53 protein-coding genes, 2 tRNA genes, 1 rRNA gene and 2 riboswitches are annotated in these 57,671 nt (G+C 41.0%); of the genes, 10 read left to right on the top strand and 46 right to left on the bottom strand.

Features of this window, described 5'->3' with window-relative positions; all coding sequences use genetic code 11:
- Window positions 1-166: 166 nt before the first annotated feature.
- From IEW76_RS16600 to rlmD, 4 genes are all read right to left on the bottom strand, one after another.
- Window positions 167-991 (bottom strand): MetQ/NlpA family ABC transporter substrate-binding protein, encoded by an 825-nt coding sequence (locus tag IEW76_RS16600; protein WP_188655547.1) that lies wholly within the window; start codon window positions 989-991, stop codon window positions 167-169.
- 17 nt (window positions 992-1,008) lie between these two features.
- Window positions 1,009-1,671, bottom strand: a complete 663-nt coding sequence (locus IEW76_RS16595) for a methionine ABC transporter permease (RefSeq protein WP_188655546.1) — start codon at window positions 1,669-1,671, stop codon at window positions 1,009-1,011.
- Window positions 1,631-2,674, bottom strand: coding sequence for a methionine ABC transporter ATP-binding protein (locus IEW76_RS16590; RefSeq protein ID WP_188655545.1), 1,044 nt, complete (start codon window positions 2,672-2,674; stop codon window positions 1,631-1,633). The genes IEW76_RS16595 and IEW76_RS16590 overlap by 41 nt, the downstream gene beginning before the upstream one ends.
- A gap of 117 nt (window positions 2,675-2,791) precedes the next feature.
- Window positions 2,792-2,897: riboswitch (SAM riboswitch) on the bottom strand.
- A 115-nt stretch (window positions 2,898-3,012) separates the two neighbouring features.
- The gene (rlmD, locus tag IEW76_RS16585) at window positions 3,013-4,518 is read right to left on the bottom strand and encodes a 23S rRNA (uracil(1939)-C(5))-methyltransferase RlmD (protein WP_188655544.1); all 1,506 of its coding nucleotides are present in this window, start codon (window positions 4,516-4,518) and stop codon (window positions 3,013-3,015) included.
- Window positions 4,519-4,768: 250 nt separating this feature from the next.
- Between rlmD and IEW76_RS16580 the strand changes: the two genes are divergently transcribed.
- Genes IEW76_RS16580 through IEW76_RS16570 form a run of 3 tightly spaced genes read left to right on the top strand, consistent with a single transcriptional unit; the run spans window position 4,769 to window position 6,630 of the window.
- The gene (locus IEW76_RS16580) at window positions 4,769-5,686 is read left to right on the top strand and encodes an ABC transporter ATP-binding protein (protein ID WP_188655543.1); all 918 of its coding nucleotides are present in this window, start codon (window positions 4,769-4,771) and stop codon (window positions 5,684-5,686) included.
- A complete protein-coding gene (locus tag IEW76_RS16575; RefSeq protein ID WP_188655542.1) occupies window positions 5,683-6,456 on the top strand; it encodes an ABC transporter permease in 774 nt (257 codons plus the stop codon). The genes IEW76_RS16580 and IEW76_RS16575 overlap by 4 nt, the downstream gene beginning before the upstream one ends.
- A 21-nt stretch (window positions 6,457-6,477) precedes the next feature.
- The gene (locus IEW76_RS16570; protein ID WP_188655541.1) at window positions 6,478-6,630 is read left to right on the top strand and encodes a hypothetical protein; all 153 of its coding nucleotides are present in this window, start codon (window positions 6,478-6,480) and stop codon (window positions 6,628-6,630) included.
- 93 nt (window positions 6,631-6,723) lie between these two features.
- Here the strand turns inward: IEW76_RS16570 and adhE are convergent, their stop codons facing one another.
- The 4 genes from adhE to IEW76_RS16550 form a co-directional block, all read right to left on the bottom strand.
- A complete protein-coding gene (adhE, locus tag IEW76_RS16565) occupies window positions 6,724-9,327 on the bottom strand; it encodes a bifunctional acetaldehyde-CoA/alcohol dehydrogenase (protein ID WP_188655540.1) in 2,604 nt (867 codons plus the stop codon).
- Between the two features lie 65 nt (window positions 9,328-9,392).
- Window positions 9,393-9,620, bottom strand: a complete 228-nt coding sequence (locus IEW76_RS16560; RefSeq protein WP_188655539.1) for a hypothetical protein — start codon at window positions 9,618-9,620, stop codon at window positions 9,393-9,395.
- Between the two features lie 203 nt (window positions 9,621-9,823).
- A complete protein-coding gene (gene srtD / locus IEW76_RS16555) occupies window positions 9,824-10,453 on the bottom strand; it encodes a class D sortase, LPxTATN-specific (protein ID WP_188655538.1) in 630 nt (209 codons plus the stop codon).
- Entirely contained in the window at window positions 10,440-11,648 is a 1,209-nt protein-coding gene (locus IEW76_RS16550) for a processed acidic surface protein (protein WP_188655537.1), read from the bottom strand. Before IEW76_RS16550 ends, srtD begins: the two co-directional genes overlap by 14 nt.
- Before the next feature lie 460 nt (window positions 11,649-12,108).
- Here IEW76_RS16550 and aceB point away from each other — a divergent pair, with 460 nt between their 5' ends.
- The 3 genes from aceB to IEW76_RS16535 all read left to right on the top strand — a co-directional run bounded on the left by aceB (window position 12,109) and on the right by IEW76_RS16535 (window position 15,283).
- Window positions 12,109-13,701, top strand: a complete 1,593-nt coding sequence (aceB, locus tag IEW76_RS16545) for a malate synthase A (RefSeq protein WP_373286012.1) — start codon at window positions 12,109-12,111, stop codon at window positions 13,699-13,701.
- Window positions 13,702-13,715: 14 nt separating this feature from the next.
- Window positions 13,716-14,993, top strand: coding sequence for an isocitrate lyase (gene aceA / locus IEW76_RS16540; protein WP_188655536.1), 1,278 nt, complete (start codon window positions 13,716-13,718; stop codon window positions 14,991-14,993).
- A gap of 131 nt (window positions 14,994-15,124) precedes the next feature.
- Window positions 15,125-15,283, top strand: a complete 159-nt coding sequence (locus IEW76_RS16535; RefSeq protein WP_084599722.1) for a DUF1540 domain-containing protein — start codon at window positions 15,125-15,127, stop codon at window positions 15,281-15,283.
- A 137-nt stretch (window positions 15,284-15,420) separates the two neighbouring features.
- On the opposite strand, the gene IEW76_RS16530 is transcribed toward IEW76_RS16535, so the two are convergent.
- The 8 genes from IEW76_RS16530 to IEW76_RS16495 form a co-directional block, all read right to left on the bottom strand.
- Window positions 15,421-16,719, bottom strand: a complete 1,299-nt coding sequence (locus IEW76_RS16530) for a (Fe-S)-binding protein (protein ID WP_188655535.1) — start codon at window positions 16,717-16,719, stop codon at window positions 15,421-15,423.
- Entirely contained in the window at window positions 16,712-18,103 is a 1,392-nt protein-coding gene (locus tag IEW76_RS16525; RefSeq protein ID WP_188655573.1) for an FAD-binding oxidoreductase, read from the bottom strand. The genes IEW76_RS16530 and IEW76_RS16525 overlap by 8 nt, the downstream gene beginning before the upstream one ends.
- A 39-nt stretch (window positions 18,104-18,142) precedes the next feature.
- Entirely contained in the window at window positions 18,143-19,045 is a 903-nt protein-coding gene (locus IEW76_RS16520) for a DUF6282 family protein (RefSeq protein WP_188655534.1), read from the bottom strand.
- Window positions 19,029-19,928 (bottom strand): alpha/beta hydrolase, encoded by a 900-nt coding sequence (locus IEW76_RS16515; protein WP_188655533.1) that lies wholly within the window; start codon window positions 19,926-19,928, stop codon window positions 19,029-19,031. The genes IEW76_RS16520 and IEW76_RS16515 overlap by 17 nt, the downstream gene beginning before the upstream one ends.
- 20 nt (window positions 19,929-19,948) lie before the next feature.
- Window positions 19,949-20,659 carry a FadR/GntR family transcriptional regulator gene (locus tag IEW76_RS16510; protein WP_188655532.1) on the bottom strand — a complete coding sequence of 237 codons (711 nt, stop codon included), beginning with the start codon at window positions 20,657-20,659 and terminating at the stop codon, window positions 19,949-19,951.
- Window positions 20,660-20,679: 20 nt separating this feature from the next.
- Window positions 20,680-22,041, bottom strand: coding sequence for a sodium/glutamate symporter (locus IEW76_RS16505; RefSeq protein ID WP_188655531.1), 1,362 nt, complete (start codon window positions 22,039-22,041; stop codon window positions 20,680-20,682).
- 325 nt (window positions 22,042-22,366) lie between these two features.
- The gene (locus IEW76_RS16500) at window positions 22,367-22,735 is read right to left on the bottom strand and encodes a hypothetical protein (RefSeq protein ID WP_188655530.1); all 369 of its coding nucleotides are present in this window, start codon (window positions 22,733-22,735) and stop codon (window positions 22,367-22,369) included.
- An 80-nt stretch (window positions 22,736-22,815) separates the two neighbouring features.
- Window positions 22,816-23,667: a DegV family protein gene (locus IEW76_RS16495; protein ID WP_188655529.1), complete on the bottom strand. Its 852-nt coding sequence runs from the start codon at window positions 23,665-23,667 to the stop codon at window positions 22,816-22,818.
- Between the two features lie 501 nt (window positions 23,668-24,168).
- Between IEW76_RS16495 and IEW76_RS16490 the strand changes: the two genes are divergently transcribed.
- Window positions 24,169-25,719, top strand: coding sequence for a multicopper oxidase family protein (locus tag IEW76_RS16490; protein WP_188655572.1), 1,551 nt, complete (start codon window positions 24,169-24,171; stop codon window positions 25,717-25,719).
- Window positions 25,720-26,021: 302 nt separating this feature from the next.
- On the opposite strand, the gene IEW76_RS16485 is transcribed toward IEW76_RS16490, so the two are convergent.
- The 21 genes from IEW76_RS16485 to groES all read right to left on the bottom strand — a co-directional run bounded on the left by IEW76_RS16485 (window position 26,022) and on the right by groES (window position 48,203).
- Window positions 26,022-26,375, bottom strand: coding sequence for a hypothetical protein (locus IEW76_RS16485; RefSeq protein WP_188655528.1), 354 nt, complete (start codon window positions 26,373-26,375; stop codon window positions 26,022-26,024).
- 160 nt (window positions 26,376-26,535) lie between these two features.
- A complete protein-coding gene (locus tag IEW76_RS16480; protein WP_188655527.1) occupies window positions 26,536-27,711 on the bottom strand; it encodes a GTP-binding protein in 1,176 nt (391 codons plus the stop codon).
- Window positions 27,708-28,892, bottom strand: coding sequence for an FAD-dependent oxidoreductase (locus tag IEW76_RS16475; protein WP_188655526.1), 1,185 nt, complete (start codon window positions 28,890-28,892; stop codon window positions 27,708-27,710). Before IEW76_RS16475 ends, IEW76_RS16480 begins: the two co-directional genes overlap by 4 nt.
- A 28-nt stretch (window positions 28,893-28,920) precedes the next feature.
- Window positions 28,921-29,190, bottom strand: a complete 270-nt coding sequence (gene rpsN / locus IEW76_RS16470; RefSeq protein WP_188655525.1) for a 30S ribosomal protein S14 — start codon at window positions 29,188-29,190, stop codon at window positions 28,921-28,923.
- Window positions 29,191-30,042: 852 nt separating this feature from the next.
- Window positions 30,043-30,981 carry a nucleoside hydrolase gene (locus tag IEW76_RS16465; RefSeq protein WP_188655524.1) on the bottom strand — a complete coding sequence of 313 codons (939 nt, stop codon included), beginning with the start codon at window positions 30,979-30,981 and terminating at the stop codon, window positions 30,043-30,045.
- A 75-nt stretch (window positions 30,982-31,056) separates the two neighbouring features.
- Window positions 31,057-31,157: riboswitch (purine riboswitch) on the bottom strand.
- Between the two features lie 155 nt (window positions 31,158-31,312).
- Window positions 31,313-31,714 (bottom strand): NUDIX hydrolase, encoded by a 402-nt coding sequence (locus IEW76_RS16460; RefSeq protein ID WP_229721276.1) that lies wholly within the window; start codon window positions 31,712-31,714, stop codon window positions 31,313-31,315.
- 213 nt (window positions 31,715-31,927) lie between these two features.
- Window positions 31,928-33,352 carry a PTS transporter subunit EIIC gene (locus tag IEW76_RS16455; RefSeq protein WP_188655522.1) on the bottom strand — a complete coding sequence of 475 codons (1,425 nt, stop codon included), beginning with the start codon at window positions 33,350-33,352 and terminating at the stop codon, window positions 31,928-31,930.
- Window positions 33,353-33,372: 20 nt separating this feature from the next.
- A complete protein-coding gene (murQ, locus tag IEW76_RS16450; protein ID WP_188655521.1) occupies window positions 33,373-34,260 on the bottom strand; it encodes an N-acetylmuramic acid 6-phosphate etherase in 888 nt (295 codons plus the stop codon).
- Entirely contained in the window at window positions 34,257-35,123 is an 867-nt protein-coding gene (locus IEW76_RS16445; protein ID WP_188655520.1) for a MurR/RpiR family transcriptional regulator, read from the bottom strand. The genes murQ and IEW76_RS16445 overlap by 4 nt, the downstream gene beginning before the upstream one ends.
- Window positions 35,124-35,446: 323 nt before the next feature.
- Window positions 35,447-35,800 carry a DUF488 domain-containing protein gene (locus IEW76_RS16440; protein ID WP_188655519.1) on the bottom strand — a complete coding sequence of 118 codons (354 nt, stop codon included), beginning with the start codon at window positions 35,798-35,800 and terminating at the stop codon, window positions 35,447-35,449.
- Window positions 35,801-35,912: 112 nt separating this feature from the next.
- Window positions 35,913-36,128, bottom strand: coding sequence for a hypothetical protein (locus IEW76_RS16435; protein WP_188655518.1), 216 nt, complete (start codon window positions 36,126-36,128; stop codon window positions 35,913-35,915).
- A gap of 80 nt (window positions 36,129-36,208) precedes the next feature.
- Window positions 36,209-38,140: a fructose-1,6-bisphosphatase gene (locus IEW76_RS16430; RefSeq protein ID WP_188655517.1), complete on the bottom strand. Its 1,932-nt coding sequence runs from the start codon at window positions 38,138-38,140 to the stop codon at window positions 36,209-36,211.
- 232 nt (window positions 38,141-38,372) lie between these two features.
- Window positions 38,373-39,587, bottom strand: coding sequence for a Bcr/CflA family efflux MFS transporter (locus IEW76_RS16425; RefSeq protein WP_188655571.1), 1,215 nt, complete (start codon window positions 39,585-39,587; stop codon window positions 38,373-38,375).
- A gap of 1,120 nt (window positions 39,588-40,707) precedes the next feature.
- The gene (locus tag IEW76_RS16420) at window positions 40,708-41,121 is read right to left on the bottom strand and encodes a protein-export chaperone SecB (RefSeq protein ID WP_188655516.1); all 414 of its coding nucleotides are present in this window, start codon (window positions 41,119-41,121) and stop codon (window positions 40,708-40,710) included.
- A 32-nt stretch (window positions 41,122-41,153) separates the two neighbouring features.
- Window positions 41,154-41,435 carry a hypothetical protein gene (locus IEW76_RS16415; protein ID WP_188655515.1) on the bottom strand — a complete coding sequence of 94 codons (282 nt, stop codon included), beginning with the start codon at window positions 41,433-41,435 and terminating at the stop codon, window positions 41,154-41,156.
- Between the two features lie 34 nt (window positions 41,436-41,469).
- Entirely contained in the window at window positions 41,470-41,991 is a 522-nt protein-coding gene (locus IEW76_RS16410; protein ID WP_188655514.1) for a hypothetical protein, read from the bottom strand.
- Between the two features lie 924 nt (window positions 41,992-42,915).
- On the bottom strand, window positions 42,916-43,488 hold the full coding sequence (locus IEW76_RS16405) for a hypothetical protein (protein WP_188655513.1): 573 nt from the start codon (window positions 43,486-43,488) through the stop codon (window positions 42,916-42,918).
- A 77-nt stretch (window positions 43,489-43,565) separates the two neighbouring features.
- Entirely contained in the window at window positions 43,566-44,354 is a 789-nt protein-coding gene (locus tag IEW76_RS16400; protein WP_188655512.1) for a restriction endonuclease, read from the bottom strand.
- 261 nt (window positions 44,355-44,615) lie between these two features.
- Window positions 44,616-45,884 carry a hypothetical protein gene (locus IEW76_RS16395; RefSeq protein ID WP_188655511.1) on the bottom strand — a complete coding sequence of 423 codons (1,269 nt, stop codon included), beginning with the start codon at window positions 45,882-45,884 and terminating at the stop codon, window positions 44,616-44,618.
- Window positions 45,885-46,223: 339 nt separating this feature from the next.
- A complete protein-coding gene (gene groL / locus IEW76_RS16390) occupies window positions 46,224-47,858 on the bottom strand; it encodes a chaperonin GroEL (RefSeq protein WP_036786987.1) in 1,635 nt (544 codons plus the stop codon).
- A 60-nt stretch (window positions 47,859-47,918) separates the two neighbouring features.
- A complete protein-coding gene (gene groES, locus IEW76_RS16385) occupies window positions 47,919-48,203 on the bottom strand; it encodes a co-chaperone GroES (protein ID WP_188655510.1) in 285 nt (94 codons plus the stop codon).
- Between the two features lie 280 nt (window positions 48,204-48,483).
- Here groES and IEW76_RS16380 point away from each other — a divergent pair, with 280 nt between their 5' ends.
- Complete coding sequence (locus IEW76_RS16380) at window positions 48,484-49,182, top strand: CPBP family intramembrane glutamic endopeptidase (RefSeq protein ID WP_036786982.1); 699 nt, start codon at window positions 48,484-48,486, stop codon at window positions 49,180-49,182.
- 7 nt (window positions 49,183-49,189) lie between these two features.
- A complete protein-coding gene (locus IEW76_RS16375) occupies window positions 49,190-49,390 on the top strand; it encodes a YdiK family protein (RefSeq protein ID WP_188655509.1) in 201 nt (66 codons plus the stop codon).
- Window positions 49,391-49,440: 50 nt separating this feature from the next.
- On the opposite strand, the gene IEW76_RS16370 is transcribed toward IEW76_RS16375, so the two are convergent.
- Window positions 49,441-50,853: an MDR family MFS transporter gene (locus tag IEW76_RS16370; protein ID WP_188655508.1), complete on the bottom strand. Its 1,413-nt coding sequence runs from the start codon at window positions 50,851-50,853 to the stop codon at window positions 49,441-49,443.
- 105 nt (window positions 50,854-50,958) lie between these two features.
- Window positions 50,959-51,636, bottom strand: coding sequence for a redox-sensing transcriptional repressor Rex (locus IEW76_RS16365; RefSeq protein WP_188655507.1), 678 nt, complete (start codon window positions 51,634-51,636; stop codon window positions 50,959-50,961).
- A 324-nt stretch (window positions 51,637-51,960) separates the two neighbouring features.
- Here IEW76_RS16365 and IEW76_RS16360 point away from each other — a divergent pair, with 324 nt between their 5' ends.
- Window positions 51,961-53,895 (top strand): ABC transporter ATP-binding protein, encoded by a 1,935-nt coding sequence (locus IEW76_RS16360; RefSeq protein WP_188655506.1) that lies wholly within the window; start codon window positions 51,961-51,963, stop codon window positions 53,893-53,895.
- A gap of 334 nt (window positions 53,896-54,229) precedes the next feature.
- On the opposite strand, the gene tsaD is transcribed toward IEW76_RS16360, so the two are convergent.
- The 7 genes from tsaD to rrf form a co-directional block, all read right to left on the bottom strand.
- Entirely contained in the window at window positions 54,230-55,264 is a 1,035-nt protein-coding gene (tsaD, locus tag IEW76_RS16355; RefSeq protein WP_188655505.1) for a tRNA (adenosine(37)-N6)-threonylcarbamoyltransferase complex transferase subunit TsaD, read from the bottom strand.
- Window positions 55,264-55,686, bottom strand: coding sequence for a ribosomal protein S18-alanine N-acetyltransferase (gene rimI, locus IEW76_RS16350; RefSeq protein ID WP_188655570.1), 423 nt, complete (start codon window positions 55,684-55,686; stop codon window positions 55,264-55,266). The genes tsaD and rimI overlap by 1 nt, the downstream gene beginning before the upstream one ends.
- Before the next feature lie 16 nt (window positions 55,687-55,702).
- On the bottom strand, window positions 55,703-56,413 hold the full coding sequence (tsaB, locus tag IEW76_RS16345) for a tRNA (adenosine(37)-N6)-threonylcarbamoyltransferase complex dimerization subunit type 1 TsaB (RefSeq protein ID WP_188655504.1): 711 nt from the start codon (window positions 56,411-56,413) through the stop codon (window positions 55,703-55,705).
- Complete coding sequence (gene tsaE, locus IEW76_RS16340; protein ID WP_188655503.1) at window positions 56,410-56,868, bottom strand: tRNA (adenosine(37)-N6)-threonylcarbamoyltransferase complex ATPase subunit type 1 TsaE; 459 nt, start codon at window positions 56,866-56,868, stop codon at window positions 56,410-56,412. Before tsaE ends, tsaB begins: the two co-directional genes overlap by 4 nt.
- A 222-nt stretch (window positions 56,869-57,090) precedes the next feature.
- Window positions 57,091-57,167, bottom strand: a tRNA-Asp gene (locus IEW76_RS16335).
- A gap of 146 nt (window positions 57,168-57,313) precedes the next feature.
- Window positions 57,314-57,390: transfer RNA gene (locus IEW76_RS16330), tRNA-Met, on the bottom strand.
- Window positions 57,391-57,410: 20 nt separating this feature from the next.
- A 5S ribosomal RNA gene (gene rrf, locus IEW76_RS16325) occupies window positions 57,411-57,526 on the bottom strand.
- Window positions 57,527-57,671: the final 145 nt, after the last annotated feature.

Raw genomic sequence — 57,671 nt, 5'->3', positions numbered from 1 at the left:
AGACCCCACAGAGAGCGTAGCGAACGAGGAGACTTCCCAGCTCCCCGCAGGAAAGCGAGCTGCCCCACAGCAAGGCCAAGCACCCATCAACCGTAACGAACCCAACACTTTAACAAAGTCCATAAAAAAGACTACTCTCCATCTGGAAAGTAGTCTTCTAAAGTCTTTACTCTTCTTTCATCCACGCTGGCTTACCAAACCCTTGAAACTCTTCATCAATAATCTTCTCGAACTCATCAGATTCAATGACTTCTTTAATATCCTTCACAAATTGAGAATCTAGATCTTCCGTTTTAACCGCTACCCGGTTACGATACTGATCAGGCATGTCTTCAAGAGCGAGTGCGTTTAATAAATCCATCTCCGCTGCAAGGGCATAGTTACCAGGGACAAGTGATAAGTCTTCACTATCGACGAGGCGTGGTAGCTGAGCCGCTTCTACTTCTACAAATTCAAGTTCTTTAGGATTTTCTTTAATATCTCTTAAAGAAGCACGAAGAGGATCAACATCTTCTTTAATCTTCACTAATCCCTCATCCTCTAAGATAATTAAGGCACGGGCTAAATTCGTCGGATCATTCGGTAGCGCCATCGAACTTCCCTTTTTAATGCTTTCAATATCATCAAACTGATTCGAATAGATTCCCATTGGAGCTGTAGGAACAATAATCACTTCAGATAAATCCAAATCATGCTCTTTTGCAAAAGATTCTAAGTAAATACCGTGCTGAAACAAGTTCGCGTCGAGGTCTCCACTGGCCAACGCTTTGTTTGGTTGTACATAATCTGTGAATTCTTTATTCTTCACTTCATACCCTTTCTCTTCAAGAAGTGGCGCGATCGCTTTAGTAACCATATCGCTGTATGGACCAGAAGTTGCCCCGAATTGAATCGTCTCTTTTCCAGAGGCGTCTGCATTTTCATCTCCACCACAAGCCGCTAAAACGGTAAGCGTTAGTAGCGCAATACCTAGTGTAAATAATTTCTTCATTGTAATTGTCTCCTTTATTAGCTCTTTTTCACTGACTTTGCTGTAAAATCTCCAACGTACTGAATAACCTGGACCATAACAATTAAGAGAATAACCGTTGTAAACATGACAAAGTTGTCATAACGGTAGTATCCATATCGGATCGCTAAATCACCAATACCACCGCCTCCGATCGTTCCAGCCATGGCTGAATAGCCTACAAGACTAATAGCAGTAATTGTCAAACCACTGATCAGACCTGACTTAATCTCAGGAAAAATAATATCCTTAATAATGAGCCATGGTGATGCCCCGCAAGAGATAGCAGCTTCAATTACACCTCGATCAATATCTCTAGCTGATGACTCTACTATACGTGCATAAAAGGGAATGGCGGCTACAGATAACGAAACAGATGCTGCCACTGGTCCTGTTGTTGTTCCTAATAATAGATCGGTAAACGGAAACAAAAAGACTAATAAAATGATAAACGGAACAGAACGGACAAGGTTTACAATGACACCAGTTATACTCTTCACCCATTTATTCTCAAGGAACAAATCGCGATCCGTGACGAACAAAAGCAACCCAAGCGGTAATCCAACTACAAATGAAACCACTAACCCGATTCCTACCATAATTAACGTATCGATAAAGGACTTACTCAGCTCTGGCCATAGTGTAATCAGTTGATCGATCATTCTCTATCACCTCCACTTCTCCTAGTGTTGCTCCGAGACTTGCTAGCGCCCGGTTAACTTCTTGTTCGTCCCCTTTCAATTCCATGACAAAGGTTCCAAGTGGTTTCTCCTGAATATAATCGATCTTTCCGTGAAGAATATTGCCTCGTATCCTGTGCTCTTGAAGCAAGTCAGACACAATCGCTTCCCCTGCTAATTCTCCAGTGAATTTCAAAAGGACGATTGTTCCCTGGGTCTTCTTAAGGAGTGCCTCAGGAATCGTAAAATCGATCACCGTTTTAATGAATCGTTCCGTTAACTCATTCTGTGGATTCGCAAAGATATCGTATGTATCTCCTTCCTCGACCACCCTGCCTTGTTCCATAACCGCGCAACGATCACAGATTTCTTTAACAACTTCCATCTCATGTGTAATCAACACAATCGTCAAACCTAGTTCCTTATTAATCTTCTTCAGCAAATGAAGAATGGACTGGGTTGTATTTGGATCAAGAGCAGAAGTGGCTTCATCACACAGTAGCACTTTCGGGTTATTGGCAAGAGCTCTTGCAATACTTACGCGCTGTTTTTGCCCTCCACTTAGTTGAGCGGGGTACTGGTTCGCTTTATCCGATAAACCAACAAGTTCAAGCAATTCTTCTGCTCGTTGTTTACGCTCTACACGTCCAACCCCTGCAGCTTTTAAGGCAAACCCTACATTTTCTACTACGGTTTTAGCCATTGTGAGGTGGAACCCTTGAAAGATCATCCCGATGGATTGGCGTGCTTTTCTTAGTTCTTTTGATGACAGAGACATGAGATCGATTCCATCTATCGTCACCTTTCCATTCGTTGGACGCTCAAGGATATTCAGGCAACGTAAGAGTGTACTCTTCCCTGCCCCGCTATACCCCACGATTCCGAAGACTTCCCCTTGATTGATACTCAAGGATACATCGTCTACACCGACTACTGTTCCTTCTTTCGATGTGTATGTCTTACTCAACTGTTGTATTGAAATCATCGATCTCCCCCCATTTCTAAACTGTCGATTGTTCCGTATCGTGCCAAAAACCCTTGTAAAAATAAAAAAACTCTTTTCCATTTGGAAGAGAGTTTCGCTAATTAAAGACCTGCAAAACCCTTATCTCCCAGAATGTGTTTCATTCTGACGGAATTAGCACCACTCCAATTGGAAGGTTGCTGTGACGTCAACGGGCCTATCCCTCGGTCACTCTTGATAAGAATTGAAATCGTTTATTCAGTTATACTTTATCACTTTAACGCATGTTATTGTTTTTGTAAATAATATTCTGAACTTTTGTTCAAAAGAAAAAGCAGGAACCTTTATCGGTTTCCTGCTTAATCTTTCCGTACTAATTTCACAACTGACTCCACATGGTAAGTTTGCGGGAACATATCAACTGGCTGAATGCCTTCAACTTGATACCCGTTCTTTACCAAGTACTTTAAATCACGAGCCTGCGTTTCTGGGTTACACGATACATACACAACACGCTTCGGTTTAAGCTTCGCAACACTTGATAAGAACGCTTCGTCACTACCGCTTCGTGGCGGGTCCATAATAACGACATCTGCTTTCTCACCCTTTGAAGCCATGTTGACCATAAACTCACCGGCATCGCCTTGATAGAAGCGTGCATTCTTCACACCATTACGCTTGGAGTTGCGAATAGCATCGCGAACGGCGTCTTTGTTCAGCTCTACACCAATTACGTTGCCAGCCTCTTTACTCGCAATAAGCCCAATCGTACCAATTCCGCAATAGGCGTCGATTACGGTTTCATTTCCTGTAAGCTCTGCCATTTCAATGGCTTTCCCGTATAATTTCTCCGTTTGAACCGGGTTGATTTGATAGAATGATTTCGCCGAGATCTCGAATTCCATTCCACCAAGCGTATCCGTAATCGTTCCTTTACCAAATAGAACCTTCTCCTGATCACCAAGAACCATAGACGTTTTCTTGTTGTTCACGTTCATAAGAAGGGTTGTAATTTCAGGATGAGCTTTTCGTAAAGCTTTCACGAAATTATTCTTTCCCTTGAATTCAGATGAGGCGGTAACGAGTACGACCATAATCTCACCGCTGACCTTACCGACCTTAATGAGCACGTGGCGTAGAAAGCCTTGTCCCGTGTCTTCATTATAAGGCTGCATTTTCGAATTCTTGAGATAGTCTTTAATCGTATTCACAATCTCGTCCGCTTTCGGATCATGAATCAAACAGCGGTCCATTGGAATAATCTCATGGCTATTCTGTGCATAAAGACCACCAATCACCTGGCGATTATGGTTCAGACCAAATGTCGTATGGCTCTTGTTTCGGTAATCATACGGATGGTCCATTGTCATAATCGGAAGTGGCTTGCCAAATGGTTTCATCAGTTTGTCGATCGTTTTCTGTTTGAAGCGATCTTGGGCGTTATTCGTCATATGTTGAAGCTGACAGCCTCCACACTGATAGTAATACGGGCATGGTGGATCCACGCGTTCTTTCGCCGCGCTTATAACCCGCTTCACTTCCGCATTCACATATGGACCTTGTTTAGAAACAAGGACTTCTGCCTTCTCACCAGGTAAGAGATGCGGAACCTCAAGCTCTTTCCCATCCCACTGAGCAATGCCTTTGCCCTCAGCAGTCAGACCAGAGCATGTCACTTCAGCAGTTATAGCTTTCCCGCCGCCACGCTGACGTTTATCAGACGCATTACGCTTGCCTTTTGATTTGCTGTCTCCACGATTTCCGCGCGTTGCTTGTTTTTTTCCGTACGGTTTCTCAGAACTATTGGGTTTATTTCTGGTTTTATTCCCAGACTTCTTATATCCGTTATTCTTACGTTTATTCATAGGCACTTCCCAACTTTTCTTCTTTGACACTCCATTATATACTACAGAGAGCGAACAGTAAAACTAGTAAAACTCTCCCCTTTGGGAATGGTTCCCCTTCTACGCCAGTATTTTCTTTTCATCCACCATTCTCTATTCCATATAATGTAAGTGTGTGATACGGTAAATGTTGTGTTCCTAAAAATGGAATGAAACCTTTTATTTACCATAAACGTAAAGGGATACAGTAACTAACAAAGGAGTTGATTGTTTGTCATCTAAACCACTTGTAGTTAAAAATCTATCAAAATCGTTTAAGAAAAAAACCATTATTGATGACCTTTCCTTCGAGCTTGATAAAGGAAAAATTCATGGGTTCCTAGGCCCAAACGGAGCTGGGAAAACAACGACGATTCGTATGCTTGTAAGCCTTCTTCACGCTGACAAAGGAGAAATTATCGTAAACGGATCTAACATCAAGACTGAACGAAACAAGGCTCTTTCAAGTATTGGGGCTGTAGTTGAAAATCCAGAGATGTATAACTTTATGTCTGGAACAGAAAACATGCAACACTTCAGCCGTATGCACTCGCCTAAGATTTCACAGGAGCGGATCAACGAGCTTGTAAGTTTCGTAGAGTTAACAGGAGCCATTGATGATAAAGTCAAAACGTATTCTCTAGGGATGAAGCAAAGGCTGGGTATCGCACAGGCCCTTCTTCATAAACCATCGATCCTCATTCTTGATGAACCGACAAATGGCCTCGATCCAAAAGGGATCCGGGAGCTGCGAAGTTATCTCAGAACACTGGCCGATGATGAAGGAGTTACTGTACTTGTTTCCACGCACCTTTTATCAGAAGCGGAAATGATGTGTGATGAAGTGTTGATCATCCAAGACGGGAAGTTCGTCAAACAATTCTCTATGAACGAAAAGACTGAATCTGAAGAACAAAGAGTAAAGGCTTTATTCCGTGCTACTTCTAACAAAGACCTCATCCCTGTGCTCGAGAAATACGGTACAGTAGAAGAAGATAAGAAGTACATAACGCTTTCAGGAATTGAACAAGACCAAATTCCGACCATTATTAAAGAAGCTTCAGACCAAGGAATCCTATTGTACGAAGTCATCCTAAAAGATACCCTTGAAGACCAATTCCTAGAACTGACAGGAGGCGAAAAAGCATGAGCTCTTTAATCTATAACGAACTGTTAAAGACCTGGTACCGAAACCGAGTGAAATGGTTCCTTATCATTGTACTAGGGCTATACCTAATTCTATCGTTTTCCCTACGTATCTTTTTAAACGAAGGGGCGCTTCCACCAGCAGCAATTTTCCTTAGCCTGTCCCAAACTTTTATTAATGGGACCTTCCTGTTATTTTACGGAGTCATTATAACAACTTCTGCGATCACAAGTGAATTTCATAAAGGGACAATTAAGCAATTGGCAATCCGCCCTATTTCACGCCTGTCTATTCTAGGTTCCAAATTATTGAGCGGCTTTCTGGCTATCCTCATGCTTATAATCGTTGTCAACATTGTCATTTATCTTGTATCTGTATTGCTGTTCGATGCATCAACTGCTTCTGAAAACCTTTTTGTGACAGCTGCTTTAACTTGTTTATATCAAATACCTACTTACGTGTTTTATCTTTGTCTTTCTGTCCTTATCGGGACGTTGTTTAAAAGCACTACTGTGGCGGTTGTTTTATTCTTTGTTATCGATACAGCGGGTAACATGATTACTGGAGTTCTTCACCTACTAGATTGGAATACAAGTTACTTTATCTATCCAAACCTACTACTTGAGGTTTACAGCGATAATGAAATCATCAAACAGCCCATGATAATGGGAGCAGGAGAAGGACTACTATTTTCTCTGACAATCATTTTCGTATACTCTCTCGTATTAGCCGTCATCGGTTTTTACAGATTCCAAAAGCAAGACATCGCTTAATACAGATAGGAGGCATTTCCAATGGACCATCCTACTCGGGAAGAATTTGAGAAATTAAAACGAGAAGTAGAAGACCTTAAAGAACCAACGCGTAATACGAGTACCGAAGTTGCAGGCATCATCGCCGGCGCAGCCGTCGCGATTACGGCTATAATTGGTATCTTCTGGTTTTAAACGGATCTTTGTAGTGAAAGATGATTACGAACGACAGCAAAGAACCCTAAGGTTACTTTCCCTAGGGTTCTTTGCTATTTTATCGGGTCGTGGTTAGACCCCTTTATACGCCTGACGATAAACTTCTGCTAACTCTGTTACGAGAGGAAGTTTTGGATTCGCCGTTGTACATTGATCTGCAAACGCTCGGTCTGCTAACAAATCCAGTTTAGCTTCAAATTCTTTGGCATCGACTCCGTTCTCAGCTATGCTCATTGGAATATTTAGTTCCTGTGCCAAACGAATAATAGCTTGAACTAAACTCTCAACACCCTCTTCTGTTGTGCGTGCTGGTAATCCTAGCATACGGGCGATTTCAGCATAACGGACATCAGCTTTGAAGTGCTCATACTTAGGAAATGCTGTGAATTTATTTGGTTTTGTTGCATTGTAACGGATTACGTGTGGCATAAGGATGGCATTAGAACGACCGTGAGCAATGTGGAACTCAGCGCCTAATTTATGAGCCAAACTGTGGTTAATACCTAGGAATGCATTGGCAAAAGCCATTCCGGCAATCGTTGACGCATTATGCATTTTCTCACGCGCTTCTTCATCCTTATCCCCATTGCGATAAGCTCTTGGTAGATACTCAAACACGAGTTGAATAGCTTTCATTGCAAGCCCGTCTGTATAATCGTTGGCCATATTAGACACGTAAGCTTCAATTGCATGTGTCAGAACATCCATGCCTGTATCTGCCGTAACGACTTTTGGTACGGTCATGACAAACTGAGGATCGATAATCGCTACATCAGGTGTTAACTCATAATCAGCTAACGGATATTTCACATTCTCTTCTTTATCTGTAATAACAGAGAAGGATGTCACCTCTGAACCTGTTCCAGATGTCGTAGGAATGGCTACAAATTGAGCTTGTAAGCCTAGTTCAGGATATTTGAAGACACGCTTACGAATGTCCATGAATTTCTGCTTCAATCCGTTGAAATCTGTATCAGGTTGTTCGTAGAAAAGCCACATTCCTTTAGCCGCATCCATTGCTGATCCCCCACCTAGCGCAATGATGACGTCTGGCTGGAACTGCTTCATCATTTCTGCCCCGCGCATGACTGTGTCACTAGATGGATCTGGTTCTACATCAGAGAAGATTTCACAGTGAACGTAATCTGGACGTTTCCGTAAGTAGTGCAAGATTTTATCAACATACCCAAGCTTCACCATGCCCTCATCGGTAACGATAAAGGCTCTTGAAATCTTAGGCATTTTCGCTAAATATTGAATGGAGTTCTTCTCAAAATAAATCTTTGGCGGAATTTTAAACCACTGCATGTTATTTGTTCGCTTCGCCATTTTCTTAACATTGATTAAGTGAACGGATCCTACGTTTGTAGACACTGAGTTCCCTCCATATGTTCCACAGCCTAGTGTTAGGGAAGGCATGTAAGCATTATAGATATCTCCAATAGCACCTTGAGAAGATGGTGCATTCACAATGAGACGGCCTGCTTTCATTCGTAGACCAAAGGCATCAATGACCTGCTGATCTTCTGTATGGATAACGGCGGAGTGACCTAATCCACCAAACTCAAGCATTTCTTCTGCTCGTTTGAATCCTTCTTCAGTAGAATTCGCTCTATAACAAGCAAGCACTGGGCTAAGCTTTTCCCTAGATAATGGGTAATTAGGGCCGACACCTTTTAATTCGGCTACTAGAATTTTAGTATCTTTTGGTACCGTAATCCCTGCCATTTGAGCGATTTCAAAGGCTGGCTTCCCTACAATATCTGCGTTAACCGCACAAGAATGCTCATTGATCACAAGCTTTTCAACTTTTGCTCGTTCTTCTGGGTTTAGGAAGTAGCATTTGTTATCAATCATTTCCTGTTTAACGTCTTCATAGATCTCTTTATCAATAATCACCGCTTGCTCAGATGCACAAATCATTCCATTATCAAACGTTTTCGATAGGATTAAATCGTTCACCGACCGTTTTAGATTCGCTGTCTTTTCAATGTAACAAGGAACGTTACCAGGTCCTACACCAAGAGCTGGCTTCCCTGAGCTATAGGCTGACTTCACCATACCTGCTCCACCTGTTGCTAGAATAAGAGAGATGCCATCGTGGGTCATCAGTTTCTGAGTTGCCTCTAAAGAAGGCGTCTCAATCCATTGCACGCAGTGTTCCGGTGCCCCCGCGCGAACCGCTGCATCCCTGACCACTCTAGCTGCTTCTGTACTACATTTCTGAGCAGAAGGGTGGAAAGCAAAGATAATCGGGTTCCCTGTTTTAATCGACGTAATCGCTTTAAACATCGTGGTCGATGTTGGATTAGTAACAGGTGTAACCCCCGCAATGACTCCTACTGGTTCTGCAATTTCTACCATACCTTCTTCGCTTAATTCATTGATGACGCCAACCGTTTTATCGTATTTAATATTGTGATAGATATATTCCGTTGAAAACAAGTTTTTGATGATTTTATCTTCATAAACGCCACGCTTTGTTTCTTCTACCGCTAATTTAGCAAGAGGCATATGTTGATCTAATCCAGCAAGAGCCATTTCCTTCACAATGAAATCAATCTGTTCCTGATTCAGTTCCTTCATTCCCACTAAAGCCTTTTTCCCATTCGCCACTAATGCATCAACCATTTTAGATGCTTTTTCAACTTTTAATTGCTTTTCTTCAACAGCCATTTTAAACCCTCCCATTAGTTTGTGAAACATTTCACATGATTATTTAAAAAATGACTTTCTACTTCTTAAGCACAAGCTGGGTTACGCGGAATCTTAACAAAGGAAATATCTTTATACATGCGTGCGTTTTGTTTAATCATCACAACATGATTTGTGGTCCAGATATATGATGGTATTTCTTGACCATCCTCCAACATCATTGCTTTAAACTTATCTCCTAAACTTTGTTCAAACAACTCAAGTGTATAGGTCTCAGTATCAGTGGTGAAGTCTTGCCATTCGCAGAGGATCATGGTTATCACTCCTTGTTTTCTTTGGTTGAATACATCATATCACCTGACAGCGCTTACAGTTTGTGAAACATTTCACAAATTTGTGAACAAAATTTTCTAGCTCTCTGTAGCACTATGACCGGGCATCTATCCATGTACATGAAGACATCATCTCTAACAATAAAAAGCCTTGCTCCCGGCGTCCAGGGTGCAAGGCTTTTGGTTTAATAATAGTCAGCTTCTTTAAGATCTGCCACTAGAATGTACCTTTCTGGTGCAGATCCGATAAAATTAAATGGATAACATGTAGTTACTGTTAAGGTCGCCTCTGGTTTTGGTACAATAACCGTTCGGTCTTCCGCATCAACGATCCGCACTTTCCTTACTTTATAGGTGAATTTACCAGCATCTGTAGTAACCATGAGGAGATCATTCATACCAACTTTTCCTAGACTTCGAAACACCGTATCCCGGTGCCCAGAAAGAACGGAGTTATCCTTTTCACCAGGTAGAACACTTCCTGCAAAATGCCCAACACCTTTGGCTAATTCATCTTCATCTGTTCCGTGATAGATAGGCAATGTGGCATCCAATTTTGGAATATATAGATCGCCTATCCTCTCGCCCTCTTTTGGACGTTCTGAATATAAGGGTTTTTCATTGCTTTCTATTTGAGGGGAGACAACACTTACATCTCCTTGTATCTCCTCTTCAGCTGCAACGTTATATTTAAAGAGAAAGTACCCTTTGGCCAAAGTGTATACATTCGTTGTTGTGAGCCACCAACCACCAGCCATCAAGACTACATATGCACACAAAGCTAGATAGTTCCTGCCTTTTTTATTCCCTTTCATATTTGAACCTGCGGTAAATGAACAAACCTAAACCCATTACAGCAAGTCCAATAGCTGTTTTCTCTACAGCAAAGGAAGCTGTATCTGGCAGTTTGCCCCCTCGTTCCGTTTGGAAGACCACCGGATCTCCTTCAGTACCAGACTTTGGCGACTGAGGTTTTACAGGTTCAGGGGGCTTACTTTCACTTTGATTCTTTAACTCCCCAACCTGTGCCAAATCCTTCCCGGTGTCCCTAATAAGCTCTGAACTGAACATATCTGCTGTCAGCACTATATCAGCGAGGAACTCACCCTTAGCCGTATTGAGTACGACCATCAAGTCGTAACCATCTGATGAGGCCATCCTCAGAATCGAGGAAATCGAAACGGCTTCCTTCTCTCCATCCTTTACTAAGTAAAAAGAGGGGTCTAATTCTAGCAATTGCATCAACTGCGTGAATATATCGAGCAATTCCGCTACTTGCTCTTCTGATAACTGTGTCGCCACCTCAAACTCACTAAAAGCCATCATTCGAGTAGCAATCTGATCCAACCTGTCTACCTTAGCTGAATCCTCAAAATCCAGTTGAATGAAGTGATTAAATAATCGCTCCAATTCTTCCTCAGTTAGACCTAATTCTGCAAAAAGAGCTTCTATATCTTCATAATCCATGTCTTCATTCGTATATAGGTAATTCCATATCGCCAACTCTAGATCATCGATATATTCATAGTTTTCAATGGAATCATCATTTTGTTCAAGTAACTCAAGAAGTTCTTCGTAAGTTAATTCATACTCTTCAAGGAGCTGTTTAAGAGCCTCATCCGTTAAAGGAGATAAATTGTAAAAAGAGAGGTCCATATCAAGGTCATCTAAAAAAGTATAGACATCAAGAATGCGTTGACCCTCCTCCAACTCTCCATTCTCCATTAATAATTGAGAAGCTTCCTCTAAACTTAAGCCGTAGTCATCAAGCAGTGCATTTAAATTTTCGTCAGTCAATGGCTCACCTAGAAATTCGGTAAGTTCATCTATGTCTTCAAATTCATCAAGACTTAGATCGTAAAAATCAAGATATTCCTCTAAATCCTGAACCGTCCACCCCAACTCTTCTACTAAGCTATCCACCTCAACAGAATGAGGTGCTGCAGAACTTACAGCAGGAAACAAAGCAACCAAAAAACCGACTAACACCACTAATAAAAGACCTCTCACCAGTTTTCCTCCTACTATTCAATTGTTAATTTCTAGAATAGTATAAGTCTACTTCTTCAAAAAAGATAGCTTTATTTTTCCATAATGAATGCGCTTAAAATTTTTATCAGAAACCTCTTACTTCCCCTCCATAACAAGGGATATTGGAGTGATATTAAAATTCTTCATATAAAAACTTAAAAGGAATGGTTACACAACCAAGCCCTCTTGCGTAATCTGTACCATAACAGTTAACAAAATTATTTTTTGTTATATAAAAGGAGCGAATCATTCATGAAAAAGTCAGATCAAAAAGGTACAGTTTCTTGCCCCCAATGTGGAACAGAAGTTAAATCACAGGTATATACGTACATGATGGAATGTGATCGTTGTCTATCTAAGAAAGACGAGTAAACATTGTAGCCCCTGTGTTAGATCAGGAATCAGACTGTTTATTATCTATAAAAAAGGTGGCGATTACGTGGAAATGAAAACGAATAACTGGGTGGTGGAAGGAGACGTTTCTCCTTCCTTCGCTGAAGTTTTGACCCCAGATGCTTTAGCTTTCTTAGAACAGCTTCATCATCGCTTTAACACGAGAAGATTGGAGTTGTTAACAGAGCGGAAAAAGCTTCAACAACAATTAGACCAAGGAACGAAACCATCTTTCCTTAAAGATTCTGTCTCTATCAGAGAAACAGAGTGGCGCATTGCTCCCCTCCCTCATGATTTGCAGGATCGTCGAGTTGAAATAACAGGACCAGTTGATCGAAAAATGGTCATTAACGGACTGAATTCTGGTGCCAAGGTCTTTATGGCGGATTTTGAAGATGCCAATTCGCCAACTTGGGCCAATACAATACAAGGACAAATCAACTTAAGAGACGCCATTCGAGGAACGATCTCTTTCCAAAATGACAAAGGCAAAGTCTATGAATTAAAAAAAGACACGGCCACTCTTATGGTCCGCCCAAGAGGCTGGCATCTTGAAGAAAAGCATATGACCTTAAATGGTGAAGCCGCTTCAGCTAGCTTAATCGATTTTGGACTTTATTTCTTTCATAATGCCAAACAGCTCATAGAGAAAGGCTCGGGCCCTTACTTTTACCTGCCGAAACTTGAGAACCATTTAGAAGCAAGACTTTGGAATGATGTCTTCTTATTTTCGCAAAAAGCATTAAATATCCCGACCGGAACCATTAAGGCAACAGTCTTATTAGAGACGATCTTGGCCGCCTTTGAAATGGATGAAATTCTGTATGAACTAAAAGAACATTCAGCTGGTTTGAACTGCGGGCGATGGGATTACATCTTCAGTTACCTTAAGAAATTTCGAAATGACCCATCCGTTATCCTACCTGATCGCTCTGAAGTAACCATGACAAGTCCGTTTATGAGAGCCTACTCTCTTCTAACAATCCAGACCTGCCACAGAAGAGGTGCACCAGCCATTGGAGGTATGGCAGCGCAAATCCCTGTGAAAAACGACGACCAGCGAAACAAAGAAGCTTTTGAGAAAGTGAAAGCTGATAAACAAAGAGAAGTACATGACGGCCATGACGGCACATGGGTCGCTCACCCTGCGATGGTCCAAACGGCTATGAATATCTTTAACAAGCACATGCGGACACCGAACCAAATCAACAGGCTAATTACAAATCTTCAGGTTACAGAGGAGAACTTACTCGAAATACCTGAAGGATCTATAACAGAAGCAGGCGTTCGTACGAATATCAATGTCGGTATTCACTATCTAGCTTCATGGCTAGAAGGCCGAGGCGCTGCTCCTATCCATAACCTTATGGAAGACGCTGCAACTGCAGAAATTTCCCGTGCTCAGGTGTGGCAGTGGATTCGTCACCCTAAAGGAATTTTAGACGACGGCAGAAAGGTCACGCTTGAATTAGTGGAGCAATGGAAGCAGGAGGAATTACTAGCTATTCAACAAGAGGTTGGATCAGAAACTTTTAAGAATGGTTCGTATAAGCTAGCAGATCGCTTATTTGAGAAATTCATTCGTGATGACGATTTTGCTGAGTTTTTAACACTCCAAGCTTATAAACACTTACCTTAAGGGGGATTACAGGGATGACAAACGAACGTATCGAAAAACTATTGAAAGATTGGAAAGACGAAAGCCGCTATGGAAATGTGACACGTCCATATGAAGCAGAAGATGTTATTAAGTTAAGAGGGTCAATGGATATCGAGTACACGCTTGCTGACCAAGGAGCGAAGAAACTTTGGCGTTTATTACATGAAGAGAACTACGTTCATGCACTCGGTGCCCTGACTGGTAATCAGGCAATGCAGCAAGTGAAAGCTGGACTGAAGGCCATCTACTTAAGCGGATGGCAAGTAGCAGCGGATGCGAACCTTTCTGGTCACATGTATCCGGACCAAAGTCTTTACCCTGCAAATAGTGTCCCTCAAGTTGTGAAGCGTATTAATCAAGCGCTTCAACGGGCGGATCAGATTCATCATATGGAAGTAAACAACGATATAGACTGGTTTGCTCCCATTGTTGCCGATGCAGAAGCGGGTTTCGGAGGGCAGCTTAACGTTTTCGAACTGATGAAAAGCATGATTGAGGCCGGTGCCTCTGCTGTTCACTTTGAAGACCAACTTTCCTCAGAGAAGAAATGCGGGCACCTTGGCGGGAAAGTATTGCTCCCTACTCAGACCGCCGTACGAAATTTAATCTCTGCCCGCTTTGCTGCAGACGTAATGGGCGTTCCGACGGTCATTATCGCACGTACAGACGCCAATGCTGCTGACTTAATTACGAGCGATATAGATCCAACGGATGGTCCCTTCCTCACAGGTGAACGAACAGCTGAAGGATTTTATAAAACACGCGCAGGGCTTGATCAAGCCATTGCACGCGGGCTTTCCTATGCCCCTTATGCGGATTTAGTATGGTGTGAAACCTCTGAACCAAATCTAGATGAAGCCAAACAATTTGCAGAGGCGATCCATGAACAGTATCCTGGTAAACTGCTCGCTTACAACTGCTCCCCTTCTTTCAATTGGAAGAAGAAATTAAGTGATGACACCATTGCTGAGTTCCAGCAAGAACTAAGTAAGATGGGCTACAAGTTCCAATTCGTCACACTAGCCGGATTCCACGCTCTCAATCACAGCATGTTTGAACTTTCAAGAGAATACAAAGAAAGAGGCATGGAAGCCTACTCCGAACTCCAGCAAGCAGAATTTGCTAGCGAGAAGGACGGCTATTCCGCTACGCGCCACCAGCGTGAAGTCGGAACAGGGTATTTTGATGAAGTGGCTCAAGTAATTTCTGGCGGGACGTCTTCTACTGTTGCGTTGAAGGGATCTACGGAGGAAGAGCAGTTTAAAGACTAGAACATACATTTGAAATAAGTATCTATACTAAAAGCCTCCCTTTTCTTAAGGAAGGCTTTTTTTGAGTACAAATATTAACACGTGTAAAAGGGGTCTTTATGAAGAAAACTAACTTTTAGGAGGTGATTGACTTGGCTCTAGACGTACTATGTGAAGTGAAAAACTGTGTCCATAATGAAGGTGGAGAAAAATGTGGTGCAACGTCCATTTTCATCATTAGTGAAACTGGCAAAACCGCTTCTTCTCAACAAGAAACAGATTGCAAAACTTTTGAACCGATAGAAGCATAATTAAGCATCCAGAGAATAACAGGAACTCCTGTAGTACTCTTCTTTATATTCAAAAAAGACTACTTCCCAAATAAGGAAATAGTCTTTTTCTAAACTATTGTGTTTCATAATGAACTAGGAAGATGTGTAAGGAAAATTTACTTTTGTTGAGGATCAGCCTCCAACAGAAGATCAACTAAATGCACAGCATCCATGGTGTGTGTAACTCCCTCACGTTCTATTCCAAGTTTCATCTGCAACAAACATCCTGGGTTTGTGGTTATAACCGATTCTGAATTGGTCCCACACACATCTTTCATTTTTACATCTAATACATCCATGGAATCTTCATAATTCACGATGTTATAAATACCAGCTGAACCGCAGCAAAAATCAGGACGGTCCAATTCTTTTAATGTGATACCAGGAACATCTTTAATTAGCTGAAGTGGTGGATTTTTCACTTTTTGAACATTGGTCATATGGCAAGAGGGTTGATAGGTTATGGTTCGATCAACAGATTTATTGAAGACCAAGTCATCTACCTCTGCAAGGACTTCTGAAATATCTCGAACTTTAGAAACAAATTGTTCCGCTCGCTCCCGCCATGTAGTACCTTCTTCAAACAAATGATGATACTCCACCATTCGAGCCCCGCATCCTCCTGCGTTGTTGACGATATAATCAATTTCTTCTTCCTCAAATGCCTTAATATTTCGCTTCGCTAACTCTACAGACTCATTTACCTTTCCAGAGTGTGCATGTAGCGCACCGCAACAGGTTTGCTGTTCAGGTAGCACCACTTCGAAACCAAATCGCAAAAGCAATTCAATCGTGTTTTGATTTGTTTCAAAGAATACACTGTCCATCACGCATCCTGTAAAGAAGGCTACTTTAGCGTGCGCAGGTCTCTTTCGTTTATAGCGCTTCGCCCGTTTTGAACGCTCTTTAGGAGATGGCTGCTGAGGAATCACTTGTTCAAATTTATCCAAATGAAGTGGTGCCAACTTTGTCAGACGTGATTTATTGGCAAGAGCTTGGATGCCGGTCTTTTGATAAAACCATGTTAAGTTGCCAAGCGTGTTCATCCACTTTCCGGAGGGGAAGAAGGAGCCGAAAAGAAAATCTTCTATTTTCTTTCTGGAAGTGGATTTGATTTGATGATCTTCGATTACTTCTTTTGCCCCTTCTAATATCTCCCCGTATTGGACATTCGTTGGGCAAACGGTCGTACAAGCCATACACCCTAGACACTTTTCAATAGGTTTCTCCAGATCTTGTACCGACGCTTTACCTTCAGCAACCATTTTAACCAGATTAATACGTCCTCTTGGAGAATGAGTCTCTCTTTCCATCGTTTCATAGGTTGGACAAGCTGGTAGACAATAACCACACTGGACACAATCAAACGTCTTATCGTAGTTGATTTTCTGTTGTAGGGCTTGAAGCTCACTCATTTCGTAACACCAGCTTTTGACCTTTCTCAGGGAAGATCTTCCCTGGATTCATGATACCATTTGGATCCCAGCTATCCTTTATCCGTTTCATCATTTCCAATCCTACAGCTCCAAGCTCATGTTCCATAAAGGGAGCTTTCATCGTACCGATTCCATGTTCTCCTGACAATGTCCCACCAAGATCAATGGCTGCCTGAAAGATCTCTTCAACGGCTTGCTCGACACGAGCCATTTCTTCTTGATCCCGCTTATCGCATAAAATATTAGGATGGAGGTTGCCGTCACCAGCATGGCCGAATACAACCACCTCCACCTGGTACTTTTCTTTAATCATATGGAGACGATCCATCATTTCAGGAATTTTACTTCGTGGTACGGTTGCGTCCTCCGATACCTTTGTCGGCTTGATTTTAGCAATTGCAGGAGAGACCTGTTTCCTTGCTTGCCAGATCTTCGTGGCTTCTTCGCTTGTTGCAGGGATACTGACATTAGAAGCTCCAATTTCTTGCATAATTCCTTCAACCAACTTCGTTTCAACTTTAAGAGCTTCTGGGTGGCCGTCTAACTCAATGATTACAATCGCTTCTGCATCAATAGGCAAGCCTGATGGTTTGAAGTTTTCAACTGCTCGGATACAAGCTTGATCCATAAACTCCATTTTTGAAGGTAGAATACCGGAAGTCAATGTGCGCGATATTGCCTTTCCAGCAGTCTGGACATCGGTAAACTCAACCATGATGGTTTGGACACCTGCAGGTTTCGGTACAAGTTTCAATGTAGCTTCTGTGATAACTCCAAGCGTTCCTTCAGAACCGACAATCAGTTTCGTCAGGTCAAACCCTGTGACATTCTTAATCGTCTGTCCACCCGTCTGAATGACTTCCCCTTCAGGAGTCACAAGCTCAAGGCCTAATACGAAATCTTTCGTCACACCATATTTCAGACCACGTGGCCCTCCTGAATTTTCGGCAAGATTACCTCCTATTGTAGCTACATGGGCGCTACTTGGATCTGGTGCATACATGAGTCCATGCTTCTCAGCTTCTTCGTTTATGCGGGCAGTAAGAACGCTAGGGGATACTTTAACCGTCAAATCGTCAGCACTTACATCGATTTTTTCAGGCCATTGGGAGAGATCAAGTACAATCCCTCCATAGACTGGCAGTGGCCCCCCGCTTAAACATGTCCCCTGCCCACGGGGATAAATAGGGATTTGATATTTATTAGCTACTTTAACGATATGTACAACTTCCTTCTTACTTTTAGCTTGAATGGCCACGTCAGGAAGATGTTCACCGAAGGAAGCATCAAAGCTATAACTATATCGATCTGCAATTTCAGTCATTATTTGATGATCTGGTATTTCCTCTTTTAGAGCTTCCATCCAATTACTCACTTATTTGCGCTCCTTCCCTTCCACATATCACCCAAATAATAACGATTTAGGATTCGTTGTGATCATTTCTCTTACCATATCTTCAGTTATTCCTTCATTTATAAGTTCAGTGACAAACTCGCTCATTCCCTTTACCGGTGTTGGATTATGAGGCTGCCCGTAGTCCGTGACTAGAATACATGAATCCGATCCCAGGGTTTTAATAGATTCAGCCATCTGAGGAATCGTAATGTTATTAAAGTCTTCCCCACAAGCTAATAAACACTTCTCAATATAACACCCTTGATCCGCTAATTTCTTTTGCAAATCCATTGGAATCTGGGCAATTCCTAAATCAGCATGTTGAATCAAAATCCGCTCAACTCCAATTGCCCGTGCCTCTTCCACCAAGATATCTACTTCGTAAGGCGAAAGGTGACCAGTAGCAAGGATGGCATCATAGGAAGCTATCAAATAAAGGATTCGCTTTACTTCATCTCTTATTTCTTCATGCTCATTTAGGATCGTTAAATTGGAATTAGAATCATCCAAAGAGGTTTTACTATTAAAAAATCGTTCCTGCTGGTTTTCAGCAAAATATTTGGCATGCTGTTCTGCCGAAATAGTAGGCATCCAGATTACCTTAGCCCCCATACGTAACGCCATGTCAACAGCATGAGGAGAAAGCCCACCTGTAAAAAGGTTACAAACCAAACCTCCATACACTTGCATGTCCGGCATTTGTTGGCGAATAAGAGCAGCTCGACCAAAGGTGGCTCCTTCATGAGCTTTAATCACTAACCCTTCCATCCCAGCTTCTCTAGCTTCCGTTACCAGTTCCCAATCTGTCTGTTTTCTCGGAAAAGCACTAGGAGAGCTATGAACATGAAGTTCATAAGCTCCCTTTAGTAATGGATGATATTGGTCTTGTACATCACTTCGATAATTCATAACTAAATACCTCTCCAAAAAACAGGTGAAGTTCTTCTACCAATGCTTGAAACTCAGGGTGATCGCTATACATGAAATCATTATGCATTCCGTTTATTTCGTAATAAACCTTCGGAGACGACACACTATTGTATAGAGATACAGATTCTTCAATCGGATGGAGAACATTATTCTTTCCATGCGCTACAAATAATGGAGTATCACCTAAATTCTTAGCAGCTGCTTCTGTATCTAGCTCCAGAATCGAATCTGTGAATTGAACACGTGTGCGCCCTCCAAAACCTTTCCTAGAAGCCAACTCTTTTTCTACATATGCACGTGTAGGCGGATCTAACGGATAATGTAAGAACGGGTCTGCAGGTTTTGAGTCTCCGGTCGTGACACGGCGCACCCGGTCTTCATACACTTCTTCTAATACTTTCAACCAGTTTTCATAAGAATGAATCGTCTTCAACCAGCGCTCTCCATTATAAAACCCATTTAGAGCAGCAACAGCTGCTACATCCTCTTTCTCCGCTACACGGACAACATTCGATCCGCCCATTCCCCATCCAATTAAGCCAATTCGCTCGTGATCGACTTCACTCTGCGCACGTAAAAAGGTTAAAGCATTACGAATATCAGCTACTTGTTCTTCAAGAATGACACGTGCAGGGTCCCCCTCGCTATCAGCGAAGCCTCGATAATCAAAGCCAAAGCATACATACCCTTTTTGCGTTAGCGCCTCGGCAAACATCTTGGGATAGAATTCATTTACACCTTGATAACCAGAATTGGCAATGATTGCTGGTAGTTTTCCCTTACTTTCATAATCGTCTGGCAAGTATAGTACCCCTTGTAGCTTATACCCTTCACTGTAAAACTGGACGGATTTTTCAATCATTTTGTCTCTCTCCCTTTTTATTAAGAATTCAATGCTTGGTCAAATGAATGTTTGAATTTCTTACGCGCATTATTTAAATGTTTATACATTTCATCTCTAGCTTGCTCTCCATTGCCTAAGCGAATGGCTGTATAGATCCGTTCATGTTCACTTAATACTTGGGCACGCTTTTCAGAGATCCCCATATTTTTCTTAAGGGAAAAACGAATAGCTTTTTCATAAAGAGTCGCGATGTTTTCCACACTGTGAAGCAGTATCGGGTTATGAGCAGCCTGTACAATCGCATTGTGAAAGGCAATATCCTCTTTATCCCCTACAAGATTATTATTCTGGGAACTACGAATCTCATCTAGCTTTTCTTTAATGACTGCTTTATCCTCAGCCGTTCCACGTTCTGCAGCTAATCGAGCGGCTTCAGATTCTAGAATGATACGTGTTTCTAGTAAGTTTAAAACTTCTTCTGTATCCACAAATTCAAACTGTGTTTGTTCCATTAAATTTGTAAGAGAAGTCGCTTGGACAATACTGCCACCTCCTTGCTTCGAAACGGTTAACCCGCTTGCTTCTAATACACTTAATGCTTCTCGTACAGGAGTACGACTGACGCCGAACATCTCTGATAGTTGTTTTTCTGTAGGAAGCCGATCACCAGGCTTCATATCCTCCTCGTGAATGTATTCCTTAATGCGATCGAACACCTGCATTGACACTTTTTTTCGTTCTATTTTCATAAAAATTACGTTCCTCTCTATTAAGAGACATTAGAGTCTCTATTATAGTTTCTCGTCTCTTGAATAGAAGTCAGCCAACCTGACTTCGAAGCAATGAATATGAGTACAGCACTTGCGCCCAATAATATGAGAGAGAATATACCGCCGGCCCCTCCCATCATCATAATAGGACCGAAAGTAATGATTAAAATCTCAACAGGTACCATGCCAACATATCCTAAAGCATAGTCATCCAACGTAGTACTTTTGGTCTTAGGATCCACAATCCTTAATAGAGCAATTCCCATTGCAACTGTTCCAGTACTCCAACCCCAGCCAAAGATGGCGTTCTCAAACCAATGCCGATGGAAGACACGCGGAGCAATAAAACGGAAAATACAATATGCCCAAATGACACCGAATACAAATAACGCTAAAAGGGGCCATGCATAAGCAGCCACAACAGCTAGATTAATAGACGTAATACCAAAAGCTACAATTAAGTCTGTTGCTGTTCCGCTCAAACGGTCAATTACCCGCTTGTCCACATAATCGTTAGCTTTAGTCGCATTCAACACCAATTGCACAATTAAACCAACAACAAATGAGAGACTCAGTAATGGAATGCTGACTTGTGGAAAGAGCGATTCAATGCCTGTCTGTAAAAAGTAACTGAGCATGACAACTACAGCGAGTATGGCAATGTGAAAAAATAAAGGGTCTACCGTATTACTCGATACTGTATCATCCCCTGATGATTTACGATTCTTATGAGGAACTAGACCAGTACGTAGCTCATTTGGTAAATCTTCAAAGTCTGAAATGAAATTCGTTTGGTTATTCCGCGCGTTCATCTTAACGAGCAAAAGTCCGCCGAGAATAGCGCAAATCAAGCCGATGGTAGCCGATGTGTAGCCAAGTGCCGTGGCCTCTTCCCAACCAAGGCCACTAAAAGCTTCTCCTACTGCAGCCGCTGTACCATGTCCTCCAAGGAAACCTGCTCCTAGGATCAAGCCAAAACCGACCGGAATATCCCAAACATTTGCTAAAAGTATGTACGTAATCATTGCTCCCCCGCCCCACATAAGCATGGTCAGGAGCATTGAGTACACCCACATGTTTCTCACGCGCCCAAAAGTTTGTTTCCAATTTACTTTGGCAGCCCCTATTGGAATAGCACCAAAAATCACAGCAATTAAGACTGTAGGATAAGCACTGACAAGATCAGAAAAAGGAAGCAAATCAAAACCATTAGGCCCTAAAGTTAACCCCAATATCCCAGCAATGATACTAGCTGGAATGAATAACTTTTGTACGAATTGCACCTTCGCTCGTAATATGACACCAAATAACAATAAAACCGAAATCAATCCAACATCAATGGCTAACTCCCATGCTGACACCTTCATTCCTCCCCGAATGTTTTATAAGAAAGCGCTATCATAATTTGTATGATAACTATACAATACGATAATAAACCGTGTAAAGAATAAATTTTAAAAAATTCAGAAAAGTTAATTTCTCCTAGTTTCTTTCCCTTACTTCATTCTAGCGGCTAGTCTTTTTCCTTATCGAATCAAAACAGATTACCCTGTTAAGCAAAATAAGAACCGCCTCCCTAGTTCATCGTAACTAGAGAGGCGGTTCTTGTTATCTTTTCAGACCCAGCTTCACATTTTGGCTAGGGAATGTATAAGGATAGCGACTGATCTAAATCCACTATGAAAGTTATATAACAGTCAGCAATTCAAGGGTTATGATGATCAAAAAAATGAGAAGTTGAGGAATTACAGCTCTGATTAATTCTTGGTGTTTAATGAAAGAAACGATAAAAACTGATAGTACATTCAAACAAAGAATTCCTAATGGTATAAAGGCTGCAACCCCCGTTAAGACAACTAGACTGTAAAAAGTTAAAACTTCCACGACACCCACTGTAAATAGAATCATCCCACCTTGTAAGGACATGACCCTAAAAGAGCCAATTAATAGAGGGCTAGCCTTTAATTTCTTTAATTCATCCACCTGCATTTTTTCACCATAAATGATATGAACCATACTCATCATAATAAGGGTCACACCTACGACCAGTTTCATCACAACTCCCCCAAGCATTTAAAAAGAGGATCGTCTCTTCTTGTTATATACACCGTCGTGTTCATGCAGTCCGCCTTATACTACTGCTCTAATCCCGCTACCCCAAATCCCCCGGGTCCAGAATGGGTCGAAATCATACCGCCCGCTTGAATCCATCTCACATTTTCGAATCCGTTCTCTTTGGCGACCTCTTCCATCCGCTGCTTGATCTTTTCATCAAGCCCTATGGAGTAGATAAAATACAGTTGCTTTCGATCGATGTTGAATTCTTTTAGGTAATCATGAAAGAGTTTTTCCGTAGCTCCACTCATTTTCCCACGGTACTTTTTAGTGGACATAAGCTTTCCATCCTTCAACTCTATGCATGGCTTTATTTTTAAGAGTGTTCCAATCAAAGAGGCCATATTGCTGACTCGTCCTCCCGCTTTTAGAAACTCAAGACTGCCTGGTATGAAAGAAAGCCTTGATTTAGGAACAACGGCTTCTATTTTTTCAACTAACTGTTCCGGTTCAATGTCAGGTTCTTCTTCTAATACGTTAGCGGCGTACAATACAATCGCAGCTAATCCTCCCGTAACGTTCAGAGCATCAATGAGGTACATGTCTTCAAATTCTTCCGCTGCAATAACAGCGTTTTGAAAAGAAGAAGACGCTTTTGATGTATATCCTATATGTACAATGATGCAATCCGGGAATTTCTCTCTTATATTGGTGAAGAACTCTTCGTACTCGTGAGCATTGGTGGAGGTCGTAGAGGGAATCTTCTTCGTCCGTTCGTAGTAGTCATAAATATCCTGGACCGGAAGCTCACCGTCTAAATAATCTTCGCCGTCCATGATAATGTGCATGGGCACTACTTGAACATCGTACGTTTCAGCTAAATCCCTTGGCAAGTCGGCACCGCTTTCGGTTGATAAGATGATCCTTCTCATTCTTTGTCCCCCTTGGATTATAGTACTGGTTCACTCTTCCTACATTATGTATTTATTATACATGAGATAACCGGATTCGTGGGCCATGGGGACAGGTACATCGTCCCTCTCTGACATTACGCTAAACTTAAAGCTTAAAAAGGTAAGTGATCAAAGCAATCGATGACATTTTGCTAGTGTTTTGGCCTTAAACAGTCAGAGACAAGCCCCATCTGTGACATTTTCTTTGATTATACGGACCAAAATGTAAGAGAAAGACGTGATCTATGACCTTTTGACCTCTCCACACCTCCAAAAGGTCACAGAAGCCTTAAACAGAATAGATCCCCCCTGTTAAGAACCTCTTTCACGCAAAAAACCCTTATTTGATCAAACGTTTGATCAAGTGAAGCGTGGGGACGGTTCTAGTGCTTCTTAAAGAAATGAAACATGTAATTTAGTGGGTTAATTCGCCTCTCCTCTTAATACGTTAGAAGAAGAACGTTATGTATGTTAGGAGAGATGCTAATGCTCGAAAAGTTTGTAGATGAACTCCCGATAATAGACGAGATTCTTCCTATTCGTTCTTATCATCAAGCACCCTTTTATGAAGTAACGATGAGAGAGACCTATCAAAAGCTACACCGGGATCTCCCCCCGACTAAGGTTTGGGGATATAATGGCCAATACCCAGGCCCTACTTTCCATGTGCAAAGAAATCAAACGGTCCATGTATTATGGAAAAATGAACTTCCCAAGAAACATTTCCTTCCTATTGATACCACTGTTCATGGTGCAGGGAATGATGTGCCTGAGGTCCGTACCGTCGTCCATCTTCATGGAGGGATAACACCTGACACCAGTGACGGTTATCCTGAAGCTTGGTTTACAAATGGCTTTCAAGAAGTCGGCCCTTATTTCACACACCAACTATACACGTATCCCAATCGTCAACAAGGCACTACTTTGTGGTATCATGATCACGCCGTGGGGATTACCCGCCTGAATATATACGCCGGTCTCGCGGGTATGTACATCATTCATGATCCAGCAGAAACTTATCTCAACCTTCCCAAAGCCCCTTATGATCTTCCATTACTCATTCAAGACCGTTCTTTTAACCCTGATGGCAGCCTTTACTACCCATCTCAACCGAATCCCCCTGTGCCTAATGTGAATCCTTCCGTGGTACCAGAGTTTTTAGGGGATACCGTTTTGGTTAACGGTAAGGTGTGGCCATTTATGAATGTTGAACCTAGACGCTATCGGTTCCGCATCTTAAATGGATCGAATGCTCGAATCTATCGATTATCCCTTTCCAATGGGCTTTCCTTTATTCAAATAGGTACAGATCAAGGATTGTTAGAACAGCCCATTCTCGTTCCTGAACTCCTACTTGCCCCTGCCGAGCGGGCAGATGTAATCATCGACTTCTCAAATGGCTTTCAACAATCCATTGTTATGGAGAATAATCCCGAGCCACCTTTCCCTCCTGGAGACCCTAATCCAGAAGGGCCCGTGATGGAATTTCGAGTAAACAAACCTCTTACATGTCCGGACACAAGTTCGATTCCAGCTCATTTAGCCGCTATTCCTAAGCTCCTGACCTACCAGAAAAATCGGAACTTACTCCTCAATATGAGGCCTGATCCATATGGACGTGAGATCCACTTGTTAGATAATCGGGTGTGGGCAGATTCGGTTTCAGAAATACCCTCCCTAGGCAACACGGAAATATGGACACTCATCAATATTTCAAACGCCACTCACCCGATCCATTTGCACCTTGTACAATTTCAAATAGTCGATCGCCAGCCTTTCGATGCTGACATCTATAAAAAAGACGGAAGAATCGTCCCTACTGGCCCACGCACCCTTCCCGATTTAAACGAGCGAGGTTGGAAAGACACCGTACGCGCCAACCCACATGAGATCACACGGATCATCATGACATTCGGCCCCTATCCAGGCCTTTTTGTATGGCATTGCCATATCCTTGAACATGAAGATTATGAAATGATGCGCCCTTATTACATTGTGGGCCATGGGGACAGGTACATCGTCCCTCTCTGACATGTCGCTAAACTTAAAGCTTAAAAAGGTAAGAGATCAAAGCAATCGATGACATTTTGCTAGTGTTTTGGTCTCCAACAGTCACAGATAACCCCCTTCTGTGACGTTTTCTTTGATCAAACAAACCAAAACGTAAGAGAAGCACGTGATCTATGACCTTTTAAGCTACCCATACCATCAAAAGGTCACAGAAGCCTTAAACAGAATAGACCTCCCTTGTTAAGGACCTCTTTCACGCAAAAAACCCTTACTTGATCAAACGTTTGATCAAGTAAGGGTTTTTAAAATAAGACACTAGATCATTACTTTGGTAACGATACGTAAAACACTTTCTGATTCTTTTTTGATGCAGAATAGAAAAAATCCGTGCAATCTACCCATTTGACTTCGTTCATCATTGAAGTTAATTGCTGGTCAATATCGATCTCCACGTCTTTCATAATTTGTAAAAGTTCAGAAAGTGTGAGTTCAAAATGTTCCGCTGCCAGCTTATGAGGAGCTTCACTTCTTAGATAATCCAGAAACTCCGCTGAAGTGGCAACTTCTTTTTCAATGTCATCTTCCATTCTCATCACATAGTTGTAGATGTCTTTCTTTTCCTTGGGTAAAGCACGTACAATCTTATCGGTCAGTTGCTTAACTAAATAATCACTCATGGTTTCACCCCACTTACTATGTGGTCGATACTATAACTAACAATTCAAATGAAGAAAACCCCTACATTAGAGATTTTTTCTCATTATCCGATAATGTATTAGCTTTAAGAGAAGAACGTTTCAATACCATCATTTTTGACCAAACGTTATACCATAAACATTAGAAAAAACTAGGTAGGGGATCGGAAAAGTCGCTCCACCGTTCTTCCATTTCTTCCGTAGTTAACAAGCAATGATCCAATCGTTCCTCTAGCTGCTCACGATCTACTTTAATACCTATAAAAACAATTTCGTTCATGCGATCACCATAAACCGGATCCCATCTAGAAGACAAACTTGGATCATCTTGAAACTGTTCTTCTTGCTCTTGTTCAGGTAGTGTTGCCACCCATTCCCCTGCGCCTTGTACCGACAACGAAGAGCCAGCTTGAGATAATAGCCCAACGTGATCATTTCTACTCGCCAACCAGAAGAAACCTTTTGAGCGAGTAATCTTCTTGGGCCAATTCTCCAAGAATTCCATAAATCTAATCGGATGAAATGGTCTCTTTCTGCGATAGACAAATGATGTAATGCCATACTCTTCATTCTCTGGTATGTGTTCCTCATTTAATTCTTTTATCCAACCCGCACCTTGACTAGCGCTTTCAAAATCAAAGAGATGTGTATTTAATATATGGGAAAGATGAATATTTCCGTATTGAGATTCAACTATATAAGCAGTGGGATTCAGCTGCGATAGAATAGCTTTTAACTCTTCTGCTTCTTTCTTTGGAACTAAGTCCGTTTTGTTTACGACAAGGACATTCGCAAACTCTACTTGGTCGATTAACAAATCTGTTACATCGCGATCATCTTCCTCATCTGTAGCTTGTTTGCGATCCAATAAACGATCTCCAGACTCGTAGTCTTTCCAGAAGCGATTAGCATCTACTACGGTTACCATGGTATCTAGACGGCATTTCTCTCCTAAATCGATCCCTAATGCTTCATCTTTATAGGTGAAGCTTTGTGCAACGGGGATAGGCTCTGAAACTCCGGTAGATTCTATGACAATATAATCGATATCTAATTCAGCTAGTTTATTGACTTCTTCTATTAAATCTTCTCGTAATGTACAGCAAATACAACCGTTTTGCATCTCCACTAAGTTTTCTTCTGTTCTGCTGAATCCACCCTGTTTCACCAAACTTGCGTCTATATTGACCTCACTCATGTCATTAACGATGACTGCAATCTTCTTATCTTCTTTATTATGCAGTATATGATTTAAGAGCGTTGTTTTTCCAGCTCCTAAATAACCACTAAGTACAGTTACTGGTATTTTATTATTCATCTACTCACCTCCAAAACAGGAAAAGCCTTGCAAATTCGTTCAGCCGCTTTTCTAGCCCCAGCTATATTTCTAGACACAGGACCAACCTCTAACTCTGCTAAAGCTCCTGATACATATAATCCCTTACTCCATTTTAATTGTTGGTCTACGATGGGGAATCCACAGGGGGCACAAGGCAAATGATGCTCCTTGATTGTCGCCGACAACCAACTTTCACCCGGCAAACCAGCTTTCGCACCCGTAGCTAAGAATAGATGATTGGCTATGATTTGCTCTGTATTTTTCATTTTGAGGAAGATGTTCCCATCATCATGATGGGCTCCTTCCACTTCATCCGTAACAATAGTCAGTTTGCTTTGTTGCTCTAAGGATCTTAATGTTGTGTACATACTTTTGGTTACAGATCCTCTATGTCGAGCTTGTTGGATCCATTGCCTTCTTTTTTGATAAGAGGATTCTTTATGATAACGATCTAGATATTTAGGGCCCATCCAGCCTGGATCACTATCAAAATCTTCTATTCGAAAAGGATGACGCTTTATCAGTGTAACGGGTTCGGTAGCCTTTTGAGCCAATGTCGCTGCCATGTGAGCAGCTGATAATCCTCCTACAACAACAGCAGCGCCTGAATCCATGTCAGCACTCTCCTCGTTTTCTTGAAAGACATGCGTGATGGATTGTGGTAAAGCTTCCCTTAAACTCTCCGCCCATTCTGGAATAAAAGGTTGATGATTTACCCCAATAGCTACAACAACATTTTCTGCTTGATACCACTCATTGGACGAAAGCTTCACATGCCACCTTTCATCATGAAACCGGAGAGCTCTCACCCACCCTTGTTTCCAGCAGTTTTGCAGGCCAACGGTTTGAAATATATCCTTGCAATGGTTATTAAACATTTGTAGTTGAGGTCGATTGTAGTACCCTCTAAATCCTTGCGTATAATCTTTTTCTTTGGCATATTTTTTTAAGCTGTATGGGTCGGGGTCTAAATGGTGAACAGAAGGCGAACGTAAGTAAGTCATCCCAATCTTTCTTGTTGTAGTCATCCAGTTATGCATTGGATCATCATAAGGGTCAATGACTAATAAATCTTCTTCTTTTATCCTATTGAAGCGGAGGAGCCAGGTGGCAATTGTAGACCCCTGTACTCCTCCACCAATAACAATTAATTTATACAATAGCATTCCCCTTCTCTTAAAAGGATCCTTACCAACTCGCTTTTTTCACGCCAGGAATTTGACCTTTATGAGCATACTCTCTGAATGCTATACGGGACATGCCGAATTTTCTCATATACGCTTTAGGTCTTCCTGTAACCGCACAACGATTATTGGAACGAGTAGGGGACGAATCTCTAGGTAACTTTCTTAGTGCTTCGTAGTCCCCTTTCTCTTTTAATTCCCTACGCTTTTCAGCATACTTTTCCACCATTTGTTGCCTCTTTTGTTGTTTTGCAATCATAGATTTTTTTGCCATAGTAAAAAACTCCTTTTAAATAGTAATCATTACGATTTAAATGTTATTCTATTCCTTTTCCAATAAAAATCAATTCACTTCTCTTGGTCTCGTTTTTACTTCACTATCTTCCTTGGACATAAGTTACCTGCACTAAGAAAAACCGTTATAATCGTAACTGAGATCTCTTTCTTAGTAGTCATTTTTCAACCTCAACAAACTCCCTTTTGGCACTTAGTTTCACCTATTTACCAAAAGCCTGACAATGTAGAGCTTTGTTGCTGATAAACACCAACCAAACAAAACGTAATCGTTACGATTTAATAAGTATAAATGAATACTCTTTCTTTGTAAACAGCTACTTTCGATTCCAAATGGAAGCTCAGGGCCATGGGGACAGGTACATTGTCCCTCTCTGACATTTCGCTAGATTTAAAGCTTAAAAAGGTAAGTGATCAAAGCAATCGATGACATTTTGCTAGTGTTTTGTCCTCAAACAGTCAGAGACAAGCCCCATCTGTGACGTTTTCTTTGATTATACGAACCAAAACGTAAGATAAACACGTGATCTATGACCTTTTGACCTACCCATACCTCCAAAAGGTCACAGAAGCCTTAAGATTTCCGCCTGTTCGTGAAGCGCGGGGACGGTTCTGGCGCTTCCTATTTCCAATAGAAACGCCGCTTCGAAACAAGATGAAGGAGAATGATCGAGATTCATTAATATAAAAAAGGCTTCTCAAACGTTAATTCAACGAATGAGAAGCCTCTATTCCTATTCTAATAGTAGCAAAATTGTTCAAAGCCCTTTATCTATCAAGGCGTTGATCGGTTATTACATCCTGTCGCCCATACCCTTATTAATAAAAATAATCATCCTTGTCTTGATAACTCTGTCACGTATTCAAAGAACGCATCACGGGACACTTCATACACGAGATTCACATTACGGCCGTTCTCAGACAACTCCGTTCTTCCCTGGCTCACCCCAGAGTCGTGGACGATGCTCTTTACCGTTTTTTTCTTCACGAGCCCTTCATTGCCGACCGTTGTCGTCGTCAACACGTCCCACAAAAAGTAAGTCGAGTTTGTCTGATTATGGACAAGCGGTGGAACCATCGCATAGCACTGACCTAGAAAATCAATTCCCAGATCTTCGCGCTGTGATGCCCATTTTTGACGAACGTCGAGCGTCAACGGAACCATGTTCGTGCTCTCGAGAGCGACCAAGTCGATGACGATCGAACTGTCCCAAACACGCTTCGCCGCTTCAGGATCCCAGAAAGCATTCCATTCCGCAGTTCCGTCGTGCTCCGGTTCTTCAACGTTTCCAACCTCAAGGAACGTCCCGCCCATCCAGATCAGCTTCTCGATCTTATCTTCAATATCCGGCGCTTTAGTCAGTGCGCGGGCTAGATCCGTAAGCGGTCCGATGAATACAAGCGTCGTTGGGTCCTCCGTTTTACGGAGCGTCTCGATCAAATGCTCGTGAGACGGAACTGAAGCAAGCGGTGCATCAATGCTCCCTTTTTCATTCAACAGCGGCAGCGCGTCCACATAGAACGCATGCATGCGCCAGTCCTTCGGAAACGCGTTAACCCCGCGCGAGTTCGATGCCGCAACTTCAACCGACTTCCCATGTCCGAACCGGTCAATGATCTTACGGCTCGCATAAGCAGCAGGCTCCAAATAGCAATCGGCAGGAATAACGCCCACCCCTGTCAGGTTCACATCATCCATCTGTAATAAAAGGAAAAGCGACACAAGATCGTCGACTCCACCATCATGGTTTAAATATACATTCTTCATCATCCATCTCCACCTCTCGTTGTGTGCACGATCAAAAAAAAAGACCTCTTTCCCATAATAAAAAAGGAAAGAGGTCGCACCGCGCGATTCTCTCCTTATAGTCCAGCTTTCTCGGCAGCTGGGTAGAAACGTGTGGGCCATCTTTCCACATATATATAAGGAATGCTGATTTAATTGCCCTCATTCTAGCATAGGGTGTAACCAGAGGCAACACACTTCGACAATCACAGGGTCATGTTCCCTGAACCTGCTAACCTTCGTGCAAAGGTGCCCGTCCCCATGCTCCTTGAATGAATACGGTTGCAGTTATATTCAAAAAAATGAAGTGAGTTATTTAAGAAACAGTAATATGTCCATCTTTATATGTAAATGAATGAATACCTTTTTCCGTCAATAGAACTGGTAAGTATTGAGCAACCATTCCTGCAATTCCAAGATTTTGAGGATTTAGTATCCAATCAATAGACTTCCATTCCAGAATACCTTCACGTGTCTTTAAGGGAGTGTCATATGTAAAATGTTCATCAATCTCATATAAGTAAACATAGATCCCATCCAGTTCACCGTTGTTCGTTTCCCAGGTCACCGTACCTTTAGAATAAAAAGCTTCTACTCTAATGCCCGTTTCCTCAAACACTTCACGTAAAGCACCTTGATCAGGTGATTCATTTCTCTCAACCTTACCGCCGACTCCATTCCAAACGCCCATGATAGGAGCTTTTTCTCGATTAAGCATCAGGATTCTATCTTTCCTCTTCACAAAGCAAACTGTGTATTTGAACATCACATAGGCACCTTTCTATTTAAGTTGTCCCTAAATTATAAGCCTCTATACTATCATTCTCCAAGTAGATTCAATCAGTCCCACTAACAGGATGGACAAAGAACATAGTTCTATCCAGACAAAAAAATGACCTTACCTAATTAGGCAAGATCATTTTTAATCTTATTAAGCTGCTTTTTCTTGATTATAAAGCTTGTTGACCATTTCTTTCTTAAATCCGAATAGATAGGTTAGCCCGAAGCCACCGATGTAAGAAATCAACAATCCAATAATGTAAGTTACATACTTCCCGTCAGATATAAGAGGGAGTAACGCTACACCAGATGGGCCCACCGTTATAGCCCCAATATTCGTAAGAGCTAAGAATGCTCCACCAAATCCTGCTCCGAGACAAGCCGTTAGGAATGGACGCCCAAGTGGTAGGGATACACCGTAAATGAGTGGCTCCCCTATCCCAAGAACTCCTACAGGCAAAGCATTTGCAATGGTTTTGCGTAAGCGCTCATCTTTTGTCTTAAGATAGATGGCTACAGCAGCCCCGACTTGTCCACCACCAGCCATAGCTAGAACCGGAAGCAATGTAGTGGCGCCGATACTTTCTATTAATTCAAGATGCACGGGGATTAATCCCTGGTGTAAGCCAAGAGTAACAAGTGGCAAGAAGGTCGCTGCTAGCACAAAGCCACCAACAACTCCGCCTACCTCAAGCATAACGTCTACCAAGAACCAAGTAATACCACTCATGATAAATCCGGCGATTGGCTGAATAACAGCAACAGTAAATAAGGAACCAACCAGAATCGTTATGAGAGGCGTAACAAGTAAATCGAGACTATCATGGATGCGTCTTCTGATAAATAATTCTATTTTCACGAAAATATAAGCTGAGATGATAACACCTAACAGACCACCTAGTCCTGTACTAACCTTTAAATCTAGTCCTAATAATTGCAACGTGCCAATATCGCTTAAGACGGGGGCATAAATAATAAGACCAGCTATCCCACCGAGAACTAGGGTCCCCCTAAACTCTCTAGCCGTATTAATACCTACAAATATCCCTAAGCTTCCGAATAATAATCCACCAATTGATTGTAATAGAATGTACCAATCAGATTCTAGAATAGCAGGGTTTAAGACACCTGCTTCTGGGTTGGCAAGGTTCAAGATTAAATTGGCTATACCTAAAATGAGTCCAGAAGCAACAAAACCAGGGATAAGCGGAATGAAAATATTACCGATGTGACGAAGTACTTGCTGTACTTTCGTCGTTTGCTTCGCCTTGTACGAAGCCTTTGTATCCGATGCTACATCAAATTCATCTTGATCGACTTCTCCGCCATCAATCCCTGTTAAATCACCAAACTCATACGCAACTTTGGTTACCTTACCTGGACCAAGCACAATTTGAATGGTCTCATCTTCCACAACACCCATGACTCCATCCAATTGTTTAAGCTGTTCGGTATTGATGCGAGAATGATCTTTCGCATTAACTCGTAGTCTGGTTATACAATTTGCAAAACTAGTAACATTCTCTTTTCCGCCTAAATGCTCAAGTATTTTACCGGCAAGCTCACGATTGTTCATATCCTTCCCCTACCCTTCTATTAGTTGATTGCGTGGCGTACAAACCCATTTGCAGCTTCTAAGCTAGCTTCTGCCTCATCTTTATCGCATTGCTTCTCGATCATCACAATTGCAACTTTCGGCTTACTTCCGGAGCGTTTCAAGTATTCCTCGGCTGTTTCATAAGGGACCCCTGTTGCTAACGCAATGATGTTCTTCGCACGCTCTACTAATTTATGATTGGTTAATTGCACATCTACCATGAGGTTGCCGTACACCTTGCCGATGCCGACCATTGCTCCCGTTGAAATCATATTCACTACTAACTTCTGGGCAGTTCCTGATTTCAATCGAGTCGACCCCGTAATTACCTCTGGTCCGACCATCACTTCAATTGAAACATCTGCAAATTGACTAATTTCTGCACCTTTATTACAACTAACAGCTACTGAATGAGCCCCGATATCTTTTGCATAAGCAAGCCCCCCTTTTACATAAGGAGTTCTGCCACTTGCTGCTAATCCGACTACCGTATCGTTTTTAGTTAAGCCAAGCTTCTTTAGATCTTCAGCAGCAAGCTCGTTATTATCCTCTGCGCCCTCTACAGCTTTCATAATGGCGCGTTCACCACCAGCAATTAATCCCCGTACTTTCTCAAAACTCGTCCCAAAGGTTGGTGGACATTCCACGGCATCCAGAATACCTAGACGGCCACTAGTTCCAGCCCCTATATAGATGAGGCGACCTCCTGACTGAAAGGACTTCACTACAAGGTTAACGGCCTTTTCAATAGAGCTTATTTCTTGTTCAACAGCTTGAGGGACTTTATGGTCTTCTTCGTTCATTACTTTCAAAAAATCATGGGTACTCATATCATCTAGATCCATCGTATGTTGGTTGCGTGTCTCTGTGGTAAGATTCTGTATCAAGAATTACTTCCTCCTTTTTCACCGCTCTGTTGGATGATTTCATGGGTTCTTCTTAAATGGAGTAGCGCCTCATCATATTCTTCATGGGCACAGGCGGTATATAAAATATCAATGACATTCAGTGTTGCCATCCTTGACGTCATAGCAGCACTACGAAACTCGTCTTCCTTCGCCGCTACAAACAACACTGCGTCTGCCAACGAACTAATCGCCGTGTCAGCGTACTTCGTAATCGCAATGACCTTTGCTCCTTGACTTTTAGCTACTTTAATACAGTCAATGACCTGCTTCGTTTCACCTGAGTAGGAGATGGCTACCGCTACATCGTTCGCTCTCAGATTCACAGCCGATACCCGCTGCATGTGAAAGTCACTATAGGCTGTACACACCTTGTTTATACGCATAAATTTTTGCACGGCGTCTGAGGCAATAAGATAACTAGAGCCAACTCCGTATAAATCTATTTTTTCTGCGTCGACCAAAAGTCGGTATGCTTTGGTCAGCTCTTCTTTATCAAGTAGCTGTAAGCTCTCATACAACGATTGAACATTGTTGTTTGTAATAACCGACATGATATTTTCAAGAGAAGCTCCTGGTTCTAATGGCTCTTTCTCTAAATCATGTAAGCTAATGATCGACAAATCACCGGCTAATTTCAGCTTAAAATCCTTAAAACCTTCGTATCCGATCGACTTACAATACCTCAACACAGCTGCAGGACTCGAATAACAATTAGCTGCAACTTGCTGGACCGACATCGATACAATTTCTTCAGGATGTTGTAATATGTACTGGGCTACGACTTTCTCTGTTTGCTTTACCGCTCCAATGGACTCTCTGACTCTATATAAAACTCCATTCAAAATGCTACACCTCAATTGAGATCAGATTGTTTAAGCGCTTACAGAAAGTATAACGCTATTGAAATATTAAATCGATAATATCACAATTTCTGAAATAAAATTTCAATTTTAGAAATAACCCGAAGCGCGGGGACGGTTCTAGCGCTTCCTATACGTAACGTGATGCAGGAAATGCTCGCACGCGTACACGATTTTAATCACCTGGGTCATAAAAAACAAAAAGAGGACCCTCAACAGGTTGTTCACCTATTGAGACCCCCTTTTAGGACTCCTATTGTTAAACGTATAGCAGATAGCAGAAGAACAAGCTCCGTCCGATTTCTTTACTTCTCGATCATTTCTTTCAAAACTACTGCGTGATTGTGCTCTTTATCTTTAGCACCGAAGAGTAAAACGACCCTATTATCAGAGGCTATTTCCTTTAGCTCATTCAGCTTATGGCTCGCCTCGGAATTCTCATTAAGTTCTCTTTGATAGGATTCTTTAAAGGATTCAAACTTATCAGGATCATGATCAAACCATTTGCGTAAAGAAGAACTAGGCGCGATCTCTTTGATCCATTCATCTAAATGTACCTCTTCTTTAGATATTCCTCTCGGCCATACTCGATCGATGAGTACCCGATGGCCACCTAAGATTTTGTCCTCTTCATAGATCCTTCTCAATACTACAGACATGCCCATCACCTCTTCTTTAAGTTGTGATCGTCTACTACCTATTTCCCCTCTCTTAACCTTGAACAAACAGCAGGTTTAGATGAGGAACGTCCTTAATTTAACGTTCATTAAGTTACTTACCCGGATTTTCACACTCGAAAGAATAGCTCAAATTAAATTTCGATGTATGTACTACAGGACTACCATTAACCTCATGACACTTTTCATTTGCAGCAGTTATTTCTTTTTTATTGAAATATGATTGAGTTGCGAATAAAGATAGCGCAATTAAGATAGCTAGCCCAACTAATCCGATTATTAAATTTTTCTTTAAAGATAAAGCACTCATACAGGTATCCTCCTTTCTAATAACAATCCAAAGAGCTGATGGGATGCTCGTCACCATGACCCTAGCAAACCTTAAGAATATTAATTCTTATACCGATACTCCAAAAGACTTTTTAAGATCGAGATTTCCTGCTGTAATTCTTCCCCAACATTCGTTTCAAGCACCTTTTTCCGCTCTAGTTCTTTATCAACTAACCTTCTTACAGACAATACATCTGTCCCATTTTCTAAGACATCTTCTTTGGAGGTGAATTGTTTATGAGCGACAATCTGCATGCCGTATGAATTGAAGAGTAAGGTGTAACCGGCGATCCCTGTCGTGGACTGATAAGCCTTTGAGAACCCACCATCAATGACAATCATTTTCCCATCTGCCTTCACAGGATTTTCCCCTTCAATTTCCTTAACAGGAGTATGGCCATTAATGATGTGTCCTTGATCAGGGTCTAATCCGAAGTCTGTTAGGATGTCACGGCAAACTTCTTGCTTCTCACGTAAATAATAGTAAGGATTCTTGATCTCCTTATGCGTTTGTTTGTCCTTAATAAAATATCTTTCAAAGGTGGTCATTTCTTTTTTCCCAAAGAGGGAAGAATACTTCCCAGCCCACAAATACCATATGATATCGGTTGCCAGGTCATCTGTTTCTTCAACATGGGCGAAAGCATGCCTGACATACTTCTCAAAGACATCTAATAACTCTCGCCCCGCATAGGTTTGATCCCCTATTTTCATTTCAGCCATATTCCCTTCTTCATCTAACGGAATGCAGCCATGAATGAGCAAATTGCCGTTATACTTCAAATACAGACTGCCTTTTTTCATGAGGAAGTTCATATGTCTTGCCAACTTTTCTGAATGCTGGACAGAAAACAGAAGTTTATCGATCACTTCGATCTCTTCCTCTAACAACGCTGCAGGCTGTTTTGGATCAACGGTTGCAAAACACGTATTCTCGAGAGGATACTTCTCTCCACGGAGCGTAATCTCATCCGAATCATAATCAACCTTCTCAAGCAAAAGCCTGTCTTCCATTTGAAAATCGGGTCGCCTCTTAATAATCGGGCTCTCTAGTTTAAACTGAATGATCGCAATGGCTTGATGGATTTTAGTAATTTGGATTTGTTCAAAATCAGACATTTCTTCGTCTTTGTGTAGTTTAGGTCTAAATGCCGGATTATCTTCGTAATACTTCTCCGCAAGATTCACAAGGGGTCTAAGATTAATGCCGTACGCGTCCTCAATAATATCCAGGTTCGCGTATCGTGCACAAATACGGATGATGTTAGCAAGGCACACCTTTGACCCAGCAAACGCACCAATCCACAATACATCATGGTTTCCCCATTGAATATCGACGGAATGATTATCGATGAGTGTATCCATAATCTTATCCGGCTCAGGACCACGATCATAGATATCCCCTACTACATGCAGGTGGTCAACAACGAGTCTTTGAACCGTATACGCAAGACCAACGATCAACTTCTCCGCTTGCCCAAGAGAAATAATCTGTTGAACCATTTTCGTATAGTATTGCTCCTTATTGAAATGATCCCCCGTTTTATACAATAACTCTTCAATAATAAAGGCAAATTGCTTTGGTAATGCATTATGTAACTTCGTACGTGTGTACTTGGAAGAAACGTAAGGGAGCAGTCGAATCATATAGTCGATGATTTCGGTGTACCATTGATTCAACTCCTGTGCATTGTTCATACGGACCTTGATTAACTTCACTTTATCTTCCGGATAATAGACTAATGAGGAGAATTCATTGATTTCTTGATCCGACAATTCACCCTCGAAGATATCTCGTATCTTTTCTTTAACTTTCCCCGCACCATTTCGTAACACATGCTGAAAGGCGTGATATTCTCCGTGCAAGTCACTAACAAAATGCTCTGTTCCCTTTGGTAGATGTAAAATCGCTTCCCGGTTTGTGATGGCTGTTACTATTTCTTCCTCGCTATCGTACCGTTGCGCTAATAAGTCTAATAGTTTCGAATCCAAATTACCCAGTCCCCCTTCGATCCTCATCGTTTTCGATCAATTACCAAAAATTTAGTTAATTGATTCTATTATAAACCAGGTTTCGTCTTTCCAGATAGATTCGATAGTTATAGTTTTATTATTCTTAAACTCTAAGTAAAAAGGAAGCACAGGAATCGTCCCCCGTGCTTCCCTTCATTCCATCCATTATAAAAGCCCCGCTTCATCCAACCGGACGAGCAGAGCTTTCATGTTATCCCGCGTATGCTTTTTTTGCGTCTTTCTTCGTCAACGTGAAGAAGAACGTAGCACCAATCGAGGCCGTCGTAAATAGAATAGCTCCCATTGGGACAGCCGTCGTTTCATCAAGACCGACCAGTGGCGAAACAACCGCGCCAAACAATAGTGGCAGCATGCCGAGCACAGCACTGGCACTCCCAGCTCTGTGGCCTTGATGCTCCATCGCTAAAGTGAACGTACTTGTCAAAACCATCCCCATCGCTGTCATATAGATGAAGATCGGCACGACAATGGAATACAATGGTCCTTCGAGAAGCGTCATCACTAATAGAACCCCCGTCGCACTAACCGCAATCAGTACAGCACTTCTCAGCAAGCTTCTCTCGTGAAAAATGCCGCCAAGACGGCCGACTAGAAAACTACCCGTAATGATCGCAAGGCCGTTCACTCCGAACAAGAAACTGAACGCCTGAGGAGATACGTTATAGATTCCCTGATAAACAAATGGCGTTCCAGAAACGTAAGCGAAACTCCCGCCGTGGACAAACCCGATCGTTAAGGCGTATCCGATGAAGGATCGGTCCTTCAACAGACGGCCAATGGTCCGAACCGATTCCTTCACGGAGCTCGGGATCCTGTTTTCTACCGGAAGCGTCTCAGGTAATTTGCCTGCTACGGTGAACACGATGGCGAACCCTACGATACTTAGGAAGAGGAAGATCGTCTCCCATGTGGCGAACGGTAACAGCAAAATCGCCCCACCTGTGATCGGCGCAATCATCGGAGCCGTCGCATTGATCACCATCAGTAAGGCGAAGAACTTCGTCAATTCCCTTCCTATAAATACGTCTCGTACGACCGCCTTGGAAAGGACGACACCAGCAGAAGCCGTAAACCCTTGGATAAAACGAGCGATGACGAGTACATAGATATTCGGCGCAAGCGCACAAGCAAAGGACGCCACCGCGAAGAGGGATAGGAAGATGATTAACGGTTTCTTTCTCCCTTGCGAATCACTGATGGGTCCCACGACAATTTGACCGACAGCAAGTCCGATCAGACAGGTCGTTAAGCTGAGCTGCACAAGTGACGCACTCGTTTCTAAATCAGATGCAATCCCCGGAAAGCTGGGGAGATACATATCGATGTTGAGTGGTCCTAGTATTCCAAGCATTCCTAGTAAAAACGCTAGCCCTATTCTTTCTTTCCCTGTTGGATTATGTAAAATGATGAACACCTTCTTCTTCTGGTTGTTGAACTATGATTTTAACTTCATTCATTCTGGAAGTCTACCCCAGGGCTTTTCTATCATTCAGAAAGCAATCTTTAGTAGAAAAAACAATGTGCCTGCCCCCCACTACGCTAACGTAGGGGGGCAGGCACCAAGGTAAATTCAATAAATCATAGCATGATATCCTATGGGCTCTCCTTTTGACTTCAATATTTCCTTCTTCTCCCCCATATAACCACTTAGCTGACCGTTGTAAAACAACATTGTAGAAGCGCTGGGACGGTTCGAGTGCTTCCTATTTACAAAAGCGACTCCAACTTGTAACTAAAAATCCAACATAAGTCTAATAGTAAAGAAAAAGAGAGTTCTCAATAGTTTATCCAACTATTGAGAACTCTCTTTTATTACTCATATTGTTAGAACTTTTGAGGAAGCATAGGAACCGTCCCCGCGCTTCATGTGATTAAAGATTTGTATCATCTTCAAGTAATTGGTTTCATTTCTGGTCCTCAAAAAGAGGCCCGTCTGCTTCATAAATCTTTTGCCTCCATTCCAAGAGATATTCAAGATTTAGCCCTTTTTTATGCGGAACGTGGACGTGAGTGAAAAAATCAGCCGAATGATGATAATTGAGATAGAAAACAGTAGTTAATAATTTTAGGGGTCCGATAACATATAGGAATAGTGCTTAGAGAAGCGCGGGGGACGCTTCTTTTACAACTTTTGAGATCCCTCTCAGATTGTTGGGGATTTTATAGGAAGCACAACTGTCCTAGCGCTTCTAATACCTATACTCCTGCTTTTGGAGAGTTCGGTGATAAAATCGAGTTTTCGAAGAGAAAACTATGATCCTATAAAAATCTAATAGACACCGAGAAGATTGTTGAGGTTGTTAAAAATTTTTTCACTAAAATACAATTAGAATATCAATTTCCTGAGAACTTTAATGTTTCTAGAAATGAAAAATTAGCTAGACAGTTTCTATGATTACATCATCATATAAAAAAAGAAAATGAGCAAAAGTAATTAAAAACAAACGGCATTACTTCCTATAAACCCTTAAAAATTCTGGCTGCTCTTTTATGCCATCTAAAAAAGAGACCATAATGGCCTCTTTTTATGTTTTTCTAAATGCATTATACACATTTATAGGTGGAAGTATCACGGGCGCAATCCCTGCTTGTGAAGTGTAACTTGTTATAAATGACCTTAAATATGGTAATAAGATCGCAATTGCATTATATTCAAAATTTTCTATATCAAAACTTCCTTTACAATCAAAAAAACCAGTAATATTAGCTTCTAAATAAAAAGGTGCATTCCCTTGAGAAAATTCTTCTTCAAATATTGTGCATCCAATTAATAATTTTAGACTATCTTTTTCTTCATTCATTCCAGCATGAGCACTTAAATCAAAAGATAATTCAATAGCTGTATCATCACTAAAATGAGCATGCTCACTTCTTTTATAATCGAATGAATTTATAAAGTAATCTCTAAAAACCAAAGCGCTCTCGGTAGATTCTTCCATAATAATCGCCCCAAAACAAATATTTTAATAGATTAACAAGCTACGTATGCTGTTGGAAAGTAATTAATTCCTACATCGCTATCTTTATGATAATATTTTTTTTCATTTAAATTGTACTGGATAGTTTCTTGTTTATTTAACACAAAAGTTCCAGCATCATTATTGTGTTTATCATTCTTTTCTATATCTGTATATATTACTTTTCCATCTCCGTCTTCAACTTCAAACCCAGATAACTCTAACAATTCTATAAACTCTTCTCTAGACAAATTTTCCAACTCTTCATCAATATTTTTTAAATTTTCATCACTCATAATAGCATTCTCCTTTGAGTAATAAGAATAATAACTATACAATATCTTTTTTTATTATATATCTAGGTTGTTTCAAGCATAACTCAATGCCATTCGGTACTCTTGAAGGAGGGAAACCATAATTATCATCCACCTCTGAAAAAGTATAAGTTTCCGCTCTAAATAAAGTATACCCTTTTTTACGATAGATAAAATTGTAAACTTTTCCATCGAAATCATTACTATTTCCTACCTTAAGATTTACATTATGTTTCTCAATGAGATCTTTTTGCAACTTCTCTCTATACTTATGAAAAGCTTTCTTATAATTGTCATCGGTGCAATCAAAAACCTCACCAGGCGGAACATCTAGCTCACCTCTGAGTACTTTAGTAATACGACCTTTATGAACCCTTTTAGCATAATCTAAAGCTAAATCATAATCCTCATCAAAAAAATAAACTCCAGTTCCTAACCAACCTACATGTTTAAAATTGACTGTAAAATTAGTTCTTTTAATCTTATCCGCTTTATCTTTTATTGTTCCATGATAACCAATAAACTTTGTATTATTCATAGCTATTCCCCAAACATACAACAATTTATGAAATTAGAATATGTATAATTACTATTTCATGAGCTTCTTTAGAATAGTTTAACTCCATTTCCATTATAATGCAATGTATAGAGGTTTGTAAGTTACGATTACTAAAATGATGAAAAAACTTTTAAAAGTCTAAAATAATCCAACTATCAACATTTATTTTCTAGCCTACAGTGACTCTTTTAAGAAATGGTTAATAGCTGCTTCTTTACAAATTTCCATCATATATTTACTAATGTATATACAGAACCATTTCCTAAAATTTGAAGAAACTTTTGCTGGAATAATAGCTTACAAGAAGCACAGAGACGGTTCTAGCGCTTCCTATTTATAAAAGCTTACGCTTCTTGACTATATGAAGGTGATGCCCCATACGGAAACGTTGATATATATTCGTGGTCAAAAGAACTAGAGAGACTTTCCAAAAGTTTATTCAATTGTTGAGAAGCTAATACTATCACTCATATATTTCGAATAAGGCAAAAAAAAGGTAACACAGGAACCGTCCCCATGCTTCTTTCATGACCAATAACTTAAAAAGAGAAGCTTCGCACAAATTCAGTAACTTAATAAGAAATTGTACTGATTTCTTATCAGAATCCTAATGAAAAAACGAACAACCGTAGACCATTAGGGTTGTTCGTTTGAGCAGAATCAGTAATTGATATTTCGAATATAGAAACAAAAATAGATCCCCTAACTCTTCTGCAAAAGGTGAAGTGAGGTCTAAATCTATGTATCCTTAATAAACAAATAGAGAAGGGATGTCTATTTAATTATATTATAGCAAGATAAAATTGCCCTACAAAACTTCTAAAAGTTGCATATGTAAAGGAAACCTTGCCTGAGCACTTTGAATAATAGCTATAAATCCACTAATAAGCGTTACTAATAATGCTATTCTTTTTTTCTATATTTCTCTAGATCTCTTTTAATTTTTCTACCCTTAAAGTAATTTATCGTATTATTAATTATTTTTTCATATATGTCATGATATTTAAGATATGTTTTTTCATAAGGTAACTTTAACCTTCTCCTCATCTTGTTATAATGGTAAAAAACATAACGTATCATCCTATATTCATAATCGCCCTGAACAGGAGTATTGTCACCCATCTCTTCCATTCTTCGTTGTTCTTCAGAGAAATGGTCTTTTAGTTCCCAAATTCTCGCTTCCAATGCAGGATCAATTAAATGTATATTGTCTTCATAAATTTTATTAATTTCATGGAACAATTCTTCATCGATGCCTAAATAACCAAAAGGCTTACCTATGTCCTTAATTTGTTTATTTATAAAGGCTCTATATAAAGGAATATATACGTTGTTTAGTATTTCAAACCGTTGTTTATCTGTTTGTAACCTTCTTTCTTTAGCAATTGCTAATCTGTGAGTAACTATTGATGTAATAAACGCAATAATCAATGCTGACACAATCTTTGTCCAATTATCTGAGAGACCAAACATCAATTCTTCATCTCCTGAAAATTAGTAAAAAAATAACACTCAATAAGTGTCACTTCTTAACAATATTGTTAGATTGTAATTTAATCATTATTTATTTCACCGTATTTTAATCTTATATTTTCCTTGATTTCTAAAGCCATATCGCTATTCATAAGTTCACATTTCTCCAAGTGTATTATAACTTCATTCAACCTCTTAGTGTATTCGATATTTGGCTGTTCGGGAATATCGGCAGTTTCATCGTCTACTTCATCAAGTAACTGATAGTATTTTTGTTTAATCATTGTTAAGAAATTATTACCTTCCAGTAACACTTCTAGCTCTTTAACTGTAAAGGAGATAAGTGGTAACCTATCTTTATACATAATCTTTTTTCTTTTACCTTCTCCATATCTCCAGGCATATCCACCCATACCATTAATTGATATAAACACACCAAAACTGGACCCTCTAGTGGGTAATATCTCCGCCAGTTTTGTTACCATTCCAACATCAATTGATGAAGATTTTTTATTTTTACACTCACACACTATTTTTGGGCCTATTATTTGCGTAATAAATGGTGGTTGTGCTTTTTCACTCATAACTGCCTCTATATCTGTTTCATTATCAGCTGGTCTTTTATTTTTGGTAACTCGTACATCCTGAAACCTATTAAAGAGGAACATTGTAAATTCCTCCAAAAGTTCACCTTTATCTTTATTTCGGCTTCTATCCCAAGACTGACTTTCTTCAATGTGCTTGATATAATCTTTAAACTGCACAATATCCTCATCAGTTTCTATTGGTTCCCAAAACATATCATCTGAAACATTGGCAAGAACTTTTGAAAGTTCCGTAAAAGAATTTATAGACATTCTAGAGGTCATCTAAATACTCCCCTTTTAAACCCAACTCTTGCATTTTTCCAGTTAAGGGAACTTCCACACTCTGGACAACGAAAGTCTTCATCAGCATTATAATATTCTTTTAAAGAGTTAAACCACACAAAGTGAGCATAGTCCTCATTATTACAGTAAACTCTTATATAAAGTTGCAAAACTTTGTCTTTAAACAAGTCGATTAAAATAGTTTCAGCAATGTCTGGATGTAAGTTAGTTTTTCTCGCTAGTTTATCTTTTGTTAAGACATCAGTCGGCCTCAGATCTAGAAGTTCCGTCTGCACCCCCTTTACCACTGTGGGGGAGAGATTGTATTTGCTCTCTATATTCGTTAAGTTTACCGATAACAATGTCAACTACCTCCTCTTCTATAAAGGTATTTGTCCCTCTGATTAAGTAAGCCTCAGTTCCTTGTTCAACAAGAAATTTATACATTCGGTCGCTTGCTTTATAAGTAATACCTAATAATTCAATACTACCGTCTTGCCTAGAACGCTTAGCAGCTTGAGCACCTGATCCCAAGAGTCCTTCTTGAGTAGATTCTACACTAATTACATGAGTGAATCCATCCGACCGTTGCTTGAATACCCTAAACTTATTATCTTCTTCATTAGCACCATGTATCTCAAGTAACTGAGCTTCATAAGAAAGCTGAATGTCTTGTATTAACCTAGTTAATAAAGCAGGTTCTTGATCAGGATCAATATTTGCTTCACTAAGTAATTTTCCCGAAAATTCTTTGATCTTTTCTTCAGCATTAAATGATGCAGCCGTTATTTCATCATTATGGTGGTATGAAACATCTTCCGCAAATTGATACAATGCTCGTGGTATCCAGTTAGGCGCATAGATATATACATTTCCAATATATTCTTTAACTTTACTAAAAAACATATTTGCTATAGGAGTCCAGTCGTGATTCTTACCTTTTTTTGTACCATTCACATTCAGTAAGTTACTTGTTGGATTAAATATTACTTTTATATCTTTAGATCCATCAATGCAAACGCAGTGGGTGAAGAATAGCTTTTTGTAGACTCTGGTAGCACCGTCAACTCCAGATCCAGTCACTACACATGGCGCAACAAATGATAAGGTATATGTTCCTTTCTCATCATTCCTATGAACTCCTATAAGCTTTATATCATCTAACTCTGGCATAACTGTATCCAAATCTTCTGAATCATTCGCTGGGTTAATATCCCAAAGCTTTAAGTCAATCTTCTCTTCTCTATTCATATATAATTCTGCTAAGCTACTTCTATCATAATCTTCTTGTAAGTTATAAACAAAAGTGTAGTTATTACCATCAATCTGGTGTAGTGATAACCACTCTTCTAGTGCTCCCCTCGGTAATTCTGGTTCGAGAAGTGTTTCCTGAACAACTGCTGTATGTAAAACTTTTAGCATTTCATCTCTAGAAACTTTTTTTGGTAGATTAAACTTTTCAAATAACAATTGGTAATGCTTATATTGAGTATATTTATCAAGGATATTATAAATGTTTTCCCAATTCATGTTTCCCCTCCGCTCACATCAAGATTGTTACCAATATTTTACCTCATATTCCTTAATATAGAAACAAATTACATATATCTTATGTACTATTTATTAACTAGCAAGATATAAGCCTTACTATTACTATCTTTATTCGAATTTTATGTTTGAATTATACAACTCCATATTTATTTACCACTAGACCGAACAAACACACCTTTTTTATACAAAAAAGACCTTCATTTAGTGCCACTAAATGAAGGTCTTCAATATATAACTTAACTAGACATGAGCAAAAACATGAGCATAAATAACCCGTGTTAATCAAAACCCTTTACTAGCAAGGGTTGAGGGCACTTATTACATCATGCCGCCCATACCACCCATGCCACCCATATCTGGCATACCGCCACCAGAATTATCTTCTTCAGGGTGATCGGCTACAACCGCTTCTGTAGTTAGGAACATAGCCGCTACAGATGCTGCGTTTTGTAGTGCGGAGCGTGTCACTTTTGTTGGGTCCACGATACCTGTGTCGACCATGTTTACCCACTCGCCTGTTGCTGCGTTGAAACCAACGCCAACGGCTTCGCCTTTAAGACGCTCGATGATAACAGAGCCTTCAAGACCTGCGTTGTGAGCGATTTGACGAACTGGTTCTTCAAGTGCACGAAGTAAGATCTTCGCACCTGTTTCTTCGTCGCCAGTAAGGTCAAGTGCAGCTACTTTCTTGTAAATGTTCACAAGTGCTGTACCACCACCGGCTACGATGCCTTCTTCTACTGCTGCGCGTGTAGAGTTTAGGGCGTCTTCGATGCGAAGTTTACGCTCCTTAAGCTCTGTTTCTGTAGCTGCACCAACCTTGATGACTGCTACACCGCCAGCTAGTTTCGCAAGGCGCTCTTGAAGTTTCTCTTTATCGAATTCAGAAGTTGTTTCTTCTAATTGAGAACGGATTTGGCTTACGCGGCCTGAGATTTGTTCAGGGTTGCCAGCACCTTCAACGATTGTTGTGTTCTCTTTCGTAACCACAACTTTGTTCGCACGACCTAATTGATCGATTGTTGTGTTCTTAAGATCTAGACCTAGGTCCTCTGTAATAACCTGTCCGCCTGTAATGGTTGCGATGTCTTCAAGCATTGCTTTACGACGATCACCGAAACCAGGTGCTTTAACAGATACAGCGTTGAATGTACCACGAAGTTTGTTCACAACAAGAGTTGCTAGTGCTTCGCCTTCAACGTCTTCAGAGATCATTAGAAGTGGACGGCTTTGCTGTACCACTTGCTCAAGTACAGGAAGAACTTCCTGAATGTTTGTGATCTTCTTATCTGTAATTAGGATATAAGGATTCTCAAGAACCGCTTCCATCTTGTCTTGGTCAGAAACCATGTAAGGAGATGCATATCCGCGGTCGAACTGCATACCTTCAACAACTTCCATCTCTGTGTTGAAGCCTTTAGATTCTTCAATTGTGATAACACCATCGTTACCAACGCGCTCCATAGCTTCTGCGATTAGTTGACCTACTTCTTCATCCGCTGAAGAAATCGCCGCAACCTGTGCGATTGAATCTTTACCTTCAATTGGTTTAGAGATTTGTTGCAGTTCTTTAACGGCTAATTCTGTCGCTTTCTCGATACCGCGACGAACGCCCACTGGGTTCGCACCAGAAGCTACGTTTTTAAGACCTTCACGGATCATCGCTTGTGCTAGAACCGTTGCAGTTGTAGTACCGTCACCAGCGATTTCGTTTGTTTTAGAAGCTACTTCCGATACAAGCTGCGCGCCCATATTCTCGAAGTGATCTTCTAATTCAATTTCTTTCGCGATCGTTACACCATCATTTGTAATAAGTGGAGAACCGAATTTCTTCTCAAGAACGACGTTACGTCCTTTTGGTCCAAGTGTAACTTTAACTGCATCAGCAAGGCGGTCTACACCGCGAAGCATCGAACGACGTGCGTCTTCACTAAACTTAATATCTTTAGCCATGAATAAATACCCTCCTAAAAAATTCTTCTAACCGTTTATGATTGTCCAACATTAATTGTATTAGTTAACGACTGCTAAAATGTCATTCTCACGTAAAATTAAGTATTCTTTACCTTCGTACTTCACTTCAGTACCAGCAAATTTTGAGAAGATGATGTGGTCGTCAGTGGTTACCTCAAGTGCAACCTTTTGACCATTTTCCGCCAAACGACCAGAACCTACCGCAACAACTTTACCTTCTTGAGGCTTCTCCTTCGCAGAGTCAGGAAGAACAATACCGCTCGCGGTCTTTTCTTCTTGTTGTACTACCTCAATTACAATACGATCACCTAATGGCTTTAACAAATCAGACACCCTCCTCAAATGGTTTAAAACTATGCTTGTTTTGATTTTATTAGCACTCTCTATTCTCGAGTGCTAACACAATTCTTATAATAATGAATCTCACGATATTTTGCAAGCGAAAACATTTAATTTCTTCATAAAAATTTCCTCAAAAAAATGAGCTCACTCCCCCAACACATTATGACTCATCTTTTCCGATTTAAACGTTTCTTTCCACTTCTTTAAATGTGTTACAATACGTAAGATAAAGGTATAAATTCTCAAAAGGAGTCGTTGCCGAATGCCAAGGCGCTATTGGTATGTCATCTTAACATATACGCTTGTTCAATTATCCGGTGGGTTAGTAGGACAGTTCATCCTTTCTCTGGATCTTGAGAACCCTCAAACCTGGCTGATTACCTGGACGATCTCTTCCTTTATTGCTGGCCTTCTCATTATTACATGGCTCTTAAAGCCAGATATACAGAAGGATCTGCGTCAGGATTACGATATGGGGATCGGGTCTTACATCAAGTGGGGACTGCTTGGTATCTTACTTGCTTTCTTAAGTCAGTACGCCGCTACCGTAATTGAGTCTCTCGTCTTTGGTGTTGATCCCATTTCAGAGAACACGCAAAACTTATCGGCTCTTGCGAAAGCAACACCGATCTTCATCCTCATCATTGCCATTGTGGCACCGATCTTAGAAGAAATCATCTTCCGAAAGATTCTATTTGGAACATTACGTAAATATACGAACTTTCTTATATCTGCGCTAGTATCAGGCAGTATCTTCGGAATTGTACATGGGGAACCAGAGCACCTACTGAAATATGCAATGATGGGCTTAGTCTTTGCCTACTTATATGAGAAAACAAAGCGCATTATCGTACCGATCATCACGCACGCAACTATGAATTCTCTCGTCATTATTGCCCAGATGACAATAGACGTAGAACAACTGGAGCAGAACGTACAGACAATCCTGTTTGGAGGTTAACCCTATTATGAAAACTTCGCCATTCTTTATGGCATTCCTCTATTTTATTATGGGGATTTTATTTACGTATATCGCCATACTTAGTGTAGAAGAGACAATTTGGAACTTGATTACGCTCGTTTGCTCTTTCGTTGCGACAGTAAATTTCGCCGTCGCAATTCGACTTTTTATGCTGTTTCTAAAAATGAACACAGGCAACAAAAAATAAGCGGCTCCCCCATACGGGGATAGCCGCTTATTTTTATAGAACTGTCGTAACTATGCGCCCTCTTCCTCCTCAGAAGAGCTCCCCGCTCCCTTCATAATAAAGGAAAACGGAATCGCCAGAACGATGACCACAGCTGATACGAGAAACGCCTCATTTAATGTCTGAAGCGTAGCCTCTGTCATATTGGCCTCACCCGCCGAGATGACAGCGCGCCTTGTTTCATAATAGATCGAGAAGAAAACAATGCCGAATGATGACGTCATTTGTCTAAGGACGTTATTCATCGCCGATCCTTGAGCGACCAGTTCATCCGATATGGCGTTCATTCCAGCTGTTGTGGCTGGCATATTGCTAAGACCCATTCCAGCACCACGTACTGCATTTAGAGCGAGGATCACCCAGTAAGGAGTGGACAACTCAAGAAAGCCAAGAGCTGTTGTGGCAGCAGCCATTACGAACAATCCAATAGGGATAACAGCTTTCGGACCTTTCTTGTCCAAAATCCTTCCCCCAATGGACATCGATACACCGCTTAATGCCGCTGCTGGTAAGAAGAGTAACCCTGTCATCACTTCATTCAATCCATATACATTCTGAATCAATAACGGCAATAAGAAGATCCCTGAGAAGAGACCAATCGATGCCGCACCGGTGACAACAACAGAAACGGCATACGTCGGAACTTTAAAGACAGATAAGTTTAGTAAGGGTTGCGACTTGCGATTTTCCACAAACACAAATGCTACTACTGATAAGATCCCAACGACAATCAGACCTATATTACTGACTGTAAGAAGGGTCTCAAGTTCCTTCCCTCGTCCAAGGGCAAATAAGATTCCTCCGACACCAATCGTCACAAGAATAAAGCCAATGGTGTCGAATTTAAGAGAAGGATTTTTTTCCGTTTCGACTAAATATTTAGTAGATAGAATAATTCCAATCAGTCCAAATGGAATATTAAATAAGAACAAAAATGGCCAATCAAAGAACTGAATGATTACCCCACCAATTGTAGGACCAATCGCAGGTGCGACCATAGCTGCAACTCCGTATACGCCTACGGCTAGGCCACGCTCGTGCTTCGGGAAAGCGTTAAAGATTAACGCCATCGCAATCGGCATCATTAAACCACCGGCAATCCCCTGAACGGCCCTTGAGAGAATAACAAGGTTCAAGGTAGGAGAAACGGACCCTGAAACAGAGCCAACTAAGAAGATGACAAGCCCCGTCACATACACTTTCTTCTTCCCGAAACGATCTCCGAGAAAGCCTGTTAACGGCATCGTCATTCCCATTGCTACCATAAAGATCGTCAGCATCCAGCCTACACTTACAGCATCAGCATCGAATATTTCCATAAAGCGCGGAAGCGTCGGGTTTAGCATGCTGTTATTTAATATGACTGTAAATGTTCCAAATAAGACGGATACAACGACAAGCCACTTACTCGATAATTTGCTCATGCTGCGTCCCTTCTTTCGTTTCTAATTCTTTCGTTTTACGAACCGTTTTCTACTATATCACATAATCCACTAGCCAAAACCAATTCCTACACACAAAAAAGAGGCTTATTCAGCCTCTTTTGGTTCTTCTTCGGTGCTCTCTTCATGATCGAGAGGATAATGTTTTAGAAAGTATGCCAGTGCTTGCAACTCTACCGCTAGATCGATGTGATGCACACGTATACCTTCTGGAACGGATATTCGAGCTGGGGTGAAGTTTAATACACCAAGAATTCCAGCCTCTACTAATCGATCAGCTATTTTTTGTGCTTCATTGGCTGGTACCGTTAAGATGGCAACGGAAATCTCTTCTGATAAGTACTCCTCTAATTGATCAATATGATAAACAGGCACCCCACCTATATCACTACCAACCTTCTCTTCCTGCGCATCAAAAGCCATCTCAATCTTCGTATTGTTGTTCTTTGTGAAGTTATAGTGTAAGAAAGCTGTTCCGAGGTTCCCGACCCCTATTAAAGCAACGCGCGTGACTTCATCTTGATCAAGGGTTTTACGGAAAAATGTAAGTAAATAATTCACATTGTAACCATACCCCTTTTTACCTAAAGCCCCAAAGTACGAAAAGTCCCTACGGATTGTAGCTGAATCGACTTTCACTGCCTCACTCAATTCTTTTGATGAGACTCGTTGCTTACCTTGGCTATGCAGATTATTTATAAAACGATAATATAAGGGCAGTCGCTTGGCTGTCGCTTGTGGTATTTTTGCCTGATCTAGCTCCATCTTATATCCCCCTCACTTCATACCGTAACCGTACACCAGATCAAGTCCGTAAAGGAACGATCCTGGTACCGTTAACGCTTCCATTTTCTATAACCACTACTTCAGGAAGATCACAAAGATCATCCTCGTACTGTTATGAATGAAATTCTACGTTTCTATTTGTTGTTCTTTATGATGGATTGTCCTTACAGCATAATTGTAAAGAAATGTTTCTAATTTCACAAACATCTCAGACTTTCCACAAGAACCTGGGTCACTTCGACGTGCGAACCTTGCTTAGCACGCATTTCTTAAGATACACTTAACTCATTGAGGTGAACGACCATGATTCTTATGCAAATGAATAATATTACAAAACGCTTCGGCGCTGATCTTATTCTATCGAATATTAAATTAGAAGTACACACCAATGACAGAATTGCCATTGTTGGACGTAATGGAGCTGGAAAATCGACCTTGCTCAAAATTATGGCCGGTGAGCTTTCGCATGAGGAAGGTGAGCTCCACAAGCCAAAAGAGGCTACATTAGGGTATTTAGAGCAGCACACTGGACTCGAATCAGATAAAAGCATCTGGGATGAAATGATCGCCGTATTTGACCATTTAAAAGCTATGGAGAAACAACTCCGTCAAATGGAAGAAAAAATGGCAGATCCTGATCTTATAGCTAAAGAGGAACAATACCAGAAGCTTTTAAAAGACTACGATGAACTGCAGCTTCGCTTCAAGAATGACGGCGGTTATCGTTATGAAGCAGACGTTAAAGCGGTATTGAACGGGTTAAACTTTGGAGACTTTGATTTAACCACGCCAATCGCGACCCTTAGTGGTGGCCAAAAGACAAGACTAGCACTCGGTAAACTCTTACTATCTAAACCCGATATTTTAGTACTTGATGAGCCGACCAACCACTTAGACATTGATACACTTAACTGGTTAGAGCACTATTTGCAAGGCTACCCAGGGGCTGTCGTTATCGTCTCTCACGACCGTTATTTCCTTGATAAAGTCGTAAATGTCGTTTATGAGATCTCTTATCGCTCTTCTGAGAAATTCTACGGGAACTATAGCAAATATCTAGATCAAAAGGCCGCCAATTACGAACGCGATCTCAAGCAATTTGAGAAACAGCAATCCGAAATGAAACGAATGGAAGACTTCATTCAAAAAAATATGGCTCGAGCTTCTACTAGTAAACGAGCTCAAAGTAAACAGAAACAACTTGAGAAGATGGAAAAGGTTGATAAGCCTAAAGGAGATCAAAAGTCCGCTAAATTCACATTTGATATCAACAGAAGAAGCGGAAACGATGTGCTAAAAGCGCGCGACCTTTCGTTCCAATATGAAGACAGTAAAAAACCAGTTTTCGAGAACGTCTCCTTTGATGTAAATCGAACAGAACGCTTAGCACTCGTTGGACCTAATGGCGTCGGGAAAACCACCCTTCTCAAAAACATTATTGATAAACTCTCCCCTAGCGGAGGCACGATTCAATATGGAACGAACCTTCAAATCGGATATTATGACCAGGAACAGGCTCAATTAAATTCTTCCAAAACTGTTCTTCACGAACTATGGGATGAATATCCGATGATGGATGAGAAAGATGTTCGAACTGTACTGGGGAACTTCCTATTTACCGGAGATGACGTTTTAAAGAGCGTGAACTCTTTAAGTGGTGGCGAGAAAGCAAGAGTTGCCTTGGCTAAATTAATGCTTGAGAAATCCAATTTCCTTGTATTGGACGAGCCGACTAACCACTTAGACTTAGATAGCAAAGAAGTACTAGAATCCGCCCTAATGGATTATCCAGGTACCATTCTATTTGTCTCCCACGACCGTTACTTTATTAACCGGATTGCCACACAGATCCTGGAGTTAGATGGGACAGACACACACCTTTATCTCGGTGATTACGACTACTATTTAGAGAAGAAGCAAGAAGAGAAGGATATCGCTGAATACGAAGCGCAACAAAATCCTACTGTCCAAAAAGAAGCTAAGGACTCTAAAAATCAATTTGAACAAAATAAAGCAGAACAACGCGAAGCTAGAAAGCGTAAGCGTCGCATTGAAGAAATTGAACAAGAAATCGTAGAATTAGAAGAAGTGATCGAAAAAAATGATGCCCTACTCTGTGAACCAGAGATTTATCAGGATCATGAGAAGTCCTTAGAACTCACAGAAACAAATGAACAATCCCAATCAAAAATCGAGTCTTTAATGGAAGAATGGGAACAACTTCATGAAGAGGACTAAAAAGAGGGGATATCCACAAGATATCCCCTCTTTTTTTAGCGCTTTCATAACCTTTGTCGAACTTTGTAGCTATCCCCAATGATATCCACATAACTTTTCCTTACAAATACAGTTTTTCACAGATTTATACACAGTATCCACAGAATTACATTGTGTTATCCACAACTTTTATTCACAAACGATTATTTACTATGACAGCATTCTACAAATTTTATGCACAGTATGATTTTAAGCTGTGGAAAAATGAGCTCTAGGAAGAATCATTCGAACTTTCAGACTCATGATCCACATAAAAAAGCGAAACCAATACATGATTTCGCTTTCTACCTGTGTATTATTTCGTTACGGAACGCTTCGCATAACGCTCTAATGATAAGGAAGGATTTCCATTCAGGTCCCATCCAGCACGATGACCCTGGTTAAAAGCAACCGTTCCCGCTGCCGCAATCATCGCTGCATTATCTGTGCATAAGTGTAGTGGTGGAATTAATAGCTCGAGTTCTTCATCTGAACCAAACTTCTCTTCAAGACGAGCTCGTAATCCTTTATTAGCAGCTACACCACCTGCTACAATAACTTGCTTCACACCGTATTGCTTTGCAGCTTTATAAGCCTTTGTGGATAACACATCGACAACACTTTCCTGAAAGCTTGCTGCAATATCTTCTTGCTTTAATTCGATTCCTTTTTGCTTGGCGTTGTGTAAAGTGTTAATAACTGAGGATTTCAATCCACTAAAGCTAAAGTCAAAGGAATCATTCTCAAGCCAAGCTCGAGGGAAGTCTATGGTTACCTCACCTTCATGAGCCAGTCGGTCTATATGAGGACCACCTGGATAAGGAAGTTTTAGCGTCCTCGCCACTTTATCATAGGCTTCCCCCGCTGCATCATCCCTCGTTTCTCCAATCACTTCAAATGAGCCATGTTCCTTCATAAGAATAAGCTCTGTATGTCCTCCTGAAACGACTAGAGATAGCAATGGAAACTCGAACTCTTTCATCAGACGATTCGCATAGATATGCCCGGCTATATGCTGTACGCCCACTAGAGGCTTTTGATAAGCAAAAGCTAATGCCTTAGCCGCATTTACCCCTACTAATAGGGCTCCAACCAAGCCAGGGCCTTCAGTAACCGCTATGGCATCGATCTCTTCCATCTTCATATCAGCTTCTTCTAAAGCTTCCTCTAAAACGAGCGTCACCTGTTCCACATGGTGACGGGAAGCAATTTCAGGAACAACGCCACCAAAGCGTTTATGGCTCTCAATTTGAGAAGCAACCACATTCGCAATAAGTTCTGTCCCATTTCTCACAATCGCAACAGCCGTTTCATCACAGCTCGTTTCAATTCCTAGAATATATTGATCCATTATAATTTCACCCACATAACTACAGCATCCTCTTGGTTATCTGTATAGTAATTTTTACGGATTCCGCCTGGTACCAGGCCATACTTACGGTATAGACGCTGGGCCACAATATTCGATACCCTTACTTCTAGAGATAGTTGAATGGCCCCAACTAAACGTGCCTTTTCCATCACCACTTCAAACAAGGCTTGACCAAGTTTCATGCCTCGGTACTCAGGTAGAATCGCGATATTTGTAATATGAGCTTCATCAATAATAACCCATAACCCACAATACCCTACTAATACGCCTTCAAATTCAAGAACGTAATAAACTGCATAAGGATTATCTTGAAGCTCGTGCTCAAAAGCATCCCGGGTCCATGGAGTGGCAAAGCATGCCTCTTCTAATTGAAGAACTCGATCTATATCCTCTTCTGTCATTTGGCGAACGATCGCTTTACTCACTTTGCTGATGCCCCTTTTGGCTCTCGAGCCATTTGGCCTCAGCCTCTGCAAGACGGAGATAATTTGGCGTTAGTTCATGAAGAGAGGTTGGTTCCTTCGTAAGAGCAATACTCGCAAGCATCCCCGCACTTGGCAAATGAACCGGTAAGGAAGAAAAAACAGCTTTCTCACCTAATACTTCTTGGATCTTTTCTTTATGAATAGAAGCTTGAGAACTAATAAATAAAACGGATTCCTCTGTACCGCGTAGCACTTCTAGCCAATCTGACATAAGCACGTTAACTTCATCTTTAACAGGAACCATTTTCTCGTACCCTTCAGCTTGGTACAGACCTGTATAAACTTGTCCTCTTCTTGCATCAAAGAACGGGCAAACAAGACCATTAAAGAATACCCCATTGTATGACAGCACCTCTAAGCTTGATACGGCCACAATAGGGATTGATAATGACCAAGCTAATGTCTTAGCTGTCGTGAGTCCAATTCGAACGCCGGTAAACGATCCTGGGCCATGGCCAACGGCAATCAAATCTAGATCTTGTGGCGTCATCTTACAATCTGCTAACAGTTGGTTAATGGCAGGCATAAGTTGTACCGAATGGTTTTTCTTTATATCCGTTGTATATTCAGCTAAGAGCTGTTCTTCTTTCATAACGGCGATCGTCATCGGTTGATTCGACGTATCGATAGCTAATACAATCATTTGACTAACTCCTTACATAATCGTTCATATCGTTCCCCACGAGGGGTTAATTGTATCGTACGGTGGTCTTCCCCATTATAGAAAAGATGAATATCTAACCGTTCTTTCGGAAGATAGTCTTCAATGTATTGGGCCCACTCCACAACACACACACCTTCACCTTCGAAATACTCATCAAATCCGATATCCTCATCACTATCTTCAAGACGATAAACATCTAAGTGATAAAGAGGCATACGCCCTTCATATTCTTTAACAATCGTGAATGTGGGGCTGCTAATGGTTCTTGTGATACCAAGTCCGCTGCCCATCCCTTTTGTAAAAGTTGTCTTGCCTGTGCCAAGGTCTCCTTCAAGCGTAAGAAGATCATTCGGTTCTAAAAGAGCACCTAAACGTTCAGCTACTTCTTTCGTCTCTTCAGCAGAGCGGGTATGAATGGTATAGCTTTCATTCATGCGAAACACCTACTTCCTATTCCAGTCTAACGAATCGATTCTTATCTAATTCCCATCATAGCAAAAAAGGGGGCAAAAAGAAAAAAACCTATCTATATCAGTAAAAAGTAGAAGATCAGAGTGAGAGCAATCCCTCAGATCCCCTAAAAAAATGCATTAGAAAAGCCTTAGGAGGTTTTCCTAAGGCTTGTATAAACAATCATATGTAATCAAAAACAAAAATGGCGGTCCGGACGGGACTCGAACCCGCGACCTCCTGCGTGACAGGCAGGCATTCTAACCAACTGAACTACCGGACCATTTTCTAATTTGATTAATCTAAGCACAACAATTTGTGATTCGAAGAAGTGTATTCGACGTAACACAAATTTAAATTGGTTGCACCTAAAGGTACACAGTCATTTGTAATTCAACGAAGTAAAATCGACGTTGAACAAATTTAATTTGGTTGCGGGGACAGGATTTGAACCTGCGACCTTCGGGTTATGAGCCCGACGAGCTACCAGACTGCTCCACCCCGCGACGATAATAATATAAACAAAGCATGGCGGCGTCCTACTCTTGCGGGGGTGAAACCCCGACTACCATCGGCGCTGAAGAGCTTAACTTCTGTGTTCGGCATGGGAACAGGTGTGACCTCTTCGCCAAAACCGCCATACTATTGTTTTTTTGAAGGAGTACCTTCAAAACTAGATAAGAATTAAGACATAACCGTTTTTCACTTTAGTTAGATAAGCCCTCGATTTATTAGTATCGGTCAGCTGCACGTGTCACCACGCTTCCACCTCCGACCTATCAACCTT

This window comes from Pontibacillus salipaludis, from assembly GCF_014642405.1.
GTDB lineage: Bacteria > Bacillota > Bacilli > Bacillales > BH030062 > Pontibacillus > Pontibacillus salipaludis.
Note: the sequence above shows the minus strand (reverse complement) of the source record. Positions and strands in the feature narration are given on the sequence as shown.

What these genes read in the sequence shown, in the direction of transcription:
- IEW76_RS16460 (WP_229721276.1), bottom strand. Translation starts at nt 31,714, where the DNA reads ATGCTTAATCGAGAAAAAGCTCCTATCATGGGCGTTTGGAATGGAGTC.
- IEW76_RS16600 (WP_188655547.1), bottom strand. Translation starts at nt 991, where the DNA reads ATGAAGAAATTATTTACACTAGGTATTGCGCTACTAACGCTTACCGTT.
- IEW76_RS16515 (WP_188655533.1), bottom strand. Translation starts at nt 19,928, where the DNA reads ATGATTGAAAAATCCGTCCAGTTTTACAGTGAAGGGTATAAGCTACAA.
- rlmD (WP_188655544.1), bottom strand. Translation starts at nt 4,518, where the DNA reads ATGAATAAACGTAAGAATAACGGATATAAGAAGTCTGGGAATAAAACC.
- IEW76_RS16575 (WP_188655542.1), top strand. Translation starts at nt 5,683, where the DNA reads ATGAGCTCTTTAATCTATAACGAACTGTTAAAGACCTGGTACCGAAAC.
- IEW76_RS16510 (WP_188655532.1), bottom strand. Translation starts at nt 20,659, where the DNA reads ATGAAAATAGAACGAAAAAAAGTGTCAATGCAGGTGTTCGATCGCATT.
- IEW76_RS16400 (WP_188655512.1), bottom strand. Translation starts at nt 44,354, where the DNA reads ATGACCTCTAGAATGTCTATAAATTCTTTTACGGAACTTTCAAAAGTT.
- IEW76_RS16525 (WP_188655573.1), bottom strand. Translation starts at nt 18,103, where the DNA reads ATGGAAGCTCTAAAAGAGGAAATACCAGATCATCAAATAATGACTGAA.
- IEW76_RS16420 (WP_188655516.1), bottom strand. Translation starts at nt 41,121, where the DNA reads ATGGAAGAATCTACCGAGAGCGCTTTGGTTTTTAGAGATTACTTTATA.
- IEW76_RS16495 (WP_188655529.1), bottom strand. Translation starts at nt 23,667, where the DNA reads ATGAGAAGGATCATCTTATCAACCGAAAGCGGTGCCGACTTGCCAAGG.
- IEW76_RS16415 (WP_188655515.1), bottom strand. Translation starts at nt 41,435, where the DNA reads ATGAGTGATGAAAATTTAAAAAATATTGATGAAGAGTTGGAAAATTTG.
- IEW76_RS16480 (WP_188655527.1), bottom strand. Translation starts at nt 27,711, where the DNA reads ATGAATAATAAAATACCAGTAACTGTACTTAGTGGTTATTTAGGAGCT.
- rimI (WP_188655570.1), bottom strand. Translation starts at nt 55,686, where the DNA reads ATGACAGAAGAGGATATAGATCGAGTTCTTCAATTAGAAGAGGCATGC.
- tsaB (WP_188655504.1), bottom strand. Translation starts at nt 56,413, where the DNA reads ATGATTGTATTAGCTATCGATACGTCGAATCAACCGATGACGATCGCC.
- IEW76_RS16440 (WP_188655519.1), bottom strand. Translation starts at nt 35,800, where the DNA reads ATGTCTGTAGTATTGAGAAGGATCTATGAAGAGGACAAAATCTTAGGT.
- IEW76_RS16595 (WP_188655546.1), bottom strand. Translation starts at nt 1,671, where the DNA reads ATGATCGATCAACTGATTACACTATGGCCAGAGCTGAGTAAGTCCTTT.
- IEW76_RS16500 (WP_188655530.1), bottom strand. Translation starts at nt 22,735, where the DNA reads ATGAAACTGGTCGTAGGTGTGACCCTTATTATGATGAGTATGGTTCAT.
- IEW76_RS16590 (WP_188655545.1), bottom strand. Translation starts at nt 2,674, where the DNA reads ATGATTTCAATACAACAGTTGAGTAAGACATACACATCGAAAGAAGGA.
- IEW76_RS16490 (WP_188655572.1), top strand. Translation starts at nt 24,169, where the DNA reads ATGCTAATGCTCGAAAAGTTTGTAGATGAACTCCCGATAATAGACGAG.
- IEW76_RS16465 (WP_188655524.1), bottom strand. Translation starts at nt 30,981, where the DNA reads ATGATGAAGAATGTATATTTAAACCATGATGGTGGAGTCGACGATCTT.
- rpsN (WP_188655525.1), bottom strand. Translation starts at nt 29,190, where the DNA reads ATGGCAAAAAAATCTATGATTGCAAAACAACAAAAGAGGCAACAAATG.
- IEW76_RS16365 (WP_188655507.1), bottom strand. Translation starts at nt 51,636, where the DNA reads ATGGAGCTAGATCAGGCAAAAATACCACAAGCGACAGCCAAGCGACTG.
- IEW76_RS16435 (WP_188655518.1), bottom strand. Translation starts at nt 36,128, where the DNA reads ATGAGTGCTTTATCTTTAAAGAAAAATTTAATAATCGGATTAGTTGGG.
- IEW76_RS16410 (WP_188655514.1), bottom strand. Translation starts at nt 41,991, where the DNA reads ATGAATAATACAAAGTTTATTGGTTATCATGGAACAATAAAAGATAAA.
- IEW76_RS16360 (WP_188655506.1), top strand. Translation starts at nt 51,961, where the DNA reads ATGATTCTTATGCAAATGAATAATATTACAAAACGCTTCGGCGCTGAT.
- IEW76_RS16485 (WP_188655528.1), bottom strand. Translation starts at nt 26,375, where the DNA reads ATGAGTGATTATTTAGTTAAGCAACTGACCGATAAGATTGTACGTGCT.
- IEW76_RS16520 (WP_188655534.1), bottom strand. Translation starts at nt 19,045, where the DNA reads ATGAATTATCGAAGTGATGTACAAGACCAATATCATCCATTACTAAAG.
- aceA (WP_188655536.1), top strand. Translation starts at nt 13,716, where the DNA reads ATGACAAACGAACGTATCGAAAAACTATTGAAAGATTGGAAAGACGAA.
- adhE (WP_188655540.1), bottom strand. Translation starts at nt 9,327, where the DNA reads ATGGCTGTTGAAGAAAAGCAATTAAAAGTTGAAAAAGCATCTAAAATG.
- IEW76_RS16570 (WP_188655541.1), top strand. Translation starts at nt 6,478, where the DNA reads ATGGACCATCCTACTCGGGAAGAATTTGAGAAATTAAAACGAGAAGTA.
- srtD (WP_188655538.1), bottom strand. Translation starts at nt 10,453, where the DNA reads ATGAAAGGGAATAAAAAAGGCAGGAACTATCTAGCTTTGTGTGCATAT.
- groL (WP_036786987.1), bottom strand. Translation starts at nt 47,858, where the DNA reads ATGGCTAAAGATATTAAGTTTAGTGAAGACGCACGTCGTTCGATGCTT.
- tsaD (WP_188655505.1), bottom strand. Translation starts at nt 55,264, where the DNA reads ATGGATCAATATATTCTAGGAATTGAAACGAGCTGTGATGAAACGGCT.
- IEW76_RS16455 (WP_188655522.1), bottom strand. Translation starts at nt 33,352, where the DNA reads ATGAACAATCGTGAGCTTGCCGGTAAAATACTTGAGCATTTAGGCGGA.
- IEW76_RS16530 (WP_188655535.1), bottom strand. Translation starts at nt 16,719, where the DNA reads ATGAGTGAGCTTCAAGCCCTACAACAGAAAATCAACTACGATAAGACG.
- IEW76_RS16375 (WP_188655509.1), top strand. Translation starts at nt 49,190, where the DNA reads ATGAAAACTTCGCCATTCTTTATGGCATTCCTCTATTTTATTATGGGG.
- IEW76_RS16395 (WP_188655511.1), bottom strand. Translation starts at nt 45,884, where the DNA reads ATGAATTGGGAAAACATTTATAATATCCTTGATAAATATACTCAATAT.
- tsaE (WP_188655503.1), bottom strand. Translation starts at nt 56,868, where the DNA reads ATGAATGAAAGCTATACCATTCATACCCGCTCTGCTGAAGAGACGAAA.
- IEW76_RS16370 (WP_188655508.1), bottom strand. Translation starts at nt 50,853, where the DNA reads ATGAGCAAATTATCGAGTAAGTGGCTTGTCGTTGTATCCGTCTTATTT.
- IEW76_RS16380 (WP_036786982.1), top strand. Translation starts at nt 48,484, where the DNA reads ATGCCAAGGCGCTATTGGTATGTCATCTTAACATATACGCTTGTTCAA.
- IEW76_RS16560 (WP_188655539.1), bottom strand. Translation starts at nt 9,620, where the DNA reads ATGATCCTCTGCGAATGGCAAGACTTCACCACTGATACTGAGACCTAT.